The organism is Flavobacterium polysaccharolyticum, assembly GCF_038739875.1.
In the GTDB taxonomy this organism is placed as follows: Bacteria; Bacteroidota; Bacteroidia; order Flavobacteriales; family Flavobacteriaceae; genus Flavobacterium; species Flavobacterium polysaccharolyticum.
The window spans coordinates 230,685-288,355 of the sequence record NZ_JBCGDP010000003.1; the positions used below are offsets into that span (position 1 = coordinate 230,685).

The window sequence follows — 57,671 nt, forward strand, 5'->3', positions numbered from 1 at the left end:
GTTTTAGCTTTTACAAAATCTTTCAGCAATTGAAATTCTGGCGCTAAAGCATAAAACGAAAAAGTCATTCCTAGTTCATCCTCATACTGCTTTAATTGATTTTCAGAAAGAGTCTTGAGTTTACTTTCGATAATCTTGGCAGAAAACGGATCAATTTCACAGAAAAAATTATCAAATTTAATTTTAGTAGTTATTGCTGAAACAAAAAAAGGAATTTCATTTGTAAAATGATCTTCACCTATTAAAACATAATCAGATGATTGTATCGCATTAACTAATACATTCCAACCTTTCCCTTCAAAGGTTTTTCCGTTCATCGAGAATGTCGTTTTATTTTTCTTTGCTACATCCGTTAGCAAGGTATCTTGAGGAAATGCATCTAGCGATTTAAAAAACACAAATAGTAGTGCAATAAGTAATTGGTGTGATTTCATCTTCTTCTTTTTTATTAAAAGACTAATAATTTCACCAAATGTTACAAAATCAAAGAGATTGTTAGAGGAAAGAGATTATGAAGTAAGAAAGCAGTTTTATTGCAACAAAAAAAGCCTTGAATTTCTTCAAGGCTTTTTATTCTGGGTGGCTGACCGGGTTCGAACCGGCGACCCGCGGCACCACAAACCGCTACTCTAACCAGCTGAGCTACAACCACCATTTTGCTTAGCGGTTGCAAATATAGAACAATTGTTTGCTTCTGCAAAGATTTTTTCAAAAAAAATACTAGAAATTTACTTCAAATCACTTAAGCTATTGACAGCCAAATACCTTTCGGCAGTAAAACCTTCGGCGTGTTCGAGTCCTGTTAAACGTCCTAAATCTCGAGAACGATAATTCAAGCTTTCCAAAAAGTTTTTGCTAGAAATGGGCGATTCGGGTTCTTTGGAATTAGGGTCATAAAACTGAGAACTGTAGGCCAAAATAGCCGCTGTTTTTTGCTCCACGTAACCTGTAATATCGACTACGAAATCTGGCACAAGGTTTTTCCACTGCATATAATGGTAAACGACTTTGGGACGCCACGCTTTTTGTTCTTCGTCATCTAAACTGGTCGCAATCCGAATCAATCCTGATAAAAAACAAGCGTCCGAAACCAGTTGGCTTCCTTTGGGATGGTCGATATGACGGTCATCAACGGCATTGCACAACACGATTTCGGGTTGGTATTTGCGAATCATTTTTATGATTTCGAGTTGGTGTGCTTCGTCATTTACAAAAAAGCCATCTCGAAATGCTAGATTCTCTCGCACTGAAACGCCTAAAATTGCCGCTGCTGCTGCGGCTTCTTTGTCTCTAATTTCGGCTGAACCACGTGTGCCCAACTCCCCTCTTGTCAAATCTACGATGCCTACTTTTTTTCCTAAAGCGACTTCTTTTAAAATAGTGCCAGCACAGCCCAACTCTACATCGTCTGGATGGGCACCAAAAGCTAATATATCTAGTTTCATATATGTAAAATTTATTTGTCAGTGGTCATATATGTTATCGCCTTATATTTATATGTATTTACTTCAGTAAACTTATTACTAATGGCGATTTCATAAATTATTATTTAAACAGCTAAGGCTGTTGTTGACTTTGTATGATTAAAATTTTCTCTTTTACACGATAACCACTCACAAAGCAGAACCCAAACAATCACTTTGTTTCTCTCTAGCCCCGATGGTAGTGGCATCCTTTGCCTTTTTTCTTTAAAAAGGCAAAGATATAACGGACAGCGGGACTATTGCTGGCCAAGGAGCCTTTTGTTGCTGCTCCTCATCAAGCTACTTTTCCATTTTGCCTAAGACCCTTTTCATTGTCATTGATTTGTTGACCGTTTCTTGCCACTCGCTTTCGGGCATACTGTCTTTGGTAATGCCGCAACCCATATACAAGTGCACTTCTTGGTCCTCAACTTGCATACAACGCAAATTTACGAACAAATCGGAACTTGAATCGATATTTAATTCGCCTAAAAAACCGGTGTAAAAACTGCGATTATAGGACTCGTTTTGTAGAATAAAATCTTTCGCAACTGCTGTTGGAAACCCACAAACCGCGGGAGTTGGATGCAGTAAATGAATGATTTGCTGCAAGGTGTTTTCTTTTTTCCAACTGCCTTTGATATCGGTTCGGATATGGCAAATGGCGCCGGCTTGAATGGTGTAAGGTTCCGAAATCTGCAATTCATCGGTGTACGGTTGCAACTGCGAAACAATATAATCGGTTACCAATTGCTGCTCTTCTTTTTCTTTGGTGGGCCAAATCACGGTTTCGATATCTGATGCTTTTTGGGTTCCTGCCAAAGCAATCGTTTGGAAAGTACTACCAGAAGCCTTGAGTAATTGCTCGGGTGTAGCGCCTAACCAAAGACCAATCTCAAGATGAAAAAAACAATAGACAAAGGCCGTAGGATAGGTTTGCAACAAGCGCTCAAAAACGATATTTATGTCAAAATCTGGTGTTTTCAATACTTCGTCTCGAGAAAGAACCACTTTTTGAAAAACACCATTTTGAATGGAGGCAACCCCTGAAGCAACCAATTGTTCATACTGTCTCTGCTCCTTCTTCGTTGGATGACTAATTTCGGGCAATGGAATGGCTATGTCTTTCTTATCAAAAGAAAAGGAAAGGCTCTCGGAGGCTGCTTTGGGGATGATGTAGTTTTTGTTACCATCAAAAGACGCAAAAACAAAACCTTCCTCTGTACAATCGTTTACTTCATACAATGTAGCATCGGACTGAAAAAGCCCTTTGAGTTGCGAAGCATTGGGTTTACGATAGACCACAAAAGGCATACGCAATTGCTGGTGTTCGTTTATTTTGGAATATAGGGTGTGCATAATAATTGCGCTGTTTTTTTGCTATTTATATCTTATGCTACTAATGAAGATTCGAAATCTAAAAACTCTTTTTTTGCTTTAAAAAATGATTTAGATAAAATATCGTTATAATCGTGTATTGCTTTGAACAAAATTTCTAACTTACTTTCGTGATACTCTTGACCAATAAAGTAAACCAAATCCTCTGCTGCATATTTTGAAAAATTATCTTGCATTTCTGGACTTAAAGCATCAGAATAATTATCATTTCCCAATACATCTTGAATCTGAATTTTGAATTCTTTTTCGATGACTTTTAATGTGACTAAATTCTTCTCTATAATTGCAAAAGGTGTTGTTTCATATAAAAATGCTGTATTATTAATCATCTTTATGTAAGTGTCAAACTTGTTATCAAAATCTTTATCAATATTGGTAAATCTAGCATATAGTTTGGTAAACTCCTCTGTCTTGTCTTTACGTTTTGCTGCATCAAGAAAAAAGCTAAAAATCTTTTTATCATTTATGAAAATCTCTTCTTTTATTTGACTAAGCTCTTGCTCCAGTTTATTTACTATTTCTCCACTTTCAGAGGCCAAGAATTGTTCTCCGTCATAATCAAACCTTTTTACCACAATCTCCTTTTTCTCGATTTGCAAAAGCGTATTCTTATCATTTTCGAGAGCAAAAGCTGTATACACTAAATCTACTTTTTTATCATCAAATAAATCTTGATAACGAATATCAGAAGCTAAATCATTTATTTCATTGTCTTTATCTTCAAAAGACACCGGCTGTTTGTTATCATAATAACCATTAAAAACCTCCGCAAAAGAATTAGAATGATAGTTTTTAGTAAAATCTTCTACAAAAGACTCCTTATCTTTTTTTACAACTGCGGTCTCATAATTCACCATTCCGAATAATTTATCGGTAAACTTGGCTTCTAACTGATAAGAATCTGAGAATAAATTTCTTGCTGGTAGTATCGTTTTTTCTTGTTTAACAATATTGAGATGGTTTAATTGAGCTACTCTATCCTCAGTACTTGGATGTGTAGACAATTGATTGTTAAGTTTTAATTTACTTTTATTATACCTACTCAAATGATCAATATTTACCAATGGCAAATTATTGTCTATAGGTAGTTTGCTTTTTTGTGCTAAAAAATTCATTACAAATTGCTGCTGAGGATACAAATTATCAGTTACAATAGCATCAGAAACTTTTGTTGCATAATAATCTAAAACTGCATTGTAAGAATGACTAGCCAAATCCAATCGCAACAAGGAAGTTATTAAGGGAGATGAACCTGTAACATTTGCAGCCACTTCATCTGCATGAAACTCCATCTCTCTTGACATTTTCAAATAATTGGTATTAACTACTTCATATACTTGCTTCAAAACCCACTGAATTCCCTCAACAATTTTTACGGCTAGAGAGACAAAAAAAGTAAAATAGGCGTTTACTCCGCCCCAACTTTTAATAAGTGAATTATACGAATCGTTTTCATAAAGCATATTGAAAATGATATGGTTTACATTATACACATAACTTCCAACCTTCATGCTTCTCTGAGAAAAATGACCAAACTCGTGGGCTAAAATTGCTTTAAACTCAATATCTGAAACACTATTTACGAGTCCCATTCCTATTTGAAGATTCTTCTTTACAGGCAAAAACATACTCCAAAAACTAGAATCATAAAATACACAGGCATTGACCTCTGATGACAAATAAACCTTTTTGGGAAATTGAGTATCTACTTCTTGAACAATCTCATGAATTAGTTTAAAAAGCTTTGGCTCTTCATTTTCTGTAATTTCAACCAGATGGGAACGATCAACTTCTTTCTTTGAGAATAAAAATTTAAACAGAAAAATCAAAATTAAAATTCCCATACTAAGTAAACCAGCACCAATCATAAATGTAATTAAAGCTGGCTTAACAATTATAATTTGAAACCCTGCATATGCAGCCAAAATAGTGATAGAAATACCTAAAACAATTAATAAAACATAAACAATTAGAAAAAAAACAATTGATAAAATGGCTTGGGTAGTCATTTTTTGAAAAGCTGATGAAACAGCAATAACTTTCTGGGACATAAAAAATTCAAATAATTAGTTGCAAAACTTACTTTTTCTCTTTCGACAAAACCATATTGGTCAATTTACATAAGGAAATCAAATTTCCGGCTTCGTCGGTGATTTTTATTTCCCATAAATGCACCGTTTTACCTTTATGAATAATTTTGGCTGTGCCGAAAACCACGCCTTCACGTATACTTTTTAGATGATTAGCCGAGATTTCAATCCCGCGAACTTCTTGCTCTTTAGCATTGATAAAAAAGTGGGAAGCCGCACTCCCAACACTCTCTGCCAAAGCCACAGAAGCTCCGCCGTGCAATAATCCCATAGGCTGATGTACTGTGGAATTGACTGGCATTTTGGCCACCAAAAAACCTTCGCCAGCATCTATATATTCTATATTTAAGGTCTCCATCAACGTATTCTTCGAAAAGTCATTGCAAAATTGGAGCATTTTTTCTTTGTCTATTTCCATTGTCAGTATATTTCCCGTAAAAATAAGCGAACTAATTGGTCAGTACAAACCAATCACTGTTTTTTAGTATAATTGACTAGATTTAAAGGCAACAGCCATAACCATCAAATTTGTAGGATTTGCGATGGCATATTCTAATTAATCGTTATTTTTACCAAAAAAAAATAAGAAATGCGCTCCATTGCTACCGTATTTATTCTTGGAATTATACTGCTTCTGGCTTCTTGCCGAGCTGATTTTGAAACTGTGGCTAGCACAGGTGATTTGAAATTTTCTAAGGATACGGTGTATTTAGACACTGTTTTTACCAACATTGGTTCAAGTACTTATCAACTAAAAGTCTACAATAAAAGTAAAAACGACATCAACATTCCGATTATTCAATTCGAAAAAGGGCTCAATTCGAAATACCGAATGACCGTAGACGGACAGCAAGGAACAGCGGGTAAAATTTTTAAAGACATTACGTTGTTGGCCAAAGATAGCTTGTATATTTTCATCGAAACTACAGCAACTATCGCTGATGCTAACCCTACTGATTTTTTGTATACGGATAAAATTCAATTTGATAGTGGTGCCAATTTGCAAACGGTTGGATTGGTTACTTTAATTCAAGATGCTATTTTTCTTTATCCACAGCGATTCGCAGATGGAACGACCGAAACCCTCCCGATTGGAGATGAAAAAATTGAAGGTTTTTATTTAGACGAAAATGACCCAATCAACGGCAATGAGTTGCATTTTACCAAAACAAAACCCTATGTAATTTATGGCTATGCCGCAGTTCCTTCGGGAAAAACAGCCGTTTTTGATGCGGGTGCTCGAGTGCATTTTCACGCTAATTCTGGATTGATTGTAGCCAATCAAGGAAGTATTCAAATCAACGGAACTACCTCAACCACGAATACTTTAGAAAATGAAGTCGTTTTTGAAGGCGATCGATTAGAGCCTGGATTTTCTAATGTTGCAGGACAATGGGGAGCGTTATGGCTAACCAACGGAAGTACCAATAACCGCATCAACCATTTGACTGTAAAAAATGCCACCATCGGGCTTTTAATTCAAAACAATGATGGAACAGCGGTACAAGTAAAAAACACTCAGATTTATAATTCTAGTAACTACGGCATTCTGGCTCAAACAGGTAAAATCGTAGGCGAAAATTTAGTAATAAACAATGCTGGTGTAGCGAGTTTGGCTTGTTTGTATGGTGGAGAATATCATTTTACCCATTCGACATTCAATAACAATTGGAACAGCTCCTCTCAAGTCGCAGTTTTGGTAAGTAACTTTATCACAGGCGCCGTTCCTGAGTCTAAAGATTTAACACAAGCCACATTTAATAACTGCATCATTTACGGTTCTTATTCTAATGAAATGCTGTTGAATAAAAAAGCTACTTCGGTTTTCAATTATCAATTCAATCATTGCTTGCTTAAATTCAACAATAGCAGTAATTCATTTCTCAACAATCCTTTGTATCAATTTGAAACGGATGCTACACACTACAGTGGGATTATTTTAAACAAAGACCCTAAATTTTTCAAAGTAAATCAGAACCAACTCAACATAGACAATACGTCTGCTGCATTTGCTAAAGGAAATTCGAGTTATTTAATTCCATTAGACATTTTAGGAACAAGTAGAACCTTGCCACCTGATTTGGGCGCTTATCAAAATAAAGCGTTTCCGAAAACCAATTAATACAATCTTTTTTAGAACACTACATCATCAGCGTATACATTCTGATGGTGCAACTACCTATGCTTTTAAGTTAATGTTATTTTTTTTACAAGATTCATTGATAGTCATACATTAATTAAAAAAACACATTACATGATGCTTCACCAAAGAAGATAAGAAAAAACATGTATATATTACTATTTCTTAACATAAAATATAACAAAAAAAGATACTTTTGTCTCCAAAACACAATTATTACTATGAAAATCAAACACGTAAAACAACAAATCTATTAAATTAACTAAACTATATTTATGAAAAAACTTTACACTCTACTTCTTTTACTTTCATTTATTATTGGATTTGGACAAATTCCATCTGGTTATTACAGCGCCGCCACTGGTACTGGATTCACTTTGAAAACACAGCTTTACAACATCATCAAAGGCCACACCGACAATGGATATGCTGGACTGTACACTACGTATCAAACCTCCGATATCGATTCTTTTTATGAAAATGATGGAAGCATTTTAGACATGTACTCCGAAAAACCTTCTGGTACAGACCCTTACAACTATAGTCCAGGATCAACTCAAAGATGTGGCACTTACTCTGTGGAAGGAGACTGTTACAATAGAGAACATATTATTCCACAGTCTTCCTTTAATTCCGCAGCACCAATGGTTTCTGATGCGCATTTCATTACGCCAACCGACGGAAAAGTAAACGGACAGCGTTCAAACTATCCTCATGGAAATGTAGCTACAGCAACTTGGACCTCTTTGAACGGAGGAAAGCTAGGTTCAAGTGGTGTTTCTGGCTATAGCGGAACTGTTTTTGAGCCAATAAATGATTTTAAAGGTGATATAGCTAGAATGTATTTCTACTTCGCTACTCGCTATGAAAATACCGTAGCGGACTATTCTTTTCCAATGTTTGATGGTTCAAGCAACAAAGTTTTTACTACAGCTTTTTTAAATCAATTATTAGCATGGCATACACAAGATCCTGTAAGTGCAAGAGAAATAGCTAGAAATAACGCTATTTATGCAAGACAAAATAACCGAAACCCCTATATTGACCATCCTGAATATGTACAAGCTATTTGGGGATCTGCTCCATCATCTGATACTCAAGCACCAACTATACCAAACAATTTAACTGCCTCTGCAATAACAGCTACATCTTTAACATTAAATTGGACCGCTTCTACTGACAATATAGCTGTTACGGGATATAGTATTTATATGAACAATACACTTAAAACTACTGTTACTGGCACATCAGCCTCTATAACTGGATTAACAGCTTCGACCGCATACTCTTTTTATGTAATTGCAAAAGACGCTGCAGGAAATAGTTCAACAAAAAGCGCCACCATCTCAACAACAACTAGTAGTGGTGGAACGGCTGCAACCGATTTGCTTTTCTCTGAATACATAGAAGGTTCATCAAACAATAAAGCATTAGAAATTGCCAATAACACCGGAGCCTCAATAAATTTATCGAGCTATACCATCAAAAAACAAACTAATGGTGCCGGAGCTTGGAGCACTGGACTAAGTTTGTCTGGAACATTAACTAGTGGTAGTAAATTTACCATCGTAAATAGCTCAATGTCTTCTACTTGTTTTTCTCCAAGTGCTGCCAATATTTCAACCGCAGCAACAGAATTGGCTTTTAACGGAAACGACGCTGTAGGTCTATTTAAAAATGGTGTATTGATAGATATCATAGGGACTTTCAACGGAGGGACGGCTAATTTTGCTGCCGATGTAACTTTGAGAAGAAAAGCAACTGTAACTTCACCAAGCACCACCTTTAATCTTGCGAACCAATGGACTTCTTTTACAACAGATACTTGTAACAACCTTGGTAGTAAAACTAGCACTAAAGTCAACAAAGAAGAAGTAATAACGGATATCAATTCAATTTCTATTTACCCTAACCCTTCTCATGGTGATTTTACCATTAATTACAACAATTCTAATAAAACCTACTCTATTCAACTTATTTCATTATTAGGACAAATCATTTTTGAGAAAGAAAATATCAATCAACCTTCGGTAACCATAAACAATATTCCAACAGGATTTTACTTGGTTAAAATAGAAGATAATACTCAATCTATCTACAAAAAGATAATAATCAACTAATTAAAACCAGTTGTGATATAAAAAAAACGACACAATTGTGTCGTTTTTTTTATGGCATCTGCATTCCTTTTAGCCTAAAACAATCAAAACCAGTCTAACTTATTTAAATATTTCTTAACCTTAGACTCATTTGCAAAGAATAACTTTACAAACTTTTAATATTTTATACCATTTCACTTTATGAAACAAATCTACTCCCTACTTTTTTTAGTACTCTTTTCAGCGAGTTTTGCCCAAGCACCAGCTGGATACTATTCTACCGCTACAGGCACCGGCTACACGCTAAAAACCCAGTTGTACAACATCATTAAAGACCACACTGTTATTGATTATGCAGGGCTTTATGTCACATATCAAACTTCTGATATTGATAATTTTTTTGAAAATGACGGTTCTGTTTTAGACATGTACTCTGAAAATCCCGCAGGAACCGACCCATACAACTACAACATTGCAGCTACTCAAAGATGTGGCAATTATACCAACGAAGGCGATTGCTATAACAGAGAACACATTATTCCGCAATCCGTTTTTAATGAGGTTTCACCTATGGTTTCTGATGCGCACTTTATTACCCCAACCGATGGAAAAGTAAACGGAATCCGTTCTAACTATCCGCATTCTGTGGTTGTAACGCCTTCACAAACCACATTAAATGGAAGCAAACTGGGAACAAGTACAACAGCAGGTTATAGTGGACTTGTTTTTGAACCCATCGATGAATTTAAAGGAGATATTGCCAGAATGTACTTTTATTTTGCTACTCGATATGAAAATACAGTAGCCGGTTATAACTATGCTATGTTCAACAATACCAGCAATCAAGTTTTCACCACTGCTTTTTTAAATCAACTACTAGCTTGGCACAATCAAGATCCAGTAAGCGCAAGGGAAATTGCAAGAAACAACGCTATTTATGCTAGACAAAACAATAGAAATCCGTTTATTGACAACCCTAACTATGTAACCGAAATTTGGAAATCAGGCACTGTTGATACTGAAGCTCCAACTGCACCAACCAATCTAGTGGTAACCGAAACTACAACCAATTCAGCAACTTTAACCTGGACTGCGGCAACAGACAATGTGGGAGTTACAGGCTATGATGTGTATGTAAATGGCACCTTAAAAACTTCAGTAACTAGTTTAACCACTACCATTACAGGCTTAGCAGCTGAAACTACTTATACTTTTTATTTAATTGCCAGAGACGCTGACAGAAATTCTTCTGTGGCTAGTGCTTCGGTAAATGGAACTACCAAAGCCCCAGCTGCAGGAACCACTACTTGTGCCTCTGAAAATTTCGAAAATATGCCTGCCAATGCCACTTCTTATGCCGTAAGAACCTGGACGAATGGCGGAATTACTTGGACAGCAACTGATGCAAGAACGGACCAAGCTTTGGATTCAAGAGCTATCACTATCAGAAATGGTTCGCTCACTTCTTCTTCTGTAGCGAATGGAATTAAAGATTTGACGGTTACTACTCAACTTGTTTTTACTGGAACGGCAGGAACATTTAAGCTCAATGTAAATGGCACCGAAGTAGGAACAATTCCCTATAGCACTACTTCGACTACAACAACTATTTCTGGAATTGATGTAACTGGAGACGTAGTCATCAGTATAACTGGAAACAGCACTACTTCAAACAGAGTACGATTTGACGACCTTTCTTGGAGTTGTAATACAGTACTTGCAGTAGATGAATTAGAAAAAGAAAGTTTTGCCATTTATCCTAATCCTTCTAATGGAACGGTAAAAATCAATTTTGAAAATGCTAACGACAAACATGACGTTGCCATATTCTCTGTTTTGGGACAAAAAGTTTTTGAAAAAGAATACAATAACACAGCAGCTGCGGCTGTAAATAATCTTCAAAAAGGGATTTATTTGGTTAAAGTCACAAAAGAAGGGAAATCTACTACCAAAAAGCTAATTGTAAATTAGATAATGATAAAATAATTTTATTTAAAGCGGCAGCAATTGCCGCTTTTTTTTTAGGGCTTAATTAACTAAATTTGCAGCGCAATACAACAAACCCTACAACAATGATTCATTTCTTTGAAAACCAAAGTAACACTGTTTTTGCCGTACACACGCAGAACGAAATTTCAGCTCAAGACATCTCAAAACTCAACTGGCTATTTGCTGATGCCTCTAAAATAGAAAAATCCGTTTTGTCGGATTTTTTTGTTGGTCCTCGTGCCACTATGATTACCCCTTGGAGTACCAACGCGGTAGAAATTACTCAAAATATGGGTATTACTGGCATCATCAGAATTGAGGAATTTCAACGTGTTACCAAAGATTTTTCCGATTTTGACCCTATGCTTTCGCAAAAATTTAGCGAACTCCACCAAGATATTTTTACTATCAATATCCAACCAGAACCTATATTGGAAATCGATGATATTGAAGCTTATAATCAATCTGAAGGATTAGCCTTAAGCCCAGAAGAAGTAGACTACCTTTCTAATTTAGCGACTAAATTAGGTAGAAAATTAACCGACTCTGAGATTTTTGCGTTCTCGCAAGCGAATTCAGAGCATTGCCGTCACAAAATTTTCAACGGAACTTTTGTAATTGATGGTGAAGAAAAACCGACTTCCCTTTTCAAATTAATTAAGAAAACGTCAGAAACAAATCCAAACGATATTGTTTCTGCCTATAAAGATAATGTGGCTTTTGTAAAAGGGCCAAAAGTGACACAATTTGCACCAAAAAGTGCTGATAAACCTGATTTTTACGAAGAAAAAGAATTTGACTCAGTACTTTCCTTAAAAGCAGAAACCCACAACTTCCCTACTACTGTGGAGCCTTTCAACGGAGCTGCTACAGGTTCTGGAGGAGAAATTCGCGACCGTTTGGCAGGAGGACAAGGTTCGTTGCCATTAGCAGGAACAGCGATTTATATGACTGCGTATTCTCGATTAAACAATGAACATTCTTGGGAAAAAGGAATGGCAGAAAGACCTTGGTTGTACCAAACACCAATGGATATTTTGATCAAAGCCTCGAATGGAGCTTCTGATTTTGGAAATAAATTTGGACAACCGTTAATTACGGGTTCTGTTTTGACTTTCGAACACGAAGAAAACAACCGTAAAATTGGCTACGACAAAGTCATTATGCAAGCGGGTGGAATTGGTTACGGAAAATTAGACCAAGCGATAAAAAAGAAACCTACAGCTGGCGATAAAATCGTTATTTTAGGTGGAGAAAACTATAGAATTGGAATGGGTGGTGCAGCGGTTTCTTCAGCTGATACAGGTGCTTTTGGCTCCGGAATCGAGTTGAACGCCGTACAACGTTCTAATCCTGAAATGCAAAAACGTGCCGCGAATGCCATTCGTGGACTGGTGGAAAGCGACCACAATCCTATCGTGTCAATTCACGATCACGGGGCGGGTGGACACCTCAACTGTCTTTCGGAATTAGTAGAAGAAACCGGTGGATTGATTGATTTGGATAAATTACCAGTAGGTGACCCAACGCTTTCTGCTAAAGAAATCATTGGTAACGAATCGCAAGAGCGTATGGGATTGGTGATTGGTGAAAAAGACATTGATACCTTACAGCGTATTGCCGATAGAGAACGCTCTCCAATGTACCAAGTAGGTGACGTGACGAACGATCATCGTTTTACATTCGAATCCAAATCAACTGGTTTGAAACCTATGGATTATGCTTTGGAAGATTTCTTTGGAAGTTCTCCAAAAACGATAATGACAGACAAAAAAGTAGCTGTAAATTATACTGAACTAAATTATTCTACTGAAAATATCCCGAACTATCTTAATCAAGTACTGCAATTAGAAGCGGTTGCTTGTAAAGACTGGTTAACCAATAAAGTAGACCGTTGTGTGGGAGGTCGCGTAGCCAAACAACAATGTGCAGGACCATTGCAATTACCTTTAAACAATGTGGGAGTAATGGCTCTAGATTTTAAAGGAAAAGAAGGAATTGCCACCACTGTAGGTCACTCGCCAGTAGCATCGTTGATTGACCCTGTAGCAGGAACAAGAACTGCTATTGCAGAAGCACTTTCTAATATTGTTTGGGCTCCTTTAAAAGATGGTTTACAATCAGTTTCTTTATCGGCCAACTGGATGTGGGCTTGTAAAAACGAAGGCGAAGATGCTCGTTTGTACGAAGCAGTGCAAGCGTGTTCTGATTTTGCCATCGAATTAGGAATCAATATCCCAACGGGTAAAGATTCGCTTTCTATGAAACAAAAATATCCTAACGACGAAGTTATTGCTCCAGGAACAGTGATTATTTCGGCGGCAGGAAATTGTACCAATATTACTAAAGTTGTAGAACCTGTTTTACAACGCAATGGTGGCAACATTTACTACTTGAACTTATCTCAAGATAACTTCAAATTGGGAGGCTCATCTTTTGCTCAAATTTTGAATAAAGTAGGAACTGATGTACCAAGCATTACTGACGCAGCTTATTTTAAAACAGCTTTCAATACCCTACAAGAAGCCATCAAAAACCGCCAAATCAAAGCGGGTCACGATATTGGCAGCGGTGGATTGATTACTACTTTATTAGAACTTTCGTTTGCCCAAGTAGACTTAGGTGCTACTTATGACTTGAGCGTTCTTGGTGAAGCGGATACGGTGAAAACATTATTTAATGAAAATATTGCTGTGGTTTTCCAAGCCGATGCAGCCATTGAAGCTCTTTTTGCCGCTCAAAATGTTGAGATTTTCAAAATAGGAACCGTTACCGAAGGAGATTGGGTAACTATCCAAAACAATGCAGATACGTTTACATTTAATATAAATGAAACTAGAGATACTTGGTTTAAAACGTCTTATTTGTTAGACGCTAAACAATCTCGTAACGGAATGGCAGAAGCGCGTTATGCGAATTACAAAAACCAACCGTTAGACTATCAATTCCCGGCACACTTTGACGGAAAGAAAGCCTCCATTGATGCTAAGCCTAAACCAAAAGCGGCTATTATCCGTGAAAAAGGAAGTAATTCCGAGCGTGAAATGGCAAACGCCATGTACTTGGCTGGTTTTGATGTGAAAGATGTACATATGACCGATTTGATTTCGGGACGTGAGACATTGGAAGACATTCAGTTTATTGGTGCCGTGGGTGGTTTCTCTAACTCAGATGTCTTAGGTTCTGCCAAAGGTTGGGCGGGAGCTTTCTTGTACAACGAAAAAGCCAATACCGCATTGAAAAATTTCTTCAAACGCGAAGACACTTTATCTGTAGGCATTTGCAATGGTTGTCAGTTATGGATGGAATTAGAATTAATCAATCCAGAACATAAAGTACACGGAAAATTGCACCACAACACTTCGAACAAACACGAGAGTATTTTTACCTCAGTAAAAGTGCAAAAAAATAACTCGGTGATGCTTTCAAGCTTAGAAGGCGCTACTCTTGGGGTTTGGGTGTCACACGGTGAAGGAAAATTCCATTTACCAGAACAAGAAGCGAATTATAACATCGTTGCAAAATATGGTTACGAAGGCTACCCTTCTAACCCAAATGGTTCGGATTACAACACGGCTATGCTATGTGATGCTACAGGTCGTCACTTGGTGATGATGCCACATATTGAGCGTTCTATTTTCCCTTGGAACTGGGCACATTACCCAGACAACGGGCAAAAAGATGAAGTTTCGCCTTGGTTAGAAGCTTTTGTGAACGCAAGAAAATGGATTGAAAAACAATAATTTAAAAAAACAATCTTAAAAGCTCATTTCTGTTTGAATGAGCTTTTTTTATCAAAAGTTAAAATTGTAATGACCACAAAAAAGAAACCATGACTCCTCATAGCCCCGATGGTAGTGACATCCTTTGCCTTTTTCCTTTAAAAAGGCAAAGATATAACGGACAGCGGGTCCTGTGACAATAAAAATACCTTTTGTTGCTGCTCCTTACAAAAACTAAAAATAATGCTATAATCTGAGCATGCCCTTGCTCATAATCAACCCAAAAACTAACCTACTTATGAAAAAACAATCTTTATGGCTTATGGCGCTTTTGATGAGTGCAAGCACGACTTTTGCTCAAATTAAAACGACAAAAATCAAGAATCAAAACACCGAACATTACATTACTACCATTATCAATTACCCTATTACGGGACTTTATTCGGTGCAAAAACAAGTGGAACCCATAACAGTTCTCAATGCCGATGGAACTGGAATAATACAAAATGAGGATTTGGTAAAAGAACCGATTGTTTGGGGTATAGAATGTTCTGAATCTGGAATTCCAATTTTTAAAGAAGGATTTGATAGTGCGGCCTATTCGTTTTGGTACAAAAAAGCGAAGGCTACCGAGGAGGAGGAAGAATGGACTTATCAGTCGTTTACAATTCATTTTAATAAGATGAAAATGTATATTGCGGGTGAGCGCTTTAAGGAGTTTACAGAAGAGGAGTTGAAAAGGTAAAAAGCCAACTCATTGAAGGTCTTTTATTTGAAAGTTTAAAAAAAAATAAAAGAGTTAAAAAAACATTTTTTTTATACAAAATTATTAATTTCAAGAAATCGATTTCGCTGAATACCAACTAATTAGTATTCAGAATAATAATTAGTTTTTAAAAATCTAAAAATGTTAGCATTTTTTATTTAATTTGCGACAAATTCAATTTATTTATAATGGTAGATATCACACGCCTATTTGATTTCCCTTACTATCAATTAGAGAAATTCAACTCAATTCCCGATGCTTTAGTAACTAAGCAAAATGGAGTTTGGAACAAAACTTCAACCGAAGATTACATTGCAAAAGCAAACACCATTTCTAGGGCTTTGATTAGAATGGGTATTCAAAAAAACGACAAAATCGCCATTATTTCCTCGAATAACAGAACCGAATGGCACATTATGGATATTGGTGTACTCCAAACCGGAGCTCAAACCGTGCCTATTTACCCGACTATTGGTGAGGAAGATTACGAATATATTTTGAATCACTCTGGTTCTATATTATGCTTTGTTTCTGATGTAGAAGTCTACAATAAAGTAAAAAATATCCAAACCAATGTTCCGGCTTTGAAAGGAGTGTATTCTTTTAACGAAATTGAAGGCTGTGAAAACTGGACTTCGCTATTGACTCTTGGTGCAGACACCGGTAACCAAGATGTGGTAGACGACCGCAAAAACAATGTGACCACCCAAGATTTGGCTACCATTATTTATACCTCTGGAACCACTGGAAAACCAAAAGGAGTAATGCTTTCGCATCAAAATATTGTTTCTAACGTATTGAACAGTGCCCCTAGGATTCCGTTTGAACCAGGAAAAACTAAAGCGTTAAGCTTCTTGCCTATTTGTCATATTTTTGAACGTATGATTTTGTATTTGTACCAATATTATGGTGTTTCGGTATATTTTGGAGAATCGATTGAAAAAATTAGCGATAACATCAAAGAAGTACGTCCAAACGTAATTACAGCGGTTCCGCGTTTGTTAGAAAAAGTATACGATAAAATTTATGCCAAAGGAGCCGAATTAACGGGTATCAAAAAAGCCTTGTTCTTTTGGGCAATCAATTTAGGATTGCGTTACGAACCTTATGGAGCGAACGGATTCTGGTATGAATTCCAATTGAAAATAGCCCGAAAACTAATTTTTAGCAAATGGAAAGAAGGTTTGGGAGGCAATCTTGATTTAATGGTTTCAGGAAGTGCTGCTTTGCAACCGCGTTTATCAAGAGTGTTTGCCGCTGCTGAAATCCCAGTGATGGAAGGTTACGGATTAACAGAAACATCGCCTGTAATCTCGGTGAACGATATGAGAAACAAAGGGTTTAAGATTGGTACTGTAGGTAAACTAATTGACAATGTTGAAGTAAAAATTGCTGAAGATGGTGAAATTCTTTGCAAAGGTCCAAACGTAATGATGGGCTACTACAAAGATGAAGAAAAAACCAATGAAGCTTTGGCTAATGGCTATTTCCACACTGGAGACATTGGTAACATCGATGCTGAGGGTTTCTTAAAAATTACAGACCGTAAAAAAGAAATGTTCAAAACCTCTGGTGGAAAATACATTGCCCCACAATTGATTGAAAACACCATGAAACAATCTCGTTTTATTGAACAAATTATGGTCATTGGCGATGGCGAAAAAATGCCCGCTGCTTTTATTCAACCTAGTTTTGAATTCATCAAAGAATGGGAAAAACTGCACGGTATTGAAGTGGGTAAAACCAACCAAGAAATCATTTCTAATCCAAAAGTAATTGCGCGCATTCAAGAAGAAGTAGATCATTTGAATACTAAATTTGGAAATTGGGAAAAAATAAAACGCTTTGAATTAACACCAGACGTTTGGTCTATTGATGGCGGACAACTTACCCCTACCCTAAAACTAAGACGTAAAATTGTGCTGGAAATGTACCGCGATTTATACGATAAAATATATAGTCAGTCATAAAAAACGATTTGATATGAACCTAAAAGTCCTGAATTTAATATTCAGGACTTTTTTTTGTGGGGTGGTTTAGGAATATTTTGCAAAAACATTTTTGTAAATTTCACTCTCTTTCACTATTTTTCAACTTTACTTCTTTTTGTTAGCAAAATCATAATGTATTGGCAAAAAAAATATTTTAACAACACCGTAAACTCCTGAAATACAAAGGAGTTTTTTAATTTTTATAAAAAAAATAAAAAAATAATATGCATGCATAGTATTTTTTATATATATTTGAAATCGATATAGTAAACTATGAAAGACAAAACAATTGATTATGTTTTAAGAGCAACATGGCAAGCCGTTTCTAGAATGTATAACGAAGAAGCCGCCAAATATGATGCGACCATGGCAACAGGATTTGCCTTATTGAGTATTGACAAAGAAGACGGAACACCATCGACTGCTTTAGGACCAAGAATGGGAATGGAAGCGACGAGTTTGACCCGAACTTTGAAAACTATGGAGGAAAAGGGATTGATCTTCAGAAAGAAAAATCCAGACGACGGCAGAGGGGTTTTGCTATATCTGACTCCTTTTGGAAAAGAAAAAAGAGACCTTTCGAAAAAGACAGTATTAAAGTTTAATGAAACGATAAAACAACATGTTTCGGAAGAAAAATTAGCCCACTTTATGGAGGTAGCAGATATTATCAACGAATTAATTCTTGAGAAAAGCATTTTCAATACTCCAGAAAATGAATCTAATGAAGACACAATGATCATGATTGAAAACGCTAAGCAGTAACATACTGTGTAAAAAGCGACACCACATTCAAGAAATAAAATAAAAAAAAATAAATAGTAACAAAGTATGAAACGCACAATTAAAAAAGTCGCAGTAATCGGGTCTGGAATTATGGGTTCTGGAATTGCTTGCCATTTTGCCAACATTGGTGTTGAAGTCTTACTTTTGGACATTGTTCCAAGAGAATTGACGGATGCAGAAGCCAAAAAAGGATTAACTCTCGAAAGTAAAATCGTGAGAAACAGATTGGTAAATGATAGTTTAGCTACCGCTTTAAAATCAAAACCATCCCCTATTTACAATCAAAAATTCGCCAATCGAATTGCTACGGGTAACACTACCGATGATATGGCAAAAATTGCAGGTGCAGATTGGATTATCGAGGTGGTTGTAGAGCGTTTAGACATCAAGAAATTAGTTTTCGAACAAATTGAAAAATTCAGAAAACCAGGTACTTTGGTAACGTCAAATACTTCTGGTATTCCGATTCACTTCATGAGCGAAGGCCGTAGCGAAGATTTCCAAAAACACTTCTGCGGAACACACTTTTTTAACCCTGCACGTTACTTAAAATTATTTGAAATCATTCCTGGACCACAAACTTCAACTGAAGTATTAGATTTCTTGACAGGATATGGTGAAAAATTCTTAGGAAAAACTTCGGTTGTAGCCAAAGACACTCCAGCGTTTATCGGAAACAGAATTGGAATCTACGGCATCCAAAGTTTGTTTCACTTGGTAAAAGAATTAGGATTAACTATTGAAGAAGTGGATAAATTGACAGGACCAGTTATTGGTCGTCCTAAATCTGCTACCTTCAGAACTGTAGACGTTGTGGGGCTTGATACCTTAGTACATGTGGCCAACGGAATCTACGAAAACTGCCCAACTGATGAGCAACACGAGTTGTTCAAACTACCAGATTTCGTCAACAAAATGATGGAAAACAAATGGTTAGGAAGTAAAACAGGACAAGGTTTTTACAAAAAAGAAGGCAAAGAAATTTTATCTTTAGACTTAGACACTTTAGAGTATCGTACTGCTAAAAAAGCTTCTTTTGCCACTTTGGAATTGACAAAAACCATTGACAAACCCATCAATAGATTTAAAGTTCTAGTAAAAGGAAAAGATAAAGCGGGCGAATTCTACAGAAAAAGCTTTGCTGGAATGTTTGCTTATGTTTCGAACAGAATTCCTGAAATCTCAGACGAATTATACAAAATTGACGACGCTATGAAAGCTGGTTTTGGATGGGAAAATGGTCCATTTGAAATTTGGGATGCCATAGGTGTTGAAAAAGGAATTGAAATCATGAAAGCTGAAGGTTTAGCACCTGCTGCTTGGGTTACAGAAATGATTGCTGCTGGAAATACAAGTTTTTATACTGTGAAAGAAGGTGCTACTTATTTCTACAATGTTCCAACCAAATCACAAACAAAAGTTCCTGGTCAGGATGCATTCATCATCTTGAACAACATACGCGAAACTAAAAAAGTTTGGAGCAACAGTGGCGCCATTATTCAAGATTTGGGAGATGGTATCTTAAACCTAGAATTCCAATCTAAAATGAATACTATTGGTGGCGATGTATTGCAAGGCATCAACAAAGCAATCGATCTAGCCGAAAAAGAATACCAAGGTTTAGTCATTGGAAACCAAGCAGCAAACTTTTCTGTTGGAGCCAATATTGGAATGATTTTCATGATGGCTGTTGAACAAGAATACGACGAATTGAACATGGCTATCAAAATGTTCCAAGATACTATGATGCGTGTACGTTACTCCGGAATTCCAGTAGTAGTAGCTCCTCATGGAATGACATTAGGTGGTGGTTGCGAAATGAGTTTACATGCTGACAAAGTTGTAGCTGCCGCTGAATCTTACATTGGATTAGTAGAATTTGGTGTAGGTGTAATTCCTGGCGGTGGTGGATCAAAAGAAATGGCGTTAAGAGCCTCTGATTTGTTCCGTAAAAACGACGTAGAATTGAATGTACTTCAAGAGTATTTCTTAACAGTGGCTATGGCCAAAGTATCTACTTCTGCTTATGAAGCTTTTGATTTAGGTATTTTACAACATGGTAAAGACGTAGTGGTAGTCAACAAAGATCGTCAGATTGCTGAGGCTAAAAAACATGCTTTATTGATGGCCGAAGCAGGTTACACTCAACCTATCCGCAGAAAAGATGTAAAAGTATTAGGAAAACAAGCCTTGGGAATGTTCTTAGTAGGAACTGACCAAATGCAAGCTGGTAAATACATCTCTGAACACGACAAGAAAATTGCCAACAAACTGGCTTATGTAATGGCCGGTGGTGACTTATCTGAAGCGACCTTAGTATCTGAACAATACTTATTGGATATCGAAAGAGAAGCTTTCTTATCTCTTTGTACAGAAAGAAAGACATTGGAGAGAATTCAATTTATGTTAACCAAAGGGAAACCGTTGAGAAACTAGATTGACGTACAAAGAATTAAGTATTAAGTATCAAGACCTAGAAATATGCATCAATTTGAAAAATTAAAGATTTGGCAAAAAGCAATGGATATTGCTGTGGATGTTTACAAAGTCACTTCAGAATTACCTTCTGATGAGAAATTTAACTTAACACATCAAATTAAAAAATGTGCCGTTTCTATTCCTTCAAATATTGCTGAGGGCTCAGGAAGAAATTCAAATAATGAATTTGTGCATTTTCTTGGTATTGCAAATGGTTCTACTTATGAATTAATCACTCAATTAATGATTTCAAAACGCTTAGAATTAGTTGAAGAAGTAAAAATTACTCCAATCATCCATAATTTAGTTGAAGTGAGTAATATGAATTTTGCCCTTCAAAAATCTCTAAAAACTAATAATAAATAACGATTGGAAAATCTTAATACTTAATTCTCCAATCTTAATACTTTATAACAATGAAAACAGCATATATAGTAAAAGCTTATCGTACAGCCGTAGGAAAAGCACCAAAGGGAGTTTTTAGATTCAAACGCCCTGATGAATTAGCAGCAGAAACCATTCAGTACATGATGAATGAGTTGCCTGATTTTGACAAAACCCGTATTGATGACGTAATGGTTGGAAATGCTATGCCAGAAGCTGAGCAAGGTCTAAATGTCGGACGTTTGATCTCTTTAATGGGATTAAAAGTAGACGATGTTCCTGGAGTTACTGTAAACAGATACTGTGCTTCAGGTCTAGAAACTATCGGGATGGCAACTGCCAAAATCCAATCTGGAATGGCGCATTGCATCATTGCAGGTGGAGCAGAAAGTATGAGTTATATTCCAATGGGAGGTTACAAACCAACTCCAGATTACAAAGTGGCCGCAGCTGGTCACGAAGATTACTACTGGGGAATGGGATTAACCTCTGAAGCGGTAGCAAAACAATTCAACATTTCTCGTGCAGATCAAGATGAGTTTGCTTTTCAATCACACAATAAAGCCTTAAAAGCTCAGGCAGAAGGAAAATTTGACAACCAAATTGTACCTATTACAGTTGAGCAAACTTTTATCAATGAAAATGGTAAAAAAGAAACCAAATCGTATGTAGTAACTAAAGATGAAGGTCCTAGAGCTGGTACTTCATTGGAAGCCTTGGCAGGTTTACGTCCTGTTTTTGCTGCCGATGGAAGTGTAACTGCTGGTAACTCTTCTCAGATGAGTGATGGTGCTGCTTTCGTTTTGGTAATGAGTGAAGAAATGGTAAAAGAATTAAACATTCAGCCGATTGCCCGTTTGGTAAACTTTGCTTCTGCAGGTGTAGAACCAAGAATTATGGGAATTGGTCCAGTAAAGGCGATTCCAAAAGCCTTAAAACAAGCCGGATTGACACTAAATGACATCGATTTGATTGAGTTGAATGAAGCTTTTGCTTCTCAAGCTTTAGCAGTAACTAGAGAATTGGACTTAAATCCTGACATCATCAACGTAAACGGTGGAGCTATTGCTTTAGGTCACCCTCTAGGTTGTACAGGTGCTAAACTTTCGGTTCAATTATTCGACGAAATGAAACGCAGAGGTAACAAATACGGAATTGTTTCTATGTGCGTAGGTACAGGACAAGGAAGTGCGGGGATTTTTGAGTTGGTGTAAAAGCCCCCTAGCCCCCGAAGGGGGAACTCCAAAAACAATTCAAAAAATAAAGTTCTTTAAAAAAGTATAATCACATCTTTAACTTTATTAAGGTTAAAGAATTTAAAAACCTACTGACCCCTAGTAGGAATTCCCCCCTTCGGGGGATTAGGGGGCTACTATGAGCAATAAAACAAGAGGTGGTCAATTCATCGTAAAAGAAACAAAATGTGAAGATATTTTCACACCAGAAGATTTTAATGAAGAGCAGTTAATGATGCGTGACTCTGTAAAAGAGTTCGTTGACAAAGAATTATGGGCGCACAAAGATCGCTTTGAGAAAAAAGATTACGCTTACACCGAAGAAACTATGCGTAAAGCGGGTGAATTAGGTTTGTTAGGTGTTGCTGTTCCAGAAGCTTACGGTGGTTTAGGAATGGGATTCGTATCGACTATGTTGGTTTGTGACTATATCTCTGGAGCTACTGGTTCATTTTCAACTGCATTTGGAGCACACACAGGTATTGGAACTATGCCAATTACATTGTACGGAACAGAAGAACAAAAATTAAAGTATGTTCCAAAGTTGGCTTCAGGTGAGTGGTTTGGTGCGTATTGTTTGACTGAGCCAGGAGCTGGATCAGATGCTAACTCAGGAAAAACAAAAGCAGTTTTATCTGAAGATGGAAAATATTACACAATCACAGGACAAAAAATGTGGATTTCAAACGCAGGATTTTGTTCGCTTTTCATTGTCTTTGCTAGAATTGGTGATGACAAAAACATTACAGGTTTTATCGTAGAAAACGATCCAGCTAACGGAATTTCTATGAATGAAGAAGAGCATAAATTAGGAATTCGTGCTTCTTCTACTCGTCAGGTATTCTTTAACGAAACCAAAGTTCCTGTAGAAAACATGTTGTCTGAAAGAGGAAACGGATTCAAAATTGCAATGAACGCCTTGAACGTAGGACGTATCAAATTAGCAGCGGCTTGTTTGGATGCACAAAGAAGAGTGATTTCTGGTGCAGTAAACTATTCTAATGAAAGAATTCAATTCAACACTCCTATTTCTCAATTTGGAGCTATCCGTTCTAAATTAGCTGAAATGGCTACTTCATGCTACGCTGGTGAAAGTGCATCATACCGTGCTGCTAAAGATATCGAAGACAGAATCGCAGAACGTGAAGCTGCAGGATCTACGCATCAAGAAGCAGAATTAAAAGGGGTTGAAGAATATGCAATCGAGTGTTCTATCTTGAAAGTAGCGGTTTCTGAAGACGTACAAAACTGTTCTGATGAAGGAATTCAAATTTTTGGTGGAATGGGATTCTCTGAAGACACTCCTATGGAAAGCGCTTGGAGAGATGCTCGTATCGCTCGTATCTATGAAGGTACCAACGAAATCAACCGTATGTTATCAGTAGGCATGTTGGTTAAAAAAGCCATGAAAGGTCACGTAGATTTGTTAGGACCAGCTTCTGAAGTACAAGCAGAATTAATGGGAATTCCTTCTTTCGAAACACCTGATTATTCTGAATTATTTGCAGAAGAAAAAGAAATGATCGGCAAATTGAAAAAAGCGTTCTTGATGGTTGCTGGTGGAGCAGTTCAAAAATATGGTCCAGACTTAGACGCACACCAACAATTATTGATGGCAGCCTCTGATATCTTAATCGAAATCTACATGGCTGAAAGTACTATTCTAAGAACCGAAAAATTAGCTAAAGCTAAAGGTGAAGCTGCAGTAAAAGAACAAATTGCTATGGCACAATTGTACTTATACAAAGCAGTAGATATCATTACTCAAAAAGGAAAAGAAGGAATCGTATCTTTTGCTGAAGGTGATGAACAACGCATGATGTTAATGGGACTTCGTCGTTACACTAAATATACCAATATGCCAAATGTGGTAGGTTTAAGAGAAATTATTACTTCAAAACTAGTAGCTGAAAACGCTTACTGTTTCTAAGATTTTTTTAGTTTTTATTTGTTTAAAAAAGTCGGCTTGTGTGGTACAAGTCGGCTTTTTTATTGCTACAAAAAAACGCAAATTCGCAAATTAACGATTTATAAAAAGGTAAACAATTTGCGAATTATGGTACTATTTATAAACTATTTTTCCTTAGATAATGTGCGATAGGAAAGATAAAAGCTAACCAAAGTCAAGAGAGATGCCAAGAAAAAAGGAGCTCCAGGCACATGAAACACACTGTTTTTAGCTGTAGCGAAAGCAAATAAATTGGTCATCAGTAAAGGTCCAAATACCCCACACAAACTCATCAAACTCGTAAGGGCACCTTGTAATTCACCTTGTTCATTGTCGGGTACTTGACTCGAAATAACACCTTGTATACTTGGTCCAGCAATTCCGCCCAAACAATATGGAATCAAGAAAGCAAACATCATCCAACTTTCTGAAGCTAATCCGAAAAGCAATAACCCAAGAGCTGAAAAAGACATTCCTAAGTAAATGGATTTGACTTGTCCTAAACGCGGAATAATTTTCCGAATCAAAAATCCTTGAACAAAAGCAACTAAAACACCAACGACAGCTAGTGAATATCCTACGATTTCAGCAGTCCAATTGAATTTATACATAGTGTAAAATGACCAATTCGATTGTACTGCATGTGAGGCAATAAAAGTGAGCACTAATGAAATTACCAAACCTGAAACGACTGGATACTTTCTTAAATTTTTCAAAGAACTGATAGGATTCGCGCGTTTCCATTCAAAAGCCCTACGATTGTCTTTTGACAACGATTCAGGTAAAACAAAATAACCATAAATCACATTCAATAAAGTCAACCCAGCAGCAATCAAAAAAGGAACATTAGTCCCCCATTTACTACTTATACCTCCAATTACAGGGCCAATAATAAAACCTAAACCAAAAGCGGCTCCAATTAGTCCAAAATTCTGTGCTCTTTTTTCGGGTGTACTAATATCTGCAATGTAAGCAGTAGCCGTACTAAAACTCGCTCCCATGATTCCCGCAATAATTCTGCCCAGAAAAAGCCAAGCAATTGTAGGAGCAAAGGCATGAAAAATATAATCTAAACCTAACCCAAAAAGAGATAGTAACAAAATGGGGCGTCTACCAAATCTATCACTTAATCCTCCTAAAATTGGAGAGAAAATAAATTGCATTATAGCAAAAGAAAACAACAACCAACCTCCATATTTAGAAGCTTCATTGATGCCAAGTCCCGTTAAATTTTCGATTAATTTTGGTACAATCGGAATAATAATTCCAAGACCAATAACATCGACTAAAACGGTAATAAAAATAAATAGCAAGGCATTATTAGGTGTGGTCTTCATAAAGAGATAGAATTAAAAAGGTAAAAATTAGTATTTAAAAACCAGCACGCATGCTATTCATATTCTTGAAATTGCGGGTGATGAAATCAAAGGCCGCCGTCATAATACCTCCCATTGATTTAGCATTTTTGAAGTTCAAATCATGTGTATAATTATACAACTCCATTTTCAATTGGTTTAAATGCTCAACTGGAGCCAAAGTTTCGCTAGACATAATTTGCACTAATCTTTTTATTCTATTTTCAGAAGATTGGATTCTCTTTGCCATTGCCGAGCGCTCTTCCTTTTTATATTGTTCTATAGAACTTTCTTGCAGTTTATCTTTTACCAACAAAATCATTGGATAATTTTCTTTAAAAAACTGTGGACGATAGACTTTAAAATTTCCTTCGTAACACTGTTGATCAAAATCTATAGCGCGAATCTTATACACTACTTGATCAAAATCATGCGTAGGTACAATTACATAATTGTAGGCTCGCATATCCCCTAACAATCGAATCATGCAACGCTCATTAAACTTAACAAACTCTTTGGCTATTTGAGCTTTGGCAGTTTCTGTACAATCTTTCAACAGATTTTTCATGAATACATCCCCGGGAATCCCCATAATATGCTCTTCGATTAAGGTATCCTTATAAACCAAAAAATTAATTTTATCAGGAGATAAAATATGCTCAAATTCAAGTCCATAGACTCTAGACGCATCGGCTTTTTTGATATAAAAATGGGTGTAGTTATCATTAAGAATATTTCGGACTTTCACACGAAAGGGCTTTGAATTTCCAAAAGTGCAATAATCTATACAATCGACTGTTAAAAACTTAATGATGTTCAAATTTCCATCAGAATGCAATAACGAATAGATTTTCATTAAAGTCAAATCGATTTCATTGCGCTCAAATTCGTTATAATACACTCGTATCCAAAGTGTATCATTGTTGTTTTTATCATAAACATTTATAGAACCCGAAAAACGCAACAAATCATCATAAAAAATAGGAACTTTAGAAATGCGTTCAAATCGTTCTAAGTATTCCATTAAAGGTTTATTTATTGGGTAGGACGGCTTTTTAAAAACCATTAATGGCTCGCTCATAGGTCTATGTTTTCTACAAATTTACAGTATTTTCTATTTTAATAGTAACAAATTACGATTTGACTCGTCCTACATAAAACTAAATAACTAAAAACTTGGAAACTATACTAACCATCAAAAACCTCAACAAACGCTACGGAAGAATCCAAGCGTTAAAAAACGTTTCTTTCGAAATCAAAAAAGGGAATGTTTACGGAATCTTAGGTCCTAACGGAAGTGGCAAATCAACCACACTAGGAATTACACTCAACGTAGTAAATGCTACATCTGGTGAATACCAATGGTTTGATGGAGCGTTAGAGACACATGAAGCATTAAAAAAAGTAGGAGCTATTATCGAGCGCCCTAATTTTTATCCTTACATGACAGCATATGAGAATCTTAAACTAGTATGCAAAATTAAAAACATCAATTATTCTAAAATAGAAGAAAAATTAGAACTGGTAGGACTTATCGAGAGAAAAGACAGTAAATTCAGTACCTTTTCTTTGGGAATGAAACAACGTTTAGCCATTGCGTCTGCTTTACTCAACGATCCCGAAATTTTAATTCTAGACGAACCCACTAATGGTCTCGACCCACAAGGGATTCACCAAATTCGCGACATTATAAAAAAAGTAGCCAGTTTAGGCACCACTATCCTTTTGGCTTCGCATCTTTTGGACGAAGTAGAAAAAGTATGTTCGCATGTAGTGGTTTTAAGAAAAGGAGAAATTTTATATGCTGGTTTGGTAGACGGAATGGCCGCAAATGAAGGCTTTTTTGAACTTGAAGCAGATGATACTACTACACTAAAAACAGTACTTGCTACACATCCGGCAGTGGATAAAATTGCAGCAGAAGAAAACAAAGTATTGGTGTACCTAAAAACTGACTTGAAAGCTTCGGACTTGAATCATTATTTGTTCGAACATGGCATAGCTCTCAATCATTTAGTGAAACGAAAAAACAGTTTGGAGGAGCAATTCTTAGAATTAACCAAAAAATAGTTTTTATATCTCTTAACCTTCTCAAAAAATAAATCATGAAACGATTACTATCCATAGAATTACAAAAAATCTGGCTCAACAAAGCCAGTAGAGTATTAACATTAACTTATTTCATATTACTTTCTTTCATTGCCTTAATTGCATCCATCAAATTTGATTTGGGTGTTTTCAAATTTCATTTAGCAGAAATGGGGATTTTCAACTTCCCTTTTATTTGGCATTTTAACACCTATATCGCAGCCATCTTAAAATTCTTTTTGGCGATTGTCATTGTATCGATGATGGCCAATGAATACAGTTATGGTACGCTGAAACAAAACCTCATCGACGGAATGAGCAAAAAAGAACTGGTACTTTCTAAATTTTTAACCGTAGTTGCTTTTGCCTTAGCTTCGACAGTATTTGTTTTTGTGATGAGTTTAATTCTGGGATTGTGTTTCTCTTCATACACTGAGGTGAGCATCATTTTTTCAGATTTAGAATACGTCCTTGCTTTTTTTGTGAAACTAACAGGATTCTTTTCTTTGTGTTTGTTCTTGGGGATTTTGGTCAAACGTTCGGCATTTGCCATAGGATTTTTATTGGTTTTATCCATTGCTGAAGGAATCGCTAATGGTATTTTAACTTTTAAAATCTTTCCAGATAGCCCAATTGCAGGATATATTACCCAATTTTTCCCATTGGAAGCCATGTCGAATTTGATTGTAGAACCTTTTTCAAGATTATCGTTAGTAAAAACCATTGGAAGCCAAATTGGCGTTGAAAACACCAAAGACTATGGAGTAGCTTTTACCACCATTCTGATTGTGTTGGCATGGGTTGTTGTACTTAATTTCTTGTCTTATAAAATATTAAAAAAGCGTGATTTATAGTATATTTGCTGTACTATGAAGATTAAATCCTTACTTTTTTTACTAGCTTTTTTTTGTTTTTTTCAAAAAGCAAAGGCACAATATATCAAAGTTGATGATACGTTTAGCACCCAATATTTAGTTGAAAAAGTATTGGTCAATAGTTCTTGTGCCCAAGTTTCGGATTTTAAAGAAACAGGCGACACTTTTACAGCTGGTAAAAAAAGTTTAGGTTTTTTTGATTTTAACGGCACTTCGTTCCCTTTTAAACAAGGGATCTTTTTGAGTACGTGGAGCAGTAACAATACTCCAGGTCCTTATGATAATCAAAGAGGTGGTGGTTCAAGAAATTGGAGTGGTGATCCAGACTTAGATGCTGCACTTGGCATACTGAGCATTAATGCTACTGTCATTGAGTTTGACTTTGTGCCTTTGACGGATTATGTGAGTTTTAATTATTTTTTTGCTTCTAATGAATACCAATCTTATTTTCCTTGTGAGTTCTCAGATGGATTTGCTTTTTTAATTAAAGAGAAAGGAAGTACTACCCCGTACAAAAATTTAGCTGTTTTGCCGGGAACTACAACACCTGTTTCATCCAAAGTTGTCCATCCGTTGATCAATCCAGTTAATACTAATAACGGAGTTCAACCAGGATGTCCTGCGATAAACGAAAACTTTTTCAATGGTTATAATACTTCGAATAGTCCGATTAATTATGCTGGACAAACCAAAGTATTTACGGCCGAAACCAAGGTTACCGCTGGCAAAACCTATCACATAAAATTAGTGGTTGCAGATGATCGAGAAGAAGTTTTTGACTCAGCGGTTTTCATTGAAGCTGGTAGTTTTAGCTCTAAAATTGATTTGGGTACAGATCGTTTAGTGGTCACTAACAATCCAGTATGCTTTGGAGAACAACTACTTTTAAATACCAATTTACCTGCTACAAATAGTTATGAATGGTTTAGAAATGGAATAAAAATTAATGGTGCAAACCAACCCACGTACCAAGTTACCTCTGCAGGAACTTATAGAGTTGACGTGGCATTTTCGCCAACTTGCATTATTTCTGAAGAAATCAAAATAGAGTACACTCCAGATTTGATTTTGAATAACAGCACGCTAGTGCAATGCGATATTGATGCAGATGGTTTAACCAGTTATGATTTAAGCACCATTGATGCCAATCTAAAAAGTAATGATGCAAACATTACAAAAACAACTTGGCACGACAACTTGATTGACGCTCAAAATTCAACCAATGGTATAGCTAATTTAACAAGCTTCAGCAATACGAGTCCAAATCAAATACTTTATGTGAGAGCTAGCTCTAAGTATGGTTGTTATAAAATTGCAACAGTTACGTTGAGTACCGCTACCACGGTTGTTCCTAGTCCGAATCCGATTGCAATTTGTGATGAAGATGCCATACAAGATGGGCTACATCCGTTTAATTTAGCAACACTTGTAACACCACAGTTATTAAATGGTTTGCCCACAGGTTTAGTAGCAGAATACTACCTATCGTTTGCCGATGCCCTAGCAGAAAAAAACAAAATAGGACCTGTTTTTACGAATACCCAAGCTTTTCAACAAACAATTTATGCTCGAATTAAAAACGGTTTGGATTGCTACGGAATAACACCAGTCACCTTGGTTGTCAATACTTTTGATCCAGTCAATTTTGAAGATGAAACGCTCTTTTTATGTGCTGGAAGTAGTGTAAGCCTGAGTGTCAATTCGGGTTTTTCAAGTTATTTGTGGAATACTGGCGCTACCACTGCGTCAATTACTGTGCAACAAGTAGGCACTTATACCGTAACCATCACTAACGATAAAGGCTGCAAAAAAATAAAAACATTCATAGTCAAAACTTCTGAAAAAGCAATTTATGAGAATGCAGTAGTAAAAGACTTTGCAGGCAATAAAAACACCATTACAATAAATTACAAAGGAAAAGGAGACTATGAATTTTCGTTAGATGGTACAAACTATCAGGACAATCCTGTTTTTACGAATGTGGCTCCTGGAAGTTATACCATTAGCATCCGAGATAAAAATGGTTGTGGCATCACTACTAGTGATTTTATTTATGTATTGGACTATCCTCGTTTTTTTACCCCAAATGGTGATGGTTATAATGATACTTGGAAAATTAATAATTTAAGTTCTCTCCCACAATCGAGAATCGTGATTTTTGACCGATATGGAAAACTACTTAAGGAATTAACTTCCGCAAGTGATTCCTGGAACGGGACTTTTACAGGCACACCTTTGCCATCTAATGATTATTGGTTTCAACTTATCTTTGCTGATGGTAAAATCATCAAGGGACATTTTAGCCTAAAGCGATAATTTCTTCGCTCTTTTATAAAAAATTGCTTTTCGTGCAAAAAACATAAAAAAGAGGTCATGAGTTTGCATAAAAACTCGTAAATAATTCTTTTTGGTACTCTTTTTTAATCCACTTATTAAACCTATTTTTGGTTTTAAAATCTAAAAATCAACTGTATTACTGTAACCCAGTAATCTATTTCTTAGCTTTTAGCCCCGATAGTAGCGGCATCCTTTTCCTTTTTTCTTTAAAAAGGAAAAGATACAGCGGATAACGGGACAATGTTACCCAATAATGCCGATTGTTACTGCTCCTAAAAAAAGATATATTCAATTTGGCAAAACCATAAATCACGATTTTAACTACCCTATGAAGAACCTTTTTCCTGTTTTTTTTCTATTTTTTGTTATGACTTCGCATGCACAATTTAGTAAAACGCATTACTTACCTCCTATCACGGCGCAATCGAGTGTGGTGGAAGATCATTACATTTATATTTCTACTCCAAACACCACAAATGTTCCTTTTAAACTCATTGAGAATGGTGGTAATGTGATTACAGGGGTCGTGAATAATCTGAACCCGTATCGCTATTTTATTGGAACAGGTGATTTTACGCAATTGTTTACTCCAAAAAATATCATTGGAATCGTAAAAAACAAAGGATATGTAATTGAAGCCGAAGATTTGGTGTATGCCAATATTCGTGTGAATGCAGCAAGAAATGGGACTAATGGTTATAACCATGCAGGCGGCTTGGTCTCAAAAGGGAACAGTGCTTTGGGGAAAACATTCCGCCTGGGAGCAATGTTAAATCCTCTATATGACACTACACTATTGAATTTCGCCTCTATTTTAGCGACTGAAAACGGAACGAAAGTTACGATTTCGAATTTGCCCATTGGAACTATTTTGACCGATGGTACCGTAATCAATGGGCCAATAACGGTGACGCTAAACAAAAATGAAAGTTATGTTTTGGCTCTAGAAAACAATAGTGCTGCGAGTACTCCTTCGAATAGTGCTAAAATGATTGGCGCCTTGGTAGAATCGGATAAAGCGGTAGCAGTTAACGCGGGTTCTTTTTGTGGAAGTAATAGTACTGTTCTAGGAACAAATCAAAACGGACAGCTCCAACCTGTAGGTAGAGATGTAGGATTTGATCAAATTGTACCCATTGAACGCACGGGAACGGAATACATTTTTGCCAAAGGATTAGGAACAGATGAATTGGAACGAGTTTTACTAGTGGCACATACAGACCAAACCCAAGTGTTTTTAAATGGTGGTGTAGCACCTTTTGCTACCTTAAACAAAGGAGAATATGTGGTGATTGATGGAACGAATTTTATTAATGGTAGTATGTATATCACCACTTCTGAAAAAGTTTTTGCGTACCAAAGTATTGGAGGTACAGCTTCGCCAGCCAATCAAAATATGTTTTTTGTTCCGCCTTTGAATTGTTCAACACCAAACGTGGTGGATAACATTCCAAATATTCAAGAAATAGGTAGTATTATTTATGATGGTGGATTGAATATCATTACTGAAACTGGAGCAACGGTTTTAATCAACAATGCTCCGATTGGTGCTAGCCCACAATCGATTACTGGAAATACAGGATTTGTGAGATATACGATATCTAATTTGATAGGAAATATAGCCGTAAAATCGACTAAACAGGTATATGTATCTTATTTTGCTACTAACGGAGCTGCAACCTATGGCGGCTACTATTCTGGGTTTGATTTGAAACCAGAGATTGTATCGGATAAAATTGCTGTGGGTACCTCGTCTTGTATTCCTAATGTTGTTTTAAAAATTAGTAGTTTATCTGCTTATGATACCTTTCAATGGTACAAAGATAATGTAGTTATTCCTTTGGCTACTACCAACACCTACACCCCTACTTCACCTGGTTATTATCAAGTTAGAGGAAGTATTTCTGGATGTTTGAGCGATGTTTTTTCAGATAAAATCCCTGTGAGTGATTGTGCCAAAGACGATGATAATGATGGTACAAACAACAACATTGATATTGACTGGGACAATGATGGATTGCTTAACACCGTAGAGAGTAGCTCTACCTTTTTTAACCAAAGTAACACGCTCTCGGCTAGTAACTTTAACGCGACAATAACTGGCTCCGGAACTATAACGGGCTATCCTGTTTATGGTTTTGTATCAGATGTTCCAGCAGGAAAAAACAATCCTACTGTTTATAAAATCATCTTTACAAAACCAGAAATTATTGAATTTCGTTATATAGTTGATGGCAACGTTCACACCACCCCTACTGGTGATTTAGCTAATGGAGATGGCGATTTTGTGGTCAGTGCACCTACGAATCAAACTTTAACGATTAAAGATTCCTTTGGTGATTTACTGATTGACACCAATTTTGATGGTATTTACGAAAGTGGAGTAAAAGAATTTACCTCTTTTGAAATTCGTTTCCGATTTAAAAGCACAACAACAGTTCCACAAGGGGGCGCACGTTTTACCATTCAAGGCTATAAAGTTGATAGTTTAACTTTTAAGCATTACAACCTTTCGGAAACCATAGCTAACCGAGCAGCTTTTTATATAAGCCAAACCGTAGACCAAGATTCGGATCTAGACACTATTCCTGATGCGCTAGATATGGATAGTGACAACGATGGAATTCCTGATAGTATTGAAGCACAAGCAAAAGGTTTTAAATCTTTTACTGGTGTGGATACCAACAAAGACGGTTTGGATGATGCCTTTGAACCTGGTTTAGTTGCTATTAATTCTGATACAGATGTAAATGGAACATTTTATTTTGTAAAAGATATACTGGATTTAGATAGTGACAATGACGGTATTTTTGATCTTGATGAAGCAGGACACAATGCCGCCGATGCCAATAAAGATGGTAAAGTAGACGGAAATGTTGGTTTGAATGGTTTATTAGACAGTTTAGAAACCACCCCGGATAGCGGAAGATTGAAATATACGATAGCTGATTCCGATGCGGATGGTAACTTTAACTATTTTGAATTAGATAGTGATGATGATGGTTGTAAAGACGTCATCGAAGCTGGCTTCCTAGATGGTGACGTAGATGGATTATTAGGAAATAGTCCAGTGACGGTAAATGACAAAGGAATTGTTACATCGGGTACTGGATATACGACTCCAAATACAAATTACACTCTTGGAGCACCCATTACCATTACTAATCAACCTAGCAACAAATCACAATGTTTATTACAAAGTACTACTTTTGAAGTAGTCTCTAATGCAGACAGTTTTCAATGGGAGTTGAGCGCTGATGGAACAACTTGGACTACACTAGCGAATAACGCAAACTATGCTGGCGTTACAACCAAAACACTACAAGTCAATGGCATTTTAGCCAGTATGAATGGCTACAGCTATCGTGTGCAATTAAACAGAGTAGGAAACTCTTGTGGTTTGACTTCTACAGCGGCAACATTAACCACATTAGCACTCCCAACTGTGGCCACAAGTATCACGTTGAAACAATGTGATGATAACATTGATGGCATTACTGACTTTAATTTGACGGAAAAAAATAGCTTTATCAGTGCCAATTATCTTAATGAAACTTTTACCTATTTCAAAACTGCTACTGGAGCTACAACCAATGATGCAACAACAAAAATTGCTGACCCAACCAAATATACCAGTGGTATAGGTAGCGTTTGGACGAGAGTAGAAAACGCTAATGGATGCTTTAGTACAACAGAGTTAAAATTAATTGTTTCTGCTACACAAATTCCAGCCACTTTTAAACGTAATTTTGCAGTTTGCGATGATTATGTAGATGCTACAAACGACGACAAAGATGGAATCGCCACCTTTAATTTTAGTAGCGTAACTACTGATATTCAAGCATTGTTACCTTCCCCATCTACAGCTTACACCATAAAATATTTTCCTACACAAACTGATGCTTTGGCTGAGACTAATGAGATCACAAATACTACATCCTATAGAAATTCCGGGTTTCCGAACCAACATCTTATTTTTGTGCGCGTCGATTCTAATCTTGACAACGCTTGTTTTGGATTAGGAAATTATGTGACACTAACCGTAGAAAAATTACCTGTTGCAAATCCAATAGCAGACTATAAAGAATGTGATGAAATTAGCAATGATGGTATTTTTACATTCAATACCACAAGCTTAGAAGCCGATTTATTGAAAGGACAAACCAATGTGTCAGTTACGTATTTTGATGAAAATAACAATCCGTTACCTAGTCCGTTTCCATCCAATTTTGTCACAAAATCACAAACCATAAAAGCTCAAGTGACCAATACCATTACTAACACAAACAATGGTGTTCCGTGTTATGATGAAACAACCATCAAATTTACCGTAGACGTTCATCCAATTGCAAATGCAGTAAACATTCCTGCTGCTTGTGATGATGACAACCCTAGTGATACTGATGGACTAAATACTTTTGATACCAGCACAATAGAAAGCCAATTATTAAATGGTCAAACCGGAATGGTGGTTCGTTATTTTGATGCCAACAATAATCCATTACCAAGTCCATTGCCTAATCCTTTTACAACCGCCACTCAAAATGTTAGAGCAACGGTTGAAAACCCAAAAAATACGACTTGCATAGAAGAAACCTTGCTCTCTTTTGTGGTTAATCCATTGCCCAATATTAATTTGAATACCGATGGATCGGAAGACGCCTTGGTATGTACAAATTTACCGACCTTCGCTGTCCAACTCAACGCTGGAATTAATGATGGAAGTCCAATAAACAATTATAGCTATGTTTGGAAAAAAGACGGAGCAGTACTAGCAGGACAAACCAGTTATACGCTAGATGTCAATAGCGAGGGCGTTTATACCGTTGAAGTAGTAGCAGCACAAGGATGCAGCAGAACTAGAACGATAAAAGTAACCCTATCCGACATTGCCAAAATCGAATCTGTTGAAATTGTTGATTTGACTGATGTAAATAAAGTTACAATCAATGTTAGTGGCCAAGGAGATTATGAATACAGTTTAGATGACGCCACAGGTCCTTTTATTTCTTCAAATGTGTTTGAGAACATCCCGTCTGGAATTCACACAATCTATGTAAATGATAAAAATAGATGTGGAATTGTGAGCAAAGAAGTCGCTGTTATTGGTGCACCTAAATACTTCACCCCAAACGGAGACGGATACAATGATTACTGGAATGTTAAAGGAACCAATACCCTCTCCAATTCCAAATCTGTGATTCGTATCTTTGATCGACACGGTAAATTACTCAAACAAATTTTCCCTAACAGCAATGGTTGGGACGGAACCTTTAATGGTCAATCCCTACCTTCTGATGATTATTGGTTCACGGTAGTACTAGAAGATGGTCGAGAAATTAAAGGCCATTTTGCACTGAAACGATAATCATTTTAAAATAAATCAAACTATAACCTTATTTATATTTATAAAAAAACAAGGATTAAAAAATTATTTTAAGTCTTTCATATAAAACATTAACTAATAGCTCAAACATATTATATAAGAAAATGAAAGCTCTCGGTAGCTGATTATTTCTAGTAAAAAAATAAAACAAAATGTTAAAACTCATATCTCTCTTTTTTGGAATTAGTAGCCTAGGCTTGGCTCAAAACACAACGCTTACTATTACTGTCACTGGAATAAAAAATAACTCCGGAAAACTTACTGCAGAAGTTTACAACTCGAAAGGAAAGTTTTTAAAAAGTGCTTTAAAAACCACTTCTTCAACTATCAAATCCAATACGGCAATAGTTGTTTTTAATGATTTACCCAAATCCGAATACACTGTTATGGTATATCACGACGAAAACAACAATGGAAAATTGGATAAAAATTTTATCGGAATGCCAAAAGAAGCTGTAGCTTGTTCCAATAATGCTAAAGGATTTATGGGACCACCAAAATATGAGGATGCAAAGTTTTCTCTTGTTGCTGACTCAAAAATTACAATTAAAATGAATGATAAGCTATAATTTTTAATGGTACCAATATTGTGTTAGGGACAGGAGCGGCATCCTTTTTGGGGCTTTTTTCTAGCCCTAAAAAGATATAGCGGATAGCCCGACCCGCATTTTTCTTGCGGGAAACACCATAAAAAAATCCCAAACTCCATTACTTTGGAATTTGGGATTTACTATTTTGAGATTTAAAAAAATTTAGACTTTAAATCTTTTTCTATCTGTTTCAGTTAAATAAATTTTTCTCAAACGAATAGATTTTGGCGTAACCTCAACATATTCATCTTTTTGAATGTACTCTAAAGCTTCTTCCAATGAAAAGATAATTGGAGGAATAATTCTAGCTTTATCATCATTTCCAGAAGAACGTACGTTAGATTGTTTTTTCTCTTTAGTTACGTTTACACACATATCATCTCCACGAGAGTTTTCTCCAATAACTTGTCCTTCGTAGATTTCAGCATTTGGCTCAACGAAAAACTTACCACGATCTTGCAATTTATCGATAGAATATGGAATAGCTTTCCCTTTTTCCATAGAGATTAATGAACCTTTGTTACGTCCAGCAATTTCACCTTTGAAAGGCTCATATCCGATAAAACGGTGTGCCATAATAGCCTCACCAGCAGTAGCAGTAAGCAATTGATTACGTAAACCAATAATTCCACGAGATGGAATATTAAATTTAATAATCATACGCTCTCCTTTAGTTTCCATAGAAAGCATTTCACCTTTACGCAAAGTAACAAATTCAACAGCTCTTCCAGAAAGATTTTCTGGTAAGTCGATAGTTAACTCTTCAATTGGTTCACATTTTTTACCATCAATTTCTTTGATGATTACTTGTGGTTGACCAATTTGTAATTCGTATCCTTCTCTTCTCATTGTTTCAATAAGAACTGATAAGTGCAATACACCACGGCCAAAAACCATAAACTTATCAGCTGAATCAGTTTCACCCAATTTCATTGCTAAGTTTTTCTCTAATTCTTTTGTTAAACGCTCTCTAATATGACGAGAAGTTACAAATTTACCTTCTTTACCAAAGAATGGAGAGTCATTAATGGTAAACAACATACTCATTGTAGGTTCATCAATTGCAATAGAAGCTAATCCTTCAGGATTTTCAAAATCAGAGATAGTATCACCAATTTCAAAACCTTCAACACCAACAATTGCACAAATATCTCCAGCAATTACTTGCTCTACTTTTTTACGTCCAAGACCTTCAAAAGTATGTAGTTCTTTAATTTTAGATTTAGATACAGAACCGTCTCTTTTTACTAAAGAAATTGGCATACCTTCTTTCAAAATACCTCTTTCCAAACGACCAATAGCGATACGACCTGTAAAAGCAGAAAAGTCAAGAGAGGTAATCAACATTTGTGGATTTCCTTCTGACACTTTGGGTGCAGGAACATTTTCAATTACCATATCCAACAAAGGCTCGATGTTTTCTGTTTGATTTTTCCAATCATCAGACATCCAGTTGTTCTTAGCAGAACCATAAACCGTTGGAAAATCTAATTGCCATTCTTGTGCACCTAATTCAAACATTAAGTCAAAAACTTTTTCATGAACTTCTTCAGGAGTACAGTTTTCTTTATCTACTTTATTGATAACTACACAAGGCTTAAGACCTAAGTCAATCGCTTTTTGTAGTACAAAACGAGTTTGTGGCATTGGACCTTCAAAAGCATCCACTAGTAAACATACACCATCGGCCATGTTCAATACACGTTCTACTTCACCTCCAAAATCGGCGTGACCAGGAGTATCGATAATATTGATTTTTGTCCCTTTATATTGAACTGAAACGTTTTTAGAAGTAATAGTAATACCTCTCTCACGCTCTAAATCGTTGTTATCAAGAATTAAATCACCTGTATTTTCGTTGTCACGAAATAATTGACAGTGATACATAATTTTATCAACCAAAGTGGTTTTACCGTGATCGACGTGGGCAATAATTGCAATGTTTCTAATAGATTCCATCTGTGATTTTTAATGGCTGCAAAGGTACACTTTATTTTCATATAAAAAACTTTCCAACACGGTTTACTAAAACAATGAATAACAAGCAGTTCATTATTTATCATTTCTAGGAAGCAAGTTTTGTAACAGATATTTAAAATTCTAACAAATAAATTATTTATATTTGATTAATGAAAAGTAAAACCAACCAAATAATTAGCATTTTCATTCTTTTCTCCATATTTATGGCCATTATTTGGCATAAATTCTCAAACAAACTTAACTTTGAAAACCCTTATTACTACAACCTTATAAAAGACGTTATTTTTATCTTATTTATAGGTCTTTTATTTCGATATATTTTATCTAAAAACGACAAACGTAATAATACCATTTTAGAAAAAATAAAATCCAATACCAATGAGATAAAAGAATCTAACGAGAAATATGACATTGTATCCAAAGCAACCAGCGATACCATTTGGGATTGGAAAATACAAGAAGACGCCATAACTTGGAACAAAGGAATTAAAACTATTTTTGGGTATACCGAAGATCAAGTTGGCAACAACTCGGCATGGTGGTTTGACAAAATTCACCCCGAGGATAGCATCAAAATGTCTATAAAACTATATTCATTTATAGAACAGAAATCCGAAAAATGGCAAGATCAGTACCGTTTTAGATGCGCTGACAATACTTACAAATATGTTCTTGACAGAGGCTTCCTTTTAAAAGACAAAGAAGGAAGAGCCTACAGAATGATTGGAGCCATTCAAGATATTACCAAACAAAAAGAAGAAGAACAAAATCTAAAATTACTAGAAACAGTGGTTACCCAAACAAAAGATGCTGTGGTAATTACAAAATCAGATTCCGAAAACTCCCCATTCCCCAATATAATTTATGTAAATGATGCATTTTGTACCATGACAGGTTACAAATCAAAAAAAGTATTAACAAAACCATTCAACCCATTCAACACTGAACATCCCGACCTAAACGAATACGAAAAATTCAGCAAAGCCATAGCTGAAAAAAGAGAATGTCAAATTGAAACGTTGACAAGAAAAAAGAATAAAGAAGAATATTGGGTACGCTTTTCAATGATTCCGATTTACAATGCAGACAACCAACTTTCGCATTGGATTTCGATTCAAAAAGATGTTACCGAAGAAAGAAAACAAGAAAAAGAAAAAGAACAGCTCATTCGAGAATTAACTCAAAACAATAAAGACTTAAAACAGTTTTCCTATATCACTTCACATAATTTGAGAGCTCCATTATCAAATTTGATTGGCCTCTTGAATCTCATTGAAGACATCATCATAACAGACTCTGAGCTATTAGAAATAATAAATGGCTTCAAAAAATCAACCCATCTACTAAACGAAACTATAAATGATTTAGTAAAAATCATAGTAATCAAAGATAAAATTTCAATTCAAAAAGAAATCGTTTCCATAAACGAAGTTCTGGAGCATGTTTTTAGCCAACTCCACTTTCAAATTGAACAATCCAAACCTACACTGAGACTAAATTTTGAATCAACCGATACGGTCTATACAAATAAAGCATATCTTGAGAGTATACTAATGAATTTATTGACCAATTCTATTAAATATAAATCAGAAAGTAAAAAGTTAAAAATTTCGATTTCAACAAAAAAAGTAAACAACAAAACCATGATAAAATTCAAAGACAATGGGATCGGAATAGATTTAAAAAGAAATTCTGACCATATATTCGGACTCTATCAACGATTTCATGATTACCCTGACAGTAAGGGATTGGGTCTCTATTTGGTCAAATCACAAATTGAATCATTAGGAGGCAGTATAACCGTAGAAAGTAAAGTAAATAAAGGGGTACAATTCACACTAACCTTTTAAACACATATAAATGTATAATACCATTTTCTGTATTGACGACGACCCAATTTCATTGATGATAAGTAAAAAAATGATCTCAAAAACTGAATTTGCAAAGGAGGTCATTACAGCTTTAAATGGTGAAGAAGCATTACGAATGTATGACAATTTAAAGGAAAAAGCCACAGATTTAATATCAAAACCAGAATTAATATTTCTTGATTTAAACATGCCTGTAATGGGTGGATGGAAATTCTTAGAGATCTTCACAAGTAAAGACTATCTTGAATTCAACACTATAAAAGTAATCATACTCTCTTCTACAATAGATCCTCAAGATTTAGCGAAAGCCAAAACCTATAGCATTGTAGTTGATTTCCTTCCCAAACCAATTACCATAGGAATGCTTGACTATTTAAAAGAAAAATTGAAATAAAATGAGACATAAAAAAAACTCCACAAGGGAGTTTTTTATTATCAATACATTATCGTACATTACAACTTAGCAACATGTTTAGTTAACTTAGACTTTAAGTTAGAAGCTTTATTGTCATGAATTATATTTTTCTTTGCTAACTTATCAATCATAGAAATAACAGCAGATAATTTAGCTGTAGCGTCAGCTTTATCCGTAGCAATTCTTAACGCTTTGATAGCATTACGAGTAGTTTTGTGTTGATATCTATTTAACACTCTTTTCTTTTCGTTACTTCTAATTCTCTTTAGAGCTGACTTATGATTTGCCATTGTATTATTTTTTTATCTTTATTATTTTTTCGTAGTCCGTAAGGGAATCGAACCCCTGTTACCAAGACGAAATCTTGGCGTCCTAACCCCTAGACGAACGGACCAATATTCTTCTAAGTTCGGGAATCAATTCAATAAAAAATTTGTAGTCCGTGGGGGAATCGAACCCCCCTTACCAGGATGAAAACCTGGCGTCCTAACCGATAGACGAACGGACCATTATCCTGATAAGTCCAGGAAAAACTTTAAAATCTCAAAACAAATTTGTAGTCCGTGGGGGAATCGAACCCCCCTTACCAGGATGAAAACCTGGCGTCCTAACCGATAGACGAACGGACCCTGCTTCTGTATTGCGGATGCAAAAATACAACTATTTTTGAGAAGCGCAATAGCTGATGCAAAAAAAATTATTTTTTTTTTAATAAGCCTTAGCAAAAAACACTCTTCCAACCGAAGGATTCCCAGTAAAAACACAGCTTCCCGCCTCCTCTACTCTATCTAAAGGAATACATCTTATGGTTGCTTTTGTCAATTCTTTTATCTTTTCTTCAGTAACTGCAGTACCATCCCAATGTGCGGATACAAATCCACCTTTGCCTTCCAAAACAGACTTAAATTCCTCAAAACTATTCACTTCCGTTATATGATTTTCTCTATACGATAATGCATTGGCGAATAAGTCTGCTTGAATCTGTGATAATAAATTTGCAATATAATTTTCTATTCCATCTGCTACCACAACTTCTTTAGACAAATTATCTCGTCTTGCCACTTCAAAAGTACCATTTTCCAAATCTTTTGGTCCTACAGCAATTCGAACTGGAACACCTTTTAATTCCCACTCCGCAAACTTAAATCCTGGCTTCTGAGTAGTTCTGTCATCATATTTAACACTAACACCAAGCTTACGTAGAGCAGCTGAAACACTAGCAACAGCAGCCGAAATAGCTTGCAATTGCTCTTCTGACTTATATATAGGCACAATCACAACTTGTATTGGTGCCAAATTAGGAGGCAAAACCAAACCTTTATCATCAGAATGTGTCATAACCAAAGCCCCCATCAATCGGGTTGAAACCCCCCAAGAAGTTCCCCAAACATATTCTTGCTTCCCTTCCGCATTAGCAAACTTAACATCAAAAGCCTTTGCGAAATTTTGACCTAAAAAATGTGAAGTACCTGCTTGCAATGCTTTCCCATCTTGCATTAACGCTTCAATACAATATGTTTCTTCAGCTCCAGCAAATCGCTCCGTTTCTGTTTTTAATCCTTTTACAACCGGTATGGCCATAAAATTCTGAACAAAATCAGCGTATACATTCATCATTTTTTCCGATTCTTCAATAGCTTCTTTTTTCGTAGCGTGAGCAGTATGCCCTTCTTGCCATAAAAACTCTGCAGTTCTCAAAAACAAACGTGTTCTCATCTCCCATCTAACTACATTCGCCCATTGATTAATCAATAATGGCAAATCTCTATACGACTGAACCCATCCCTTATAGGTTGACCAAATAATCGCCTCACTCGTTGGACGCACAATTAGTTCCTCCTCTAATTTAGCATTTGGATCAACCATTAATTTCCCAGGCTTATCAGGATCGTTTTTTAATCTATAATGTGTAACAATAGCACATTCCTTGGCAAAACCCTCTGCATTTTTTTCCTCAGCCTCAAACATGCTTTTGGGCACAAACAAAGGAAAATAAGCATTTTGATGTCCCGTTTCTTTAAACATACGATCCAACTCAGCTTGCATTTTTTCCCAGATAGCATATCCGTACGGCTTAATCACCATACAGCCTCTAACCCCTGAATTCTCGGCTAAATCAGCTTTTACAACTAGCTCATTATACCATTTCGAATAATCTTCTTCTCTTGTAGTAAGGTTCTTGCTCATATTTAATAGTTTGGCACAAAGTTTGTTTTATTTTTTTTAACGTATTAGTTAGGCAAAACTAACTATTTTTGTATTGTTCAACAATAAAAAATCCCATAGAATATGAAAACTACTGTTTTTTCCTCAAGAAATATAAACCAATTTACTCTTATTGGATTTTTAAGTTTATTAATTACATCGTGTGGATCTTACCAAAACAGCTCCTACTACGAAACTGATGGTGTTTATGGGTCAAATTCCCCTAGAGTTGTTTACAATGAATCTCAAAACACCGCAGGCAATCAATATCAAGAATACTTTAATTCTCTACAAAACACCAATTCATCAGCAGAAATTTTTACTGATGTAGAAAGTTATAATAATTATGTAGATGTTAATGATAGCATTCAAGCACCAAATACAGGCTACGCAAGCTGGGGAAGCAATCCACAAAGCACTACCATAAACATCAACGATAATGGTTGGAATAATTGGTATGGTGCTGGATGGGGATGGGGCATGAACAACTGGTATGGCGGATGGGGATGGAATAACCCTTGGGGATGGAATGGCGGATGGGGATGGAATACTGGATGGGGATGGAATGGCGGCTGGGGATGGAATGGCGGATGGGGATGGAATGCTGGATGGGGCTGGAATGGTGGCTGGGGTTGGAATGATGGCTGGGGATATCCAAGCTATAGACACAACAATTATGCCTACAATACTAGCAGAAGAGGCTCTGGATATTCTAACGGAAATTACGTCAATAGAACCTACAACAACCGCAATAGTCAAAATGTAACTAATTATAACAGAAGAAGCAGTACTGATTTTAGAAGAAATTCGAATTCTGATTACAGCTCTAACAATTCTTTTAATCGAAGAAATTCGAATTCTGATTACAGTTCTAGCAATTCTTTCAATAGAAGAAATAGTAGTTCTAACTCAAACAATTCGTCATATACTACCACAAGAACTAGCAGAGAGAGCAGCAATTACAATACAAATTCTACTAACTCTTCAAGATCAAGAAGCAATAGTTACACTCCTACTCGCTCCTATTCTCCAAGCTCATCAAGTTCTTCAAGCGGAAGCATGCGTTCTTCTGGCGGAGGCGGAGGATCAAGATCTTCTGGTGGTGGTGGTGGCGGAAGAGGCGGAAGAGGATAATAGTTTCTTTTTTAAAAACCATTCAATCAAACTAACTTAATCAACATGAAGAATACCTTTATACTACTTGCTTTTGCTTTTGTGTTTACATCGGCAAATGCGCAAGATATATCTGACGCGTTACGTTATTCTGTAGACAACCTCAACGGTACTGCAAGATACAGAGCAATGAGTGGAGCTTTTGGAGCATTGGGAGGTGATTTATCCTCCATAAATGTAAATCCTGCTAGTTCTGCTGTATTTAACAACAACCAATTAGGATTAACCATCAGTAATTATGGCACTAAAAACAATTCAAATTATTTTGGATCTCAAACTAGCGACAGTGAAAATTCTTTTGATTTGAATCAAGCAGGAGGTGTTTTTGTGTTTAAAAACTATGACAAAAATGCGAAATGGACTAAAATTGCCTTTGCAGTTAACTATGAAAACACCAACAATTTTGACAATGCAAAATTTTCTGCGGGAGTAAATCCAACGAACTCAATTGCGAATTATTTTTTGAGTTATGCCAATGGAAAAGTTCCTTTAAACACAATTGAATTCGGAAACTATCCTGAATTAAGCTACAGACAACAACAAGCTTTCTTTGGTTTTCACGGATATATTATCAATCCTGTTTCAAATGCAACCAATAATACCGCCTATACCTCAAATGTGCGCGAAGGAGGCAATTATTACCAAGAAAACGCAATTTACTCCAATGGATACAACGGAAAGTTATCCTTTAATTTTTCTTCCTCCTATAAAGACAGACTTTATATAGGTATAAACCTTAACTCGCATTTCTCAAATTTCACTCAATCTTCTAGATTTTACGAAGACAATGACAACACCTTAACGAACGAAGATCGAATTAACAGAATGCGTTTTAGTAATGATTTATACACTAACGGAACGGGATTTTCTTTTCAAATAGGTACTATTGCAAAAATCACAGACGGGTTGAGACTGGGTGCGGCCTATGAATCTCCAACCTGGATGAATTTGAGTGATGAATTAACACAAACATTAAGTTCTGTTAGAAGCAATACTTCAGGAGAATTACCTGCCGATGTGATTGACCCGCGTGTTACTAATTATTACGCTCCTTACCGCTTGCAAACTGCGAGTAAATTTACCGGAAGTGCGGCTTATGTGTTTGGCAAAAAAGGATTGATAAGTATTGATTACTCTATTAAAGATTATTCAAATGTAAAATTTAGACCAACAAATGACGATTATTATAGAGATTTAAACGCTGAAATGAATGCAACTCTTAAAACTTCAGGCGAATTACGAATTGGTGCTGAATACAAAATTAAAGCATTGAGTTTGAGAGGTGGCTACCGAATAGAAAAAAGCCCTTATCAAAACAAAACCACCATTGGTGATTTGACAGGTTATTCTGGAGGTTTGGGATACAATTTTGGAGCAACGAAAGTCGACCTTGCTTATTCTTATGCTAAGAGAAATTATCAACAAGGTTTTTTTAGTGCTGGACTTAAAGATGGGGCGAGTATAGACGCCATCAATAATAATGTCTCACTGACGATGTTGTTTGAATTATAAAAAGAAATAAAACAGAAGCCAAGTTCGGCTTCTGTTTTTTGCTGTTATATTTTCGTTTCATCTTTTTATTGACAACAAAAAAGCCCTATCTTCCTAATAGCCCCGGTAGGAGCGGCATCCTTTGCCTTTTTTCTTTCAAAAGGCAAAGATATAGCGGATGACGGGTCTTTGATGCCAATGAAGCCGAGTCCTTCCCGCTTCTAAAACAATTATAAAATCTATCTAAAATCCAATACATATAGAGATCTCATGCGTAATTAATGCTTTTTCTGAAGAAAAAAAAGCGTAATTTTGCCAATTCCTAGAAGAAGGGGAATTTATACTATGAGAACAAAGTCAACAAAAAAGAATAAAATTAATGTCATCACTTTAGGGTGTTCAAAAAATGTATATGATAGCGAAGTCTTGATGGGACAACTTCGTGCCAGCGGGAAAGAAGTTACTCACGAAGCAAAAGCAGAGGACGAAGGAAATATCATAGTAATTAACACTTGTGGTTTTATTGATAACGCTAAAGCCGAATCGGTTAACATGATTTTGGAATATGCGGATAAAAAAGAAAAAGGCTTAGTTGACAAAGTTTTTGTAACAGGTTGCCTTTCTGAAAGATATCGTCCTGATTTAGAAAAAGAAATTCCAAATGTAGATCAGTATTTTGGAACCACTGAATTGCCTGGCTTATTGAAGGCTTTGGGGGCAGATTACAAGCATGAATTATTAGGCGAGCGCTTGACAACAACACCAAAAAACTACGCTTATTTGAAAATTTCGGAAGGTTGTGATAGACCTTGTAGTTTTTGTGCGATTCCGCTAATGAGAGGAAAAAATGTTTCTCAAACCATTGAAAAATTGGTTAAAGAAGCAGAAGGATTAGCCAAAGATGGTGTAAAAGAATTGATTTTGATTGCTCAAGACTTGACGTATTATGGTCTTGATTTATATAAAAAACGTGCACTTGGGGATTTACTAGAAGCATTAGTAAAAGTAGAAGGTATTGAATGGATTCGTTTGCATTATGCTTTCCCAACTGGTTTCCCTATGGATGTATTGGAAATCATGAAACGTGAACCAAAAATATGTAACTATATTGATATTCCGTTGCAACACATTTCGGACGGCATTCTGAAATCTATGCGTCGAGGAACAACTCAAGCAAAAACTACTCAATTGTTGAAAGATTTTAGAGCGGCTGTTCCAGGTATCACAATTCGCACAACTTTAATCGTAGGATATCCCGGAGAAACTCAAGAGGACTTTGACACGTTAAAAGATTTTGTGCAAGAAATGAAATTTGACAGAATGGGTTGTTTTGCTTATTCACACGAAGAGAATACACATGCCTATTTACTTGAAGACAATGTTCCTGATGAGATAAAGCAAGAACGCGTCAACGAACTTATGGAATTGCAATCACAAATTTCATGGGATTTAAATCAAGAAAAAGTAGGTAAAACGTTCAAATGTATTATTGATCGCAAAGAAGGAGCTCATTTTATTGGAAGAACCGAATTTGACAGCCCTGATGTAGATAACGAAGTATTGATAGACGCCTCAAAACATTATGTAAAAACTGGCGAATTTGTAATGATAAAAATTACAGAAGCTACTGAATTTGACTTATACGGAGAACCGTTTAATTAGTATATTTGAATATATAAAAATCAATTAATGATGCAAAAGATTCAATTTTTATTTTTTTTAGGATGCACTTTGTTTTTCACTCAAACCCATTGGGCACAATTTAATAATGGATATGGGAACAATGGAAGAATGAGCCAAATGAACCAAATGGGTTCAGGACCTACACAAAGCGCACCAAAGCCGCCTTCCAATGAAGAAACGGCGAGCAGAGTAATGGAAAATCTTAAAACAGAAATGAACTTGGATGCTTTGCAAGAGATTGCTATTAAAAATATTTTGATTCAAAGTCTAAATGCTCAAGGCGTAATTATAAAAAAAGAAGGTTCTAACGAAAGTAAGAGCGAGGATATTAAGGTAATCTCTGAAAATACAGATCGAAAAATACTAGAGTTATTGAATCCAGATCAAAAAGATCTTTATAAAAAAATCATTGCTGGAGGATTCAAAAAGAAGAAAAAGAAATAAAATCTAACCACTCAACCAACTAATTAATTATCGATGTTTAGACAACTTATACTTAGTATTTCTTTGGGTTTACTTATAAGTTCATGCGGAACTAATCCTTATAAGGAAAGTAATAAAGTATACGAACAACAATTAAAAATTTTACAACAAAAACTAGCTGAGAAAGAGGCTATTCCACTAACAAAAGTAGAAACTACCACCACCTCTCATGATACGCTTTACACAAAACAAATCAATACACTGAAGGATTCCATATCTAAATCTAATCCTACAGCACTAGAAAACATTAAAACAGAATGGATTGGTACGGTAAATTTCAACTTAAGAAAACCTAATTTTGTAATCATACACCATACTGCACAGGATTCCTTAAAACAAACATTAAAAACATTTACATTGGCAAGCACAAAAGTTAGCGCTCATTATGTGATCGCTGAAGATGGAAAAGTGGTTCAAATGCTAAATGACTATTTAAGAGGTTGGCATGCAGGCAATGGAACTTGGGGAAGAAATAGCGATATCAACTCTGCTTCAATTGGGATCGAACTTGACAATAATGGTTCAGAACCATTTTCTGAAGTACAAATTAATAGTTTATTGGCTCTTTTAACAAAATTGAAAAAAGACTACAATATTCCAACGCAAAATTTTATAGGTCACTCTGATATTGCTCCTACTAGAAAAGTAGATCCTAGTGCTTTATTTCCATGGCAATTGTTAGCCGAAAAAGGGTTCGGAATCTGGCCAGACGATTTATTAGAAACAGCACCTACAGATTTTAATGCAGAAATGGCTTTGCGAATAATTGGTTATGATACTAAAAATTTAAATGCTGCTATCAAAGCATTTAAATTGCATTATATCAAAACAGAAATTGACTCGGTTTTAGACCAAAAAACACTAAATATAATATACGCTGTGTATAAAAAGCAATAATAATTAGATTTACAAAATGTGATAAAAAAGGCTTTTTGATAGTATTCAAAAAGCCTTTTTCTTATTATTAAAATTTAAACCCAGCATAAGGTTCATACTCAAAAGCTAATACTCTTGGTGAACCATCCCCAGGCGTAACTTTTAGTTCTGGCAATGTGATGGATTGGATGGATAAGTCTTCCCGTTAAACTTTACAATACGATATTTACTTCGGCTATAAATGAATAAATTTTTCCATCCGTTGGTTTTAAGGCAACAATAAAAAACACAAATAACAAAACAAGTTAATTAATTAATAAAATTCAAAAAGGACAAGAAATTAGAACAGATTGATTTATTTTTACTAGCTAATTCAGTATTTTCAAATTAGGCAAAATTTGAAGTAATACTACTATTTTTATCAAAAAATGACGTTTACCCTCAACAATCTATTCACTAAAGAATTACCAGCAGATAGCAACTCCGACAATTCACCTAGACAAGTGTATCATGCATGCTTTTCTTATGTGTTACCAAAAATACCTTCAAATCCATACTTAATTCATACTGCTACTGATGTTGCAAAGCAAATTGGCCTAACTAAGGACGATATTGGACAAGAAGATTTCTTAGCTATTTTCAGTGGGTCAAAAACTTATCCAAGTACTCAACCTTTTGCTATGTGTTATGCAGGTCATCAATTTGGGAATTGGGCAGGACAATTAGGAGACGGTAGAGCTATTAATTTGATGGAAGTTACTCATGAAGGGAAAAACTTTACGTTACAATTAAAAGGTGCTGGACCAACCCCCTATTCACGAACTGCAGATGGATTGGCTGTTTTACGATCATCCATTCGTGAATACTTATGCGCAGAAGCCATGCATCATTTAGGAGTACCCACTACTCGATCCCTTTCATTAGTTTTAACTGGAGACGAAGTACTTAGAGACATTATGTACAACGGGAATCCAGCTTACGAAAAAGGCGCTATTGTTTGTAGAGTGGCACCAAGTTTTATTCGATTTGGAAATTTTGAAATTTTTGCCGCCAGACAAGATCATACGAATCTGAAATTACTAGCTGATTTTACCATTCAACATTACTTCGCATCCATAAAAGAAACTGGTAAAGATAAATACATCCAATTTTTTGAAGCAGTTTCTAAAAGCACACTTGAAATGATTCTTAACTGGCAAAGAGTCGGTTTTGTTCATGGTGTTATGAATACAGATAACATGTCAATTCACGGTATTACTATTGACTATGGACCCTATGGATGGCTAGAGGACTACAACCCAACTTGGACACCAAACACAACAGATAATCAACACAAAAGATATAGATTTGAAAATCAACCTCAAATTGGCTTATGGAATTTGTATCAACTCGCCAATGCATTATACCCACTAATCGAAGAAACCCAACCTCTAGAAGCTATTTTAGATGCTTACACCAAACAGTATGACTCCAACTATCTCCAAATGATGCTATCAAAATTGGGATTACAAATAAAAGATAAAGAGGATCGCCAATTAATTCAAGAACTTATTGATTTGCTACAAGAAATAGAAACCGATATGACTATTTTCTTTAGAAACTTGAGTTCAGTGCTTAAAAATGATACTCCAGAAACAGCTTTAACAAAAATTGAATTTGCCTTTTATAATGCTAATGATTACAATGAAAGCATAGCTCTAAAATGGCACAATTGGTTCACTAAATATATTGATAGACTTCAAATAGAAGTAGTATCAGACAAAGAAAAAAGTGTAGCAATGAACCAAGTTAATCCAAAATATGTCCTTCGCAATTATATGGCGCAATTATGTATTGATGCCGCAGAGAAAGGAGACTATATCATACTAAACGAATTGTATACCCTTTTACAAAACCCTTATCAAGAGCAGCCAGAATATGAAAAATGGTTTGCCAAACGCCCCGATTGGGCAAGAGTTAAAATAGGATGTTCGATGTTGAGTTGTAGTTCTTAAAAACTTTCAGAACAAGAACGCTTTAAAACAATAGATAAAATTGATCTCGAATCCATTTCTGAACTAAGAAAAAAAACTCTTTTTTATACGCTATCAAAAATCAAATGGATAGTTTTGCATTTTATGAAACAAAGTCAAAATCATTAAAATAAAATGCAAATGAATCAAGAGATCATCAATGCTTTTGAAGTAATAAAAAACGGTGGTATCATTCTTTACCCAACGGATACCGTTTGGGGTATAGGCTGCGATGCAACAAATCCTGAAGCCGTTGCCAAAATATACCAACTCAAACGAAGAGCCGAAAGCAAAAGCATGATTTGCCTCATGAACGGAGAAAAAATGATGTACAATGTATTCAAGGAGATTCCAGAAGTAGCTTGGCAAATTCTAGATTTATCCGAAAAGCCAACCACTTTAATATTAGATAATCCTAGAAATGTAGCTCCTAATTTAGTTTCTGAAGACCAATCATTAGGTATTAGACTAGTAAAAGAGCCTTTTTGCTTTAAGCTACTGGAACGTATGAAAAAGCCATTAGTATCTACTTCAGCTAATATTTCTGGACAACCCACACCATTATCTTTCAAAGAAATTAGTCCAGAAATTATAAAAGGCGTAGACTATGTTGTAAATTTGCAACACGAAAAAATTGCAGGAAAACCTTCTACGATTATTAAATTGACGAATGATTCTCAGGTTAAAATCATTAGAAAGTAGTAGTTTACCGCAAATTCGCAAATTGTATTATTTATATGGAAGAATACATTTATAGAGAAGAAAATTATGCAATCGTAGGAATACTTTTTGAAGTTCATAAAAATCTTGGAAAAGGATTTTCTGAAATTGTTTACAAAGATGCAATAGAATTTGAACTTCAACAAAACAACATTCCATATCAACGTGAAAAAGAATTTGCAGTAAACTATAAAAACACGACTTTAAAGCATAAATTTTATGCTGATTTTGTAGTTTATGACAAAATCATTCTTGAAATAAAAACAGTTGATTGTTTCAATAACAGTCATTATAACCAATGTTTAAATTATTTAAAAGTTTCCAAAAATAAATTAGCCATATTGGCAAATTTCAATTTAGTTTCTTTAGAATACAAACGCATAATAAATTCAAAAAAATAATTTGCGAATTTGCGGTAAAAATTATGAATTATAAATCAGCACTTAATAACACAATATTCGAAGTAATATCGAAAGCTTCCCAAGAACTAAACATAGAAAGTTATGTAATTGGCGGGTTTGTTAGGGATTTACTTTTACAAAGAGGCTCCAAAAAAGATATCGATGTGGTGGCTGTGGGCAGTGGCATCGAATTGGCTCTTAAAGTTTCAGAACTTTTACCTAAAAAACCAAAGGTACAAGTATTCAAGACTTATGGGACCGCTATGCTTCGTTTTGAAGATACCGATATCGAATTTGTTGGCGCCAGAAAAGAATCCTACACCCACGATAGCAGAAATCCTATCGTAGAAAATGGAACCTTACAAGATGATCAAAACCGACGTGATTTTACTATTAATGCCTTGGCTTTATCGTTGAATCCATCTAACTACGGAGAACTATTGGATCCCTTCGGTGGTATTTCTGATTTAGAATCCAAAACCATAAAAACGCCGCTTGACCCAGATATTACCTTTTCGGATGACCCGTTAAGGATGTTGAGAGGCATTCGTTTTGCTACGCAATTAGGTTTTGATATTCATCCAGAATCTTTAGCTTCCATTACCAAAAATGCAGAACGAATAAAAATCATTTCAGGAGAACGTATTGTAGAAGAGTTAAACAAAATTCTACTAACCGAAAAACCTTCTTTGGGCTTTTTATTGCTTTACAAAACGGGATTATTAGAATTGATTCTACCTGAATTAACAGCCTTGAATCAAGTAGAAGAAATAGAAGGACATACCCATAAAAACAACTTTTACCATACCCTTGAAGTGGTCGATAACATTTGCCCGAACACTGACGATGTTTGGTTGCGATGGTCGGCTTTATTGCACGATATTGGAAAAGCACCAACTAAACGCTTCAACAAAAAACAAGGATGGACTTTTCACGGTCACGAGTTTTTGGGCGGTAAAATGGTTAAGAAAATCTTCGAAAGATTGCATATGCCTTTGAATCACAAAATGAAATTTGTACAAAAAATGGTTGTAATGAGTTCGAGACCAATTGTTTTAGCGCAGGACACTGTTACCGATTCAGCAGTACGCCGTTTGGTTTTTGACGCAGGAGAAGATGTAGAAAACTTAATGACACTTTGCGAGGCCGATATCACCACTAAAAACCCAAACAAGTTCAAAAAATACCACAGTAATTTTGAAATTGTACGCAAAAAAATTGTTGAAGTTGAAGCGCGCGACCACGTTCGCAATTTTCAACCTCCAATCAGTGGTGAGGAAATAATGGAGCTCTTCAATTTAAAACCATCCAGAGAAATTGGCATCCTAAAAGAAGCGGTTAAAGAAGCTATTTTAGAAGGAGAAATACAAAATGAGTACCAAGCTGCTTATGAATTTATCTTAAAAAAAGGAGCCAAATTAGGCCTAAAGATTAACGATTGTTAGCCCTTTTTTTCGTTGCCAAACCCATAAATTTGCAATTAAATAATTGATTTTTATCACTAAAAAAATGACTAAATCTAATAAACCTGTTATCATTTGGCTGCTTTCTGGCTGCTTTCTTTTGTTTTTAATGGTTGTGGTTGGCGGAATTACCCGTTTGACTAATTCTGGACTCTCTATGACCGACTGGCATTTGATTACTGATACCTTCCCTCCTATGACAGAGGCGAAATGGAGTCAAGCTTTTGAAGAATACAAAAAGTTTCCTGAGTATCAAAAAATCAATATTCACAATGATTTTACCTTATCTGATTATAAGTTCATTTACTTCTGGGAATGGTTTCACCGTTTTATTGGTCGAATCATTGGTATGGTATTTTTAATCCCTTTCTTTTATTTTTTATCCAAAAAAAGATTAGACAAATCGACCATCAAAAAATGTATTATTCTTTTGTGTATGGGAGGATTTCAAGGCTTTTTGGGTTGGTTTATGGTAAAAAGTGGATTAATCGACAATCCGGATGTGAGTCATTTTAGACTGGCGTTACACCTTACTTTTGCTTTCATCACCTTTGCCTATACCCTTTGGGTGGCTTTGGATTTGATTTACCCTAACAAAGACAACTTTTATCCTCAGTTGAGAACTATTGCTCGATTTGCCTTTGTGTTTTTGATTATTCAAATCATATACGGTGGTTTTGTTGCAGGTTTAAACGCTGGATTAATTCACAACCATTGGCCACTAATGAGCGATGGGCAATTCATTCACGATAGTGTATTTATCGAAAAAAACAGTTTTATCCTCAATTTGATTGAAGGAAAAAGCGGCGTGCAATTCGTGCATCGTACTACCGCTTATCTTGTGGTGGCTTTGATGGTTTTACTGTATTTCAAAAGCAAAAAATTCACTTTATCTATTGCCCAACAAAACGGTCTCAATGCGCTAGTAGTACTTGTGTTTGTACAATTTGCACTAGGCGTTTTGACTTTGCTATACAGCGTACCTCTTTGGTTAGGATTGGCACACCAAATCACAGCTTTCTTTTTATTGACAGCTATGACTTACACGTTACACCGTTTCACTAAATAAGAAAAAGAGATGGTCTAATACACCATCTCTTCTCTTTCAAACGTTGGTAAAACGATGTGATTGATGTTTTGTTCCATCCATTGGTTCTCTAACAAATCTGCCCAAGCATTCATATATTTTACCGTATCTGACATCACATTTCTATTGAAAGAAGTCACGCCAGCTTTAGCTAAAATCTCAGGATTGGACAAGTTTTCGAGTTGTCGCAAATCTGATTGGGTAAAACCAAATTCAATCATTCTACCGATAATTAAATCCATAGGATAACCACTCGTTGGACAATAATCTATAACCTGTTCCGACCAATCGCCTCGTTTTTGCAAGGCAAACTGTTGAATTTCTGCTCTGGTAAACGAAGTTATATTTTGCGCCAAATGCCCACAATTACAACTTCCCATATGCCCCCATTCATAACGACCGCTAGTTGCTATTTGTGTAGCGGTTTCTCTTAGGGCTTGAATTACTTTTAAATTTGGTACCGCCATAACACAATATATTTGATTTTTGTACCATAAAAGTACTAAAACTCGAAACGTGCTTTTCTTACTTTAACACAAAGTAAACTATTGTTTAGGCAACTATTCCGCTTAAATAGAGCTACTTTTGCACTTCGACTATATTGTCATTCTACTTTTTACAGCTTATAATGTCAAAACTTGCAACACAAGATAAGTTCTTCGACCTCTCAGATTATGGTCGCCCATTTGGTAAATTTCTGGCGCAACAATTAAAAGAAACTCGGTTTACCCCAATTCACGTAACATTACTTTTTGGTCTTTCTGGCTTGATTGCCATTTTTTGCATACTCACCAATCATTACTTTTTGGCCGCCTTTTTCATTGTTTTAAAATCTGGAATTGACGCTGCTGATGGTGAATTAGCAAGATTAAAAAACAAACCTTCATACGTTGGTAGATACCTCGATAGTGTCTTTGATATCATCCTAAATTTTATGATTTTTATGGCCATTTGTTGGGTCTCAAAAACAACATTTTGGTATGCGTTTGCAGCTTTTTTCGGCATCCAATTACAAGGAACTTTATACAATTATTACTACGTAATTTTGAGACATAAATCGGTTGGAGGAGATAGTACCAGTAAAATTTTTGAGTATAAAACACCCAAAGCTTTGCCTGGAGAAACACAAAAATCGGTGACTCTTTTGTTTCGAATTTATACAATCGTTTATGGGCTTTTTGATAAAATAATTCACACCCTAGACCAAGAGGCTTATAGAGTAAAAACGTTTCCGAATTGGTTTATGAGCTTGTTATCCATTTATGGTTTAGGCTTTCAATTGCTAATTATCGCCGTGATGCTACCGCTGCATCTTATCGAATACATTGCACCTTTTTTTATTGGCTATACCTTATTTATTTTTGTTATTATAGCCATTAGAAAACGGTTTATTCGCGAATAAAAGCTTCATAGACAAACCCTACAACAAACAGGTAAAAAAAACTAATAAACAGTCTGTTAAACAATTTTGATCTAAACAAAAAAATAAAGTTAATTCTTAACCAATCCAGTTCTTGAAATCGGCTACTTTTTCTCTACTTACAATCACTTCTTCTGCTTTGTAAGTAGGTAAAATAATCTTTAAACGAGAGTTACTGTACACCACAATCTCTTTTATTGCTTTTAGCGGAATGATAAATTTTCGGCTGATTCTGTAAAAAGCAGTAGGATCTAATTCTTGTTCCAAAACTTCTAAAGTGGTTTCCAAAAGATAATCTCTGTTGTCGAAAGTGTGTAAATAGGTCCCTTTATTTTCGCTGTAAAAACATTCAATTTCATCAACTGAAATCACTTTCAAATGTTGCCCTATTTTTAGCGTAAATCGCTTTTTGTAATTTTTCTCAAATGGGTTCGTCAGCATCCTTTTGATAGCTTCAAAATCTAATGCAAACGAAGGATTTTCAGGTGCCTTTTCTGGTACTCGTGATTTGTATTTATTCACTGCAATTTCCAAGTCATCTTCATCGATAGGTTTGAGTAAATAATCAATACTGTTGAGTTTAAAAGCACGCAATGCATATTCGTCATAAGCAGTGGTAAAAATGATAGCGCTCTTAATTTCGACCGCTTCAAAAATGGCAAAAGACAAGCCATCGGATAATTGAATATCCAAAAAAATAAGATCAGGATGTGGATGGTTCGAAAACCATTCGATAGCCTCTTCTACCGAGTGCAGCAGCACGGTTACATTGATTTGTAGTTTTTCGAGTTTACGTTGCAACAAACGCGCTGCTGGTTTTTCGTCTTCGATGATTATTGTTGTCATTATTTGAGGTTAGAAGTTAGAAATTAGAAAGCAGAAGGCAGAAAACCGAGAACTCAGAACCGAAAACAGAAATCACTTCCATTGTTGTTGTCTTTCATCTTCTTCTTTTAAAAATTCTTCCATTTTTCTTTTCTCCCAATCTTTGCCTAAAAACAAATCTTTCCCAAAAACAGAAGCTCCGTGTGCTACCAATCCAATTCCCCAAAAGAAGGCGGTATTGAGTGTTTGCCAACTCCAAAAATTGGTATCTAATGAATCCAAATGCCTTGCTCTCATAGCGATTAATCCGATATTGACTAAAACATACACTATTAGATGCACATAAAATCCTTTTATTTTTTGCACTCTTTTAAAAGCGCTATCGTAACGTTCTTCTTGAGTCTTATCCAAAAATGAATCGTATTTGTTTTGATTATTTTCCATGA

42 protein-coding genes and 4 tRNA genes (1 of these 46 only partly in view) are annotated in these 57,671 nt (G+C 35.7%); 29 read left to right on the plus strand and 17 right to left on the minus strand.

Annotated features, from left to right (window positions below; translation table 11 throughout):
• The 6 genes from WFZ86_RS04495 to WFZ86_RS04520 all read right to left on the minus strand — a co-directional run.
• Nucleotides 1–434, minus strand: the beginning of a protein-coding gene (locus WFZ86_RS04495; protein WP_342690825.1) for a hypothetical protein. Its footprint begins 757 nt before the window's first position; the window shows 434 of its 1,191 coding nt (coding positions 1–434); it begins with the start codon at nt 432–434; its stop codon lies beyond the left edge, outside the window.
• 144 nt (nt 435–578) lie between these two features.
• A tRNA-His gene (locus tag WFZ86_RS04500) sits at nt 579–652 on the minus strand.
• A gap of 76 nt (nt 653–728) precedes the next feature.
• Nucleotides 729–1,445: a bacillithiol biosynthesis deacetylase BshB1 gene (bshB1, locus tag WFZ86_RS04505; RefSeq protein WP_342690826.1), complete on the minus strand. Its 717-nt coding sequence runs from the start codon at nt 1,443–1,445 to the stop codon at nt 729–731.
• A 318-nt stretch (nt 1,446–1,763) separates the two neighbouring features.
• The gene (locus WFZ86_RS04510; protein WP_342690827.1) at nt 1,764–2,822 is read right to left on the minus strand and encodes an isochorismate synthase; all 1,059 of its coding nucleotides are present in this window, start codon (nt 2,820–2,822) and stop codon (nt 1,764–1,766) included.
• A gap of 32 nt (nt 2,823–2,854) precedes the next feature.
• On the minus strand, nt 2,855–4,912 hold the full coding sequence (locus WFZ86_RS04515; RefSeq protein ID WP_342690828.1) for a M48 family metalloprotease: 2,058 nt from the start codon (nt 4,910–4,912) through the stop codon (nt 2,855–2,857).
• 28 nt (nt 4,913–4,940) lie between these two features.
• Nucleotides 4,941–5,369, minus strand: coding sequence for a PaaI family thioesterase (locus WFZ86_RS04520; protein WP_342690829.1), 429 nt, complete (start codon nt 5,367–5,369; stop codon nt 4,941–4,943).
• A gap of 171 nt (nt 5,370–5,540) precedes the next feature.
• On the opposite strand from WFZ86_RS04520, the gene WFZ86_RS04525 reads away from it, so the two are divergent.
• The 11 genes from WFZ86_RS04525 (at nt 5,541) to WFZ86_RS04575 (ending at nt 24,471) form a co-directional block, all read left to right on the plus strand.
• Nucleotides 5,541–7,073 (plus strand): hypothetical protein, encoded by a 1,533-nt coding sequence (locus WFZ86_RS04525; RefSeq protein WP_342690830.1) that lies wholly within the window; start codon nt 5,541–5,543, stop codon nt 7,071–7,073.
• 293 nt (nt 7,074–7,366) lie between these two features.
• A complete protein-coding gene (locus WFZ86_RS04530) occupies nt 7,367–9,211 on the plus strand; it encodes an endonuclease (protein WP_342690831.1) in 1,845 nt (614 codons plus the stop codon).
• 180 nt (nt 9,212–9,391) lie between these two features.
• Entirely contained in the window at nt 9,392–11,161 is a 1,770-nt protein-coding gene (locus WFZ86_RS04535) for an endonuclease (protein ID WP_342690832.1), read from the plus strand.
• A gap of 101 nt (nt 11,162–11,262) precedes the next feature.
• Nucleotides 11,263–14,922, plus strand: coding sequence for a phosphoribosylformylglycinamidine synthase (purL, locus tag WFZ86_RS04540; RefSeq protein WP_342690833.1), 3,660 nt, complete (start codon nt 11,263–11,265; stop codon nt 14,920–14,922).
• Nucleotides 14,923–15,199: 277 nt separating this feature from the next.
• The gene (locus WFZ86_RS04545) at nt 15,200–15,646 is read left to right on the plus strand and encodes a hypothetical protein (protein ID WP_342690834.1); all 447 of its coding nucleotides are present in this window, start codon (nt 15,200–15,202) and stop codon (nt 15,644–15,646) included.
• Between the two features lie 209 nt (nt 15,647–15,855).
• Entirely contained in the window at nt 15,856–17,637 is a 1,782-nt protein-coding gene (locus tag WFZ86_RS04550) for an AMP-dependent synthetase/ligase (protein ID WP_342690835.1), read from the plus strand.
• 294 nt (nt 17,638–17,931) lie between these two features.
• Nucleotides 17,932–18,423 carry a MarR family winged helix-turn-helix transcriptional regulator gene (locus WFZ86_RS04555; protein ID WP_342690836.1) on the plus strand — a complete coding sequence of 164 codons (492 nt, stop codon included), beginning with the start codon at nt 17,932–17,934 and terminating at the stop codon, nt 18,421–18,423.
• A 66-nt stretch (nt 18,424–18,489) separates the two neighbouring features.
• Complete coding sequence (locus WFZ86_RS04560) at nt 18,490–20,880, plus strand: 3-hydroxyacyl-CoA dehydrogenase/enoyl-CoA hydratase family protein (RefSeq protein WP_342690837.1); 2,391 nt, start codon at nt 18,490–18,492, stop codon at nt 20,878–20,880.
• A 45-nt stretch (nt 20,881–20,925) separates the two neighbouring features.
• Nucleotides 20,926–21,288, plus strand: coding sequence for a four helix bundle protein (locus WFZ86_RS04565; protein WP_342690838.1), 363 nt, complete (start codon nt 20,926–20,928; stop codon nt 21,286–21,288).
• Between the two features lie 50 nt (nt 21,289–21,338).
• Nucleotides 21,339–22,520: a thiolase family protein gene (locus WFZ86_RS04570; RefSeq protein ID WP_342690839.1), complete on the plus strand. Its 1,182-nt coding sequence runs from the start codon at nt 21,339–21,341 to the stop codon at nt 22,518–22,520.
• 160 nt (nt 22,521–22,680) lie between these two features.
• Nucleotides 22,681–24,471: an acyl-CoA dehydrogenase family protein gene (locus WFZ86_RS04575; protein ID WP_315169929.1), complete on the plus strand. Its 1,791-nt coding sequence runs from the start codon at nt 22,681–22,683 to the stop codon at nt 24,469–24,471.
• A gap of 143 nt (nt 24,472–24,614) precedes the next feature.
• Here the strand turns inward: WFZ86_RS04575 and WFZ86_RS04580 are convergent, their stop codons facing one another.
• Both WFZ86_RS04580 and WFZ86_RS04585 read right to left on the minus strand, forming a co-directional pair.
• Nucleotides 24,615–25,826 (minus strand): TCR/Tet family MFS transporter, encoded by a 1,212-nt coding sequence (locus WFZ86_RS04580; protein WP_342690840.1) that lies wholly within the window; start codon nt 25,824–25,826, stop codon nt 24,615–24,617.
• 34 nt (nt 25,827–25,860) lie between these two features.
• On the minus strand, nt 25,861–26,925 hold the full coding sequence (locus tag WFZ86_RS04585) for a siphovirus Gp157 family protein (protein WP_342690841.1): 1,065 nt from the start codon (nt 26,923–26,925) through the stop codon (nt 25,861–25,863).
• Nucleotides 26,926–27,020: 95 nt separating this feature from the next.
• Here WFZ86_RS04585 and WFZ86_RS04590 point away from each other — a divergent pair, with 95 nt between their 5' ends.
• The 5 genes from WFZ86_RS04590 to WFZ86_RS04610 all read left to right on the plus strand — a co-directional run bounded on the left by WFZ86_RS04590 (nt 27,021) and on the right by WFZ86_RS04610 (nt 37,099).
• Nucleotides 27,021–27,914 carry an ABC transporter ATP-binding protein gene (locus WFZ86_RS04590; protein WP_342690842.1) on the plus strand — a complete coding sequence of 298 codons (894 nt, stop codon included), beginning with the start codon at nt 27,021–27,023 and terminating at the stop codon, nt 27,912–27,914.
• A 35-nt stretch (nt 27,915–27,949) separates the two neighbouring features.
• On the plus strand, nt 27,950–28,786 hold the full coding sequence (locus WFZ86_RS04595; RefSeq protein ID WP_342690843.1) for an ABC transporter permease: 837 nt from the start codon (nt 27,950–27,952) through the stop codon (nt 28,784–28,786).
• 15 nt (nt 28,787–28,801) lie between these two features.
• Complete coding sequence (locus WFZ86_RS04600) at nt 28,802–31,123, plus strand: choice-of-anchor L domain-containing protein (RefSeq protein WP_342690844.1); 2,322 nt, start codon at nt 28,802–28,804, stop codon at nt 31,121–31,123.
• 349 nt (nt 31,124–31,472) lie between these two features.
• Nucleotides 31,473–36,512 (plus strand): T9SS type B sorting domain-containing protein, encoded by a 5,040-nt coding sequence (locus tag WFZ86_RS04605; protein ID WP_342690845.1) that lies wholly within the window; start codon nt 31,473–31,475, stop codon nt 36,510–36,512.
• A 170-nt stretch (nt 36,513–36,682) separates the two neighbouring features.
• A complete protein-coding gene (locus WFZ86_RS04610; protein ID WP_342690846.1) occupies nt 36,683–37,099 on the plus strand; it encodes a DUF2141 domain-containing protein in 417 nt (138 codons plus the stop codon).
• Nucleotides 37,100–37,282: 183 nt separating this feature from the next.
• Here WFZ86_RS04610 and typA read toward each other — a convergent pair whose 3' ends face one another.
• Nucleotides 37,283–39,079 carry a translational GTPase TypA gene (gene typA, locus WFZ86_RS04615; protein WP_342690847.1) on the minus strand — a complete coding sequence of 599 codons (1,797 nt, stop codon included), beginning with the start codon at nt 39,077–39,079 and terminating at the stop codon, nt 37,283–37,285.
• A gap of 170 nt (nt 39,080–39,249) precedes the next feature.
• On the opposite strand from typA, the gene WFZ86_RS04620 reads away from it, so the two are divergent.
• Together WFZ86_RS04620 and WFZ86_RS04625 are read left to right on the plus strand one after the other, a co-directional pair.
• Nucleotides 39,250–40,950, plus strand: coding sequence for a PAS domain-containing protein (locus WFZ86_RS04620; protein ID WP_342690848.1), 1,701 nt, complete (start codon nt 39,250–39,252; stop codon nt 40,948–40,950).
• A 10-nt stretch (nt 40,951–40,960) separates the two neighbouring features.
• Nucleotides 40,961–41,365, plus strand: a complete 405-nt coding sequence (locus WFZ86_RS04625) for a response regulator (protein WP_342690849.1) — start codon at nt 40,961–40,963, stop codon at nt 41,363–41,365.
• Nucleotides 41,366–41,424: 59 nt separating this feature from the next.
• Here the strand turns inward: WFZ86_RS04625 and rpsT are convergent, their stop codons facing one another.
• From rpsT to proS, 5 genes are all read right to left on the minus strand, one after another.
• A complete protein-coding gene (rpsT, locus tag WFZ86_RS04630; RefSeq protein WP_064715194.1) occupies nt 41,425–41,676 on the minus strand; it encodes a 30S ribosomal protein S20 in 252 nt (83 codons plus the stop codon).
• A gap of 32 nt (nt 41,677–41,708) precedes the next feature.
• Nucleotides 41,709–41,780 (minus strand) — tRNA-Glu (locus WFZ86_RS04635).
• Between the two features lie 42 nt (nt 41,781–41,822).
• Nucleotides 41,823–41,894, minus strand: a tRNA-Glu gene (locus tag WFZ86_RS04640).
• A gap of 49 nt (nt 41,895–41,943) precedes the next feature.
• A tRNA-Glu gene (locus tag WFZ86_RS04645) sits at nt 41,944–42,015 on the minus strand.
• 79 nt (nt 42,016–42,094) lie between these two features.
• The gene (gene proS, locus WFZ86_RS04650) at nt 42,095–43,573 is read right to left on the minus strand and encodes a proline--tRNA ligase (protein WP_342690850.1); all 1,479 of its coding nucleotides are present in this window, start codon (nt 43,571–43,573) and stop codon (nt 42,095–42,097) included.
• Between the two features lie 102 nt (nt 43,574–43,675).
• Between proS and WFZ86_RS04655 the strand changes: the two genes are divergently transcribed.
• The 10 genes from WFZ86_RS04655 (at nt 43,676) to WFZ86_RS04700 (ending at nt 54,962) form a co-directional block, all read left to right on the plus strand.
• Nucleotides 43,676–44,725 carry a hypothetical protein gene (locus WFZ86_RS04655; protein WP_342690851.1) on the plus strand — a complete coding sequence of 350 codons (1,050 nt, stop codon included), beginning with the start codon at nt 43,676–43,678 and terminating at the stop codon, nt 44,723–44,725.
• Nucleotides 44,726–44,770: 45 nt separating this feature from the next.
• Complete coding sequence (locus WFZ86_RS04660; RefSeq protein ID WP_342690852.1) at nt 44,771–46,276, plus strand: OmpP1/FadL family transporter; 1,506 nt, start codon at nt 44,771–44,773, stop codon at nt 46,274–46,276.
• 324 nt (nt 46,277–46,600) lie between these two features.
• The gene (rimO, locus tag WFZ86_RS04665; RefSeq protein ID WP_342690853.1) at nt 46,601–47,917 is read left to right on the plus strand and encodes a 30S ribosomal protein S12 methylthiotransferase RimO; all 1,317 of its coding nucleotides are present in this window, start codon (nt 46,601–46,603) and stop codon (nt 47,915–47,917) included.
• Between the two features lie 27 nt (nt 47,918–47,944).
• Nucleotides 47,945–48,382 (plus strand): hypothetical protein, encoded by a 438-nt coding sequence (locus WFZ86_RS04670; RefSeq protein WP_342690854.1) that lies wholly within the window; start codon nt 47,945–47,947, stop codon nt 48,380–48,382.
• 33 nt (nt 48,383–48,415) lie between these two features.
• Nucleotides 48,416–49,318: an N-acetylmuramoyl-L-alanine amidase gene (locus tag WFZ86_RS04675; RefSeq protein ID WP_342690855.1), complete on the plus strand. Its 903-nt coding sequence runs from the start codon at nt 48,416–48,418 to the stop codon at nt 49,316–49,318.
• Nucleotides 49,319–49,725: 407 nt separating this feature from the next.
• Complete coding sequence (locus WFZ86_RS04680; RefSeq protein WP_342690856.1) at nt 49,726–51,291, plus strand: protein adenylyltransferase SelO; 1,566 nt, start codon at nt 49,726–49,728, stop codon at nt 51,289–51,291.
• A 153-nt stretch (nt 51,292–51,444) separates the two neighbouring features.
• Nucleotides 51,445–52,011 (plus strand): L-threonylcarbamoyladenylate synthase, encoded by a 567-nt coding sequence (locus tag WFZ86_RS04685; RefSeq protein ID WP_342690857.1) that lies wholly within the window; start codon nt 51,445–51,447, stop codon nt 52,009–52,011.
• 35 nt (nt 52,012–52,046) lie between these two features.
• On the plus strand, nt 52,047–52,430 hold the full coding sequence (locus WFZ86_RS04690; RefSeq protein ID WP_315141797.1) for a GxxExxY protein: 384 nt from the start codon (nt 52,047–52,049) through the stop codon (nt 52,428–52,430).
• Nucleotides 52,431–52,453: 23 nt separating this feature from the next.
• On the plus strand, nt 52,454–53,875 hold the full coding sequence (locus WFZ86_RS04695) for a CCA tRNA nucleotidyltransferase (RefSeq protein WP_342690858.1): 1,422 nt from the start codon (nt 52,454–52,456) through the stop codon (nt 53,873–53,875).
• Nucleotides 53,876–53,939: 64 nt separating this feature from the next.
• Nucleotides 53,940–54,962 carry a COX15/CtaA family protein gene (locus WFZ86_RS04700; RefSeq protein WP_342690859.1) on the plus strand — a complete coding sequence of 341 codons (1,023 nt, stop codon included), beginning with the start codon at nt 53,940–53,942 and terminating at the stop codon, nt 54,960–54,962.
• Between the two features lie 14 nt (nt 54,963–54,976).
• On the opposite strand, the gene WFZ86_RS04705 is transcribed toward WFZ86_RS04700, so the two are convergent.
• On the minus strand, nt 54,977–55,447 hold the full coding sequence (locus WFZ86_RS04705) for a hypothetical protein (protein WP_342690860.1): 471 nt from the start codon (nt 55,445–55,447) through the stop codon (nt 54,977–54,979).
• Nucleotides 55,448–55,608: 161 nt separating this feature from the next.
• On the opposite strand from WFZ86_RS04705, the gene WFZ86_RS04710 reads away from it, so the two are divergent.
• Nucleotides 55,609–56,382, plus strand: a complete 774-nt coding sequence (locus WFZ86_RS04710; protein ID WP_342690861.1) for a CDP-alcohol phosphatidyltransferase family protein — start codon at nt 55,609–55,611, stop codon at nt 56,380–56,382.
• A gap of 96 nt (nt 56,383–56,478) precedes the next feature.
• Here the strand turns inward: WFZ86_RS04710 and WFZ86_RS04715 are convergent, their stop codons facing one another.
• On the minus strand, nt 56,479–57,246 hold the full coding sequence (locus WFZ86_RS04715) for a LytR/AlgR family response regulator transcription factor (RefSeq protein ID WP_342690862.1): 768 nt from the start codon (nt 57,244–57,246) through the stop codon (nt 56,479–56,481).
• A 72-nt stretch (nt 57,247–57,318) separates the two neighbouring features.
• Nucleotides 57,319–57,669, minus strand: a complete 351-nt coding sequence (locus WFZ86_RS04720; protein ID WP_342690863.1) for a 2TM domain-containing protein — start codon at nt 57,667–57,669, stop codon at nt 57,319–57,321.
• Nucleotides 57,670–57,671: the final 2 nt, after the last annotated feature.

Coding starts and splice junctions, on each gene's coding strand:
- WFZ86_RS04655 (WP_342690851.1), top strand. CDS start 43,676: ATGAAAACTACTGTTTTTTCCTCAAGAAATATAAACCAATTTACTCTT.
- WFZ86_RS04555 (WP_342690836.1), top strand. CDS start 17,932: ATGAAAGACAAAACAATTGATTATGTTTTAAGAGCAACATGGCAAGCC.
- purL (WP_342690833.1), top strand. CDS start 11,263: ATGATTCATTTCTTTGAAAACCAAAGTAACACTGTTTTTGCCGTACAC.
- WFZ86_RS04545 (WP_342690834.1), top strand. CDS start 15,200: ATGAAAAAACAATCTTTATGGCTTATGGCGCTTTTGATGAGTGCAAGC.
- WFZ86_RS04685 (WP_342690857.1), top strand. CDS start 51,445: ATGCAAATGAATCAAGAGATCATCAATGCTTTTGAAGTAATAAAAAAC.
- WFZ86_RS04585 (WP_342690841.1), bottom strand. CDS start 26,925: ATGAGCGAGCCATTAATGGTTTTTAAAAAGCCGTCCTACCCAATAAAT.
- WFZ86_RS04535 (WP_342690832.1), top strand. CDS start 9,392: ATGAAACAAATCTACTCCCTACTTTTTTTAGTACTCTTTTCAGCGAGT.
- WFZ86_RS04700 (WP_342690859.1), top strand. CDS start 53,940: ATGACTAAATCTAATAAACCTGTTATCATTTGGCTGCTTTCTGGCTGC.
- typA (WP_342690847.1), bottom strand. CDS start 39,079: ATGGAATCTATTAGAAACATTGCAATTATTGCCCACGTCGATCACGGT.
- WFZ86_RS04625 (WP_342690849.1), top strand. CDS start 40,961: ATGTATAATACCATTTTCTGTATTGACGACGACCCAATTTCATTGATG.
- WFZ86_RS04565 (WP_342690838.1), top strand. CDS start 20,926: ATGCATCAATTTGAAAAATTAAAGATTTGGCAAAAAGCAATGGATATT.
- WFZ86_RS04695 (WP_342690858.1), top strand. CDS start 52,454: ATGAATTATAAATCAGCACTTAATAACACAATATTCGAAGTAATATCG.
- WFZ86_RS04525 (WP_342690830.1), top strand. CDS start 5,541: ATGCGCTCCATTGCTACCGTATTTATTCTTGGAATTATACTGCTTCTG.
- WFZ86_RS04610 (WP_342690846.1), top strand. CDS start 36,683: ATGTTAAAACTCATATCTCTCTTTTTTGGAATTAGTAGCCTAGGCTTG.
- rpsT (WP_064715194.1), bottom strand. CDS start 41,676: ATGGCAAATCATAAGTCAGCTCTAAAGAGAATTAGAAGTAACGAAAAG.
- WFZ86_RS04710 (WP_342690861.1), top strand. CDS start 55,609: ATGTCAAAACTTGCAACACAAGATAAGTTCTTCGACCTCTCAGATTAT.
- WFZ86_RS04580 (WP_342690840.1), bottom strand. CDS start 25,826: ATGAAGACCACACCTAATAATGCCTTGCTATTTATTTTTATTACCGTT.
- rimO (WP_342690853.1), top strand. CDS start 46,601: ATGAGAACAAAGTCAACAAAAAAGAATAAAATTAATGTCATCACTTTA.
- proS (WP_342690850.1), bottom strand. CDS start 43,573: ATGAGCAAGAACCTTACTACAAGAGAAGAAGATTATTCGAAATGGTAT.
- WFZ86_RS04660 (WP_342690852.1), top strand. CDS start 44,771: ATGAAGAATACCTTTATACTACTTGCTTTTGCTTTTGTGTTTACATCG.
- WFZ86_RS04720 (WP_342690863.1), bottom strand. CDS start 57,669: ATGGAAAATAATCAAAACAAATACGATTCATTTTTGGATAAGACTCAA.
- WFZ86_RS04575 (WP_315169929.1), top strand. CDS start 22,681: ATGAGCAATAAAACAAGAGGTGGTCAATTCATCGTAAAAGAAACAAAA.
- WFZ86_RS04595 (WP_342690843.1), top strand. CDS start 27,950: ATGAAACGATTACTATCCATAGAATTACAAAAAATCTGGCTCAACAAA.
- WFZ86_RS04570 (WP_342690839.1), top strand. CDS start 21,339: ATGAAAACAGCATATATAGTAAAAGCTTATCGTACAGCCGTAGGAAAA.
- WFZ86_RS04620 (WP_342690848.1), top strand. CDS start 39,250: ATGAAAAGTAAAACCAACCAAATAATTAGCATTTTCATTCTTTTCTCC.
- WFZ86_RS04560 (WP_342690837.1), top strand. CDS start 18,490: ATGAAACGCACAATTAAAAAAGTCGCAGTAATCGGGTCTGGAATTATG.
- WFZ86_RS04600 (WP_342690844.1), top strand. CDS start 28,802: ATGAAGATTAAATCCTTACTTTTTTTACTAGCTTTTTTTTGTTTTTTT.
- WFZ86_RS04510 (WP_342690827.1), bottom strand. CDS start 2,822: ATGCACACCCTATATTCCAAAATAAACGAACACCAGCAATTGCGTATG.
- WFZ86_RS04530 (WP_342690831.1), top strand. CDS start 7,367: ATGAAAAAACTTTACACTCTACTTCTTTTACTTTCATTTATTATTGGA.
- WFZ86_RS04680 (WP_342690856.1), top strand. CDS start 49,726: ATGACGTTTACCCTCAACAATCTATTCACTAAAGAATTACCAGCAGAT.
- bshB1 (WP_342690826.1), bottom strand. CDS start 1,445: ATGAAACTAGATATATTAGCTTTTGGTGCCCATCCAGACGATGTAGAG.
- WFZ86_RS04670 (WP_342690854.1), top strand. CDS start 47,945: ATGATGCAAAAGATTCAATTTTTATTTTTTTTAGGATGCACTTTGTTT.
- WFZ86_RS04690 (WP_315141797.1), top strand. CDS start 52,047: ATGGAAGAATACATTTATAGAGAAGAAAATTATGCAATCGTAGGAATA.
- WFZ86_RS04515 (WP_342690828.1), bottom strand. CDS start 4,912: ATGTCCCAGAAAGTTATTGCTGTTTCATCAGCTTTTCAAAAAATGACT.
- WFZ86_RS04715 (WP_342690862.1), bottom strand. CDS start 57,246: ATGACAACAATAATCATCGAAGACGAAAAACCAGCAGCGCGTTTGTTG.
- WFZ86_RS04705 (WP_342690860.1), bottom strand. CDS start 55,447: ATGGCGGTACCAAATTTAAAAGTAATTCAAGCCCTAAGAGAAACCGCT.
- WFZ86_RS04550 (WP_342690835.1), top strand. CDS start 15,856: ATGGTAGATATCACACGCCTATTTGATTTCCCTTACTATCAATTAGAG.
- WFZ86_RS04675 (WP_342690855.1), top strand. CDS start 48,416: ATGTTTAGACAACTTATACTTAGTATTTCTTTGGGTTTACTTATAAGT.
- WFZ86_RS04520 (WP_342690829.1), bottom strand. CDS start 5,369: ATGGAAATAGACAAAGAAAAAATGCTCCAATTTTGCAATGACTTTTCG.
- WFZ86_RS04605 (WP_342690845.1), top strand. CDS start 31,473: ATGAAGAACCTTTTTCCTGTTTTTTTTCTATTTTTTGTTATGACTTCG.